The organism is Dyadobacter sandarakinus (genome assembly GCF_016894445.1).
GTDB lineage: Bacteria > Bacteroidota > Bacteroidia > Cytophagales > Spirosomataceae > Dyadobacter > Dyadobacter sandarakinus.
Genome location: NZ_CP056775.1, coordinates 5,611,029 through 5,668,699, shown reverse-complemented (window position 1 = coordinate 5,668,699; position 57,671 = coordinate 5,611,029). Strand labels below are relative to the sequence as shown.

Here is a 57,671-nt window from a genome sequence, read left to right as displayed (position 1 = left end):
CACTTTGTCCCGCAATCCTACGAGTCTGTTACAGAAGCAATTCATGCCAGTGAGCTCGAAGAACGCATTGAGAGAGCAGTGGGCAACCTGCCCGAGCAATGCCGTAAAGTATTCCGGCTCAGCCGGTTTGAAGAACTTAAATACCAGGAAATTGCAGCCAGGCTCGAAATTTCTGTTAAAACGGTCGAAAACCAGATTGGCAAGGCATTGAAGCTGCTGCGTACCGAGCTGGCCGATTACCTTCCCTCACTGCTTGTTTTTATGTATTTTGTAGTAGAACAGTTAACCGGATTGAAGCCATGAACGCATCTCATGAACACCTTTCGGAGGACCTGTTAGCGCGCTACTTTGCCCAGACTGCCTCCGGCGAAGAAATTAACTCCGTTGAAAGATGGCGCGATCTTTCGCCTGCCAATGCACGCGAGCTCGATCATTACCGCCAACTTTGGGAAACTACCGCCAGCCTGGCCACCAACCGGTTTCGGGTTGATACCGACCTTGCCTGGGCAAAGGTAAAGGGCAAAATGGGCGCAGTATCCGACACCCGCATGGAACCTGCGCAGGCTGATACCCGCAAACAAACACGCGCTTTCGCGTGGACCAGCTATGCAGCTGCGGCTGTCATCAGCCTGGCAGTACTTGCTTTTGCATGGTTTACATTCGAACAAAAAGGTGAACCTGAAAAACTATCCTTTGCTACCACCAGCAACACCGTGGAGCGGACACTACCCGATGGTACCCGCGTGTTCCTGAACTACAACTCTTCCATCACCTACCCGGAACACTTTGAAGGGGATATCAGGGCAGTATCCCTCGAAGGTGAGGCTTTCTTTGAGGTAAAACCCGACCATGAACATCCATTTGTGATCAGTGCGGGCGGTACCGAGGTAAAAGTGCTGGGTACTTCATTCAACGTGAAAGCATACCGTGAAAAACCGGTGCGGGTGGATGTGAGCACAGGCAAGGTAAGGGTCAGTAAAGACCACAGGATGATGGACCTGGTAAAAGGACAGGGCGCCGAAGTAACCGCCGGAACAATCCGGAGCCTCAATGCGGATGCCAATATACTGGGCTACCGTACGCAGGTATTCGAATTTGAATCCACGAGCCTGGCCGATGCCATTGCCATCCTCAAAGAGGGATACCATACCGACATACAGCTTGCCAATGCATCAACCGCCCAATGCAGGCTTACCATCCGTTTTGAAAAAGAAACGCTGGATGCAACCCTGTCGGTGATTGCAGAAACGCTTGGCCTGCAAGTCAGGAAAGAAGGCAGTACCTACTGGCTCGACGGGAGCGGATGCCAGTAGGTGCCAGTCAAAATCCGATCCGCTTTCTGGTTTGATACGGACTGCCTTCGGCATAAGCCCTGAGTTCCTGCAGCTCTTTTTCAAAACCACCGGAAAGAATTGGAAAACGGCACCACGTACGCGGATCCAGGTTCAGATCGTCCAGGTGGAAAGAGGGTGCATAACGCTCTCTTTTCCATTGATTGCGGCTCCATAGTTTAAAAAACCGCTCAACCCAGCCCACAATCTGCTCCTGCGTGTAAATGCCTTTGTATCGCACCACCAGGTTGCGGTAGCACTCAAGCGGCGATTTTTTATCCCTGATTGCGAGCTTTTCGGTATCATTCAGGAACTCGTAAGGCATCAGGTCCGTCTCGTCCGTCTGCGTCTGAGCAAGCGGTCTTAGCTCGGCGGTAGGTTGCAGGCTGTTTACCTTTTTAAGTCCTTCAATGCGGATATGCTTGCCCTTCACCTCGCAGCCTACGGTTTCGAGCCAGCGCAGCCACGACCGCAGGTAATGCTTGTCGATGCCTGCCAGCGGACTAATGCTTCCAGCCGTATCGCCGTCCATGGTCGCGTACCCTACTGCCGCTTCGGAGCGGTTGGATGTGGCCAGCAGCAGGTGGTTGGCAATGTTGGTCAGCAGCCACACCCCCGGCGCACGCACCCTCGCCTGTATGTTCTGCAACGAAATATCATCCGTATCCCAGGAAAGTTTACGGTCAATCTGTGCCTCGATCAGTCCCCGGTAAGTCTCTACCAAACCATTTATATTGATATTATAAAATGTAGAACCAATCGATTCAGCCAGCGTCTGGGCCGATTCGAGCGTATCCGTTGAACTGTTTTCGGTACCCTGGTAAATGTTATGAATCAAATGTCTGGCTAGTTCCAGCTCGTCCTGCACGGACTGTATATGCTGAATGTAGCCCAGCTTTTCCTTCACCCTGTCGAGTCCGATACTTTCGTCGGCCAGGCGGATCATCAGTCCGCACAATGCCGTACAGGCACAGCTGTCTGCGCCTCCCGAGAGTGAAATCGTGAAACCATTGGAGCGGCTTTTTCTCAGGTAATCAAATAATGCAAGGCACACCGCCCTCGCGAATTCTTCCTCTTTCAGTGCACCTCCTTTTTCAAATGGCTCAATGTCGGGTACCTGCGGCAGTACAGGTTCGATCTCAGGAAAATCAAAACGCCCTGCGACCCGCCAGGTCTTCTCTTTGGGAGGAATGGTAATTTTGCTTTGTACCTGCGAAAGCCGGGTATATTCCGTATCAATCACCGCCGTGGTTACCAGAAAGTCCTCATAACTGAACCTCGGGCTTGATACCAGTAGGTCACCATTGGAAGCAATCATGGCATCACCATCGTAAATAGCCCGGCCGGCTTCGTTGCCCAGCAGGTTGGTGTAAATGTAGCTGCATGCGAAAGTGCGGGAAGCATCCACTACCAGCTTTTCCCGCGTCATAAACTTGTTGAATGCAAAGTGGCTTGCACTTGGGTTCAGGATTATATCCACGCCCCGCTCAAAGTGCCGGCGGCCCGGCCGGTTGGATACCCAGGCATCCTCACAGATTTCAAAGGCCACTTTCACGCCGTTTGAGCCACCGAGGATAGGTCCGGTCACGAGGTCAAAAATCACGTCGCCGACCGGATAGATCATTTCATTCACCTCGATACTTTCCACGACTCCGGGCTGCCACGGCCTGAACCACCGCGCTTCATAGTGAATTCCGTTGTTGGCCAGATTTTGCTTGCAGTAAAAACCGAGTATCTGCTTGTTCGCGATGAGGCATGCGGCATTATAAATGCTGTTGTTATGCCGCAGCGGCAAGCCTACCGCCACCACCATACCCGCCGTTTCCTGCACGATCGTGATCAATGCATCCAGTGCTTTCGATGCCAGATCGGGAGCAAAAAAATAATCTTCACAACCATAACCCGAAATGCAGAGCTCGGGAAGGCAAAGCAGGCTTACCTGTTGCCGGCGGGCTTCTTCTATGGCATGAATGATGTTCCTTGTATTAGACTCCCACGCCATGGGTGTCTGGTTCACTACTCCGGAGGCTGCTTTGATTAACGGCATAAATGGTTTGGAAAATGGTAATTGCAGAGTGAGTGAGCACAAAAAATATAGTGCCAACTTTATAAAAAACGCACCGCTCGCTGGCGAAAGATTTTCCTATTTTTGCCAACATAACAAATTTTGAACTGATTTCGCTTGCAATTTCCCTCTTTCATCGCCAAACGCATCCGCAATAACGAGGCAGGCTCTTTTTCGGCCACCGTGTCGGGTATAGGCGTAGCCAGCATTGCAATCGGAATTACGGTCGGGATCATCTCCTTTGCCGTACTGCTCGGGTTTAAGCAAACCATCCGCGAAAAGATCTTCCTGTTCAGCGCGCATATCAATGTAGCCTCATTTGCTACCGGCAATACCTACGAAGAAGGTCCCCTGCCGCCCGGCAACCCGGTGGTGCAGGCACTGCCGCGCATTCCCGGCATCCGCCGCTGGCAGGTTGTGGCGCATAAATCGGGGATCCTGAAAACCCCGGAAGAGATCAAAGGTGTGGTACTGAAAGGTGTGGGAAAAGATTACGACTGGCCCACATTTGCCAAAACCATGGTCGACGGAAAGATGCTGACCTGGAAGGATTCGTCTTTCCTGCGGTATGGATATTCGTCTGAAATCATCATCAGTGAAAAAATTGCGGCCCAGCTGCGCCTGAAAACGGGCGACGATGTGATCATGTACTCCCTGCAAAATCCGCCGAGGCCGCGCAAGCTGACGATTGCGGGTATTTATAATTCGCAAATGGAGGAATTCGACAATCACCTGATCATTGGTGATATCGGTCTGGTGCAAAGGCTGAATGGATGGGGCAAGGATTCGATCGGTACGTACGAAATTTACCTTACTGATTTTGACCAGCTTGACAATGTGGCAGCCCGGCTCCGGCGCGCGCTGCCCACCGGGGCATATCTGCAGAAAGTAACCAGCCTTTTTCCGCAGATATTCGACTGGCTGCTGCTGCTTGACCGCAATACGGCCATTTTCCTGACATTGATCCTGTTTGTTGCCTGCTTCAACATGATTTCCATCCTGCTGGTGATGATCATGGAACGTACCCCGCTGATTGGTCTTCTCAAAACACTGGGCAGTCCGAACGGACAGATCCGCCTCGTTTTTCTAAGGGTAGGATTGTATATGGTGCGTAAAGGGATGATCATCGGCAACCTTGCAGGGCTCTCCCTGTGCTGGCTGCAATACCATTTCAGCCTGGTACCGCTCGATCCTGTCAACTATTATATGAGCACGGTACCCATTGTGTTCGACTGGCCGATCTTCATCATGGTAAATGTAATCACAGTCCTCATTTCGGGCTGTATCCTGCTGATTCCGACTTTCATTATCACCAGGATACAACCGGTAAAAGCATTGCTTTTCAAAAAATAATCTGTTGCTGCGTTTTTACCACCTTACTTTCCCGAGCCTTTCAGCTGCTTTCAGCAGGGTTTCATCGTGTTTTGCAAAACAGAAACGCAATGTCCGGTAGTGAGTCGGCTGTTTGTAAAAGGCTGATACCGGAATGGAGGCCACACCCGACTCGCTGGTAAGCCGCTGAGCCAGTACTACATCATCCTCATCCGACAAGTTTTCATAGCATACATTCTGAAAAAAGCTTCCTTCCGAAGGCTTCATTACGAAGCCGATGAGCTCGATCGCATTGTAAAAAAGATCCCGCTTACGCTCGTAAAAAGCCGATAGTGCCTGGTAGTGCGCGGGTTCTTTCAGGTACTCGGCCAATGCAAACTGCACCGGCGTGAACACGCTGAACACGATAAACTGGTGTATTTTCCTGAACTCCGCGGTAAGCTCCGCAGGTGCCAGGCAGTAGCCCTGCTTCCAGCCTGTGATATGAAACGTTTTGCCAAAGGACCCGCAAACAAAAGTTCGCTCCGCCAGGGAGGCGATAGCCGACGCACTTACGTGCCTGCGGCCGTCAAAAATGATATGCTCATACACCTCGTCGCTGATCACCAGCAGATTATGCTTTTCAGCCAGTGTACCAAGTTGTTCAAGATCGGCGCGATCCCATACTTTTCCCGTTGGATTATGGGGTGTATTGATCATAATTGCTTTTGTTCGGCTGGTGATGGCTGCTTCTACCTGCTGCCAGTCAACGTACTCGTATTGAGGCGGTAATGTAATGTACACCGGCACGCCTCCATTGGTGACAATCGCCGGAGCGTAGCTGTCATATGCCGGCTCAAACAGGATCACCTCGTCACCCGGACGGACAATCGTGCTCACCGCAGCATAAAGCGCCTCCGTAGCGCCGCTGGTGATGGTAATCTCAGTTTCGGGATGATAGTCGCGGTTTCCTGCTGCCAGGTTTTTCTCTGCGATGGCTTCACGCAAAACCATCACGCCCGCCATCGGCGCATACTGGTTTCTGCCCATCCGCATGTATTTTTCTAGCAGGCCCTGCAGCTCCGGGGTACAGTCAAATTCCGGAAAGCCCTGCGCCAGGTTAATGGCTCCATGCTCCTCAGCCAGCCTCGACATGCTTGTAAAAATGGTGGTACCTACATCCGGAAGTTTGGAGCGTATTCCTGTTAAAACGGCCATTGGGATAAAAGTATGGAATGATCAATGCGGTGGCTGCGCCTAAATATAGCAAATACCCGCTGAGCTGCGGCCAAAGAGCCACCACATGCCCCTTGCCGGATTTTTTATGCTTTGCAGGTAAAATCAAAAATAAACTGCTTATATCCTCAATGCCTGCTATTTAGTCTTTTTTTGATATGAAAACCAAAATGAGGATTCTCCCGCTTGTCCTGCTTTGCATAATTTCCTTCTGCTGTTCCGCCCAGTCCATTCAATGGCAGGAAATTGCGCCGGGCGTCTGGAAAGGCATTGCCGGAACACCTGACACTTACAACCTGCTGCAGGCCGCAGGTACTACGGCATCACCAGCCCTGCAGAAGCTGCCCAAGGAAGATTTTCCGCTCGATGCCGCGGAGATTTCTTTTCAGCTGAATAACGGAAAAACCTACCTCCGCTTCCCGCTTGTGGAGGAAGAACAGCTCTTTGGCTTCGGACTCAACTTTCAGACCGTACACCAGCGCGGGCGCATCATGCAGCTGCACATGGACCATTACGGCACGTCTGATAACGGGCGCACACATGCACCGGTACCGTTTTATATCTCGTCCAGGGGCTACGGAGTGTTTGTGAATGTGGCTAAGTACATCGATGTGTACGCCGGCTCGCATGTGCGGAGAGACAGCAAAAATCCACCTCCGGTACAGGACCGCAATACCGATGATATCTGGAACGCTCACCCCTACTCCGATGCCGTCGAAATGCTCATCCCTGCTCAGGGTGCCGAAATTTATTTGTTTGCCGGACCAAAGCCCATGCAGGCTGTGCAGCGCTTCAACCTGCTGAGCGGAGGCGGCTGCCTTCCTCCGCGATGGGGACTCGGCTTTACGCAGCGCGTGCACCGGCTGTACAATGCCGGGCAGGTCAGGAACGAAGCCAGGCTGTTTGAAGAAAAAGGTTTTCCACTGGACTTTATCGGACTGGAACCCGGCTGGCAGAGCAAATCCTATCCCTGTACGTTTGAGTGGGACAAGACGCGGTTTCCTGATCCGGCGGGCTTTATCAAAAGTATGGACAGCACAAGGGTAAAAGTGAACTTATGGACTAATCCTTATCCTGCCCCCGACGCGCCCATTTACAAACAAATACTCCCGCTAACCGGCACGCATACCGTGTGGAACGGTGCCGTGCCCGACCTGAGCATACCGGAGGCTGCCAATATTCTTTTCGGGCAATTTGAAAAAGCACATGTAAAAATCGGCGTAAGCGGATACAAGATCGACGAAGTGGATGGGTACGATTCCTACCTGTGGCCTGATGTGGCCACCTTTCCGTCCGGGCACAGTTCCGAACAGATCCGCCAGACCTACGGCCTGCTGGTACAGCGGTACAGCTACGACATGTTCAGGAAAAACAATGCGCGTACCTACGGACTGGTCAGGGCGTCGAATGCGGGCGGGGCTTCCTTTCCGTACGTGATTTATAATGATAATTACAGCCACCAGGATTTCATCACCGCCCTGATCAACAGCGGGTATGCCGGTGTACTCTGGACACCCGAAGTAAGAGCATCCAAGACAGCCGAGGAATGGCTGCGGCGTTTTCAGACCGTCTGTTTTTCGCCCATGGCGATGATCAATGCATGGTCGAGCAGCATGCAGCCATGGACTTTCCCGGAAGTAGCGCCTCAGATCAAGGCTGTGGCCGAGCTGCGTATGCAGATGATGCCTTACTGGTACTCTGAGTTTGCGAGGTATCACTACCAGGGTATCCCGCCTTTCCGCGGCATGAGCCTGGAAGATGGGTTTTCACAAGGAATCAAAAAAGAGAAAGTACAGGCAAGTCTGCAGGAAAACCCGTACGAAGAAGCCGTCACCCAGGAAGTGAAAGACCAGTACATGGCAGGCGAGTACCTGCTGGTAGCACCTTTATTTACCGGACAAACAAGCCGGAAAGTGATTTTACCCAAGGGAAAATGGTATGACTTTTACACCGGCAAGCTGGCGGGAGATGGCGAGGTGATCACCATTACGCCCGGTATGGACAGGATTCCGGTATTTGTAAAAGACGGGGGCATGATCCCGATGATGCCCGTCAGGCTGCATGCACCTGCCAAAGGTGAAAAGGTGGATCTTGAAATCAGGCATTACGGGGACAAAAACGGCAGCTACCAGCTGTACGACGATGACGGTGAAACCTTCGACTATGAAAAAGGTGCATATTCCTGGCGAAAGCTTACCATGGAAAAGCAAGCTGGCGGTGAATGGAAGGGTGCTATCACAAAGCCCGAAAAGAATAAGATCAACACCGTCGGGTCGGTAACATGGCGGCACATGGCTCCTTAAACTTGCTATGCCCCTGCGGATGATTCGCGGACGTTCAGGGACGTTTTGAATGCCATTGTTTCAAAATTATTTTGTGCCTGAGGATGCTCAATGAGGCGGATCAGCAGATTCATCGCCTGCTGTCCCATTTCCATAGCAGGTTGTACGACTGTGGTCAGGGGTGGGTTAAAGAGATCGGCTACGCCGGAATTTGTAAAACCGACCAGCGCTACCTGCTCCGGCACTTTCACTTTCTCGTTTTGCAATACGGCAAGGCAGCCTGTCGAAAGCCGGTCAGAAGCTGAAAAGATCGCGTCAGGCGGTTCCGGCAATTGCATCAATGCGCGTATGCCGTCCCTGTTTTCACCCTCGTCCTTTCCGCCGTGCGCAAAGTAGCGTACATATTTTTCGTCAAAAGCAATCCCGTGATCTTCCAGCGCCTTGCGGTAACCTGCAAGCCGCTCGGTGGTAATGGAAAGGTAAATGGGGCTGGTAAGGTGCGCAATGCGCCGGCGACCTGCACGGATCAAATGCTGTGTGGCACCATAGCTCCCCTCAAAATTATCGGCTACCACTTTGTGGGTCGCGATTTCATTGGGTACCCGGTCCATAAATACAATCGGCAGCCCCTTGGTCATCAGCTCCTGGAAATGCAGCAGATTGGTCGTCAGGCTTGAAAGAGAAATCAGCAGGCCGTCCACCTTGCGGGAAACCAGGAAGTTGGTATGCGCTACCTCCCGTTCATACGATTCGTGACTTTGAAAAATGACTACATAATAACCCAGGTCATATGCTACGGACTCGATACCATTGATCAGCTGCGAAAAAAAGTTGTTGGCAATCTCGGGTATGATCACCCCGATGGATTTGCTTCTGCTTTCGCGGAGGCTCAATGCAATGGGATTGGGCCGGTACTGCATCTTTTGAGCATACTCCGTAACCAGCCTTTTCGTTTCCGGATTAATCTCGTAGCTGTTGCGCAATGCGCGCGATACCGTCGAGGTCGACAGGTGGAGTGCCTTGGCAATATCCTTGATCGTGATCGTTTCCAATGTCAGATGCGTTTTGGAAGCTGTACTTGTTTCCGCCGGCCGGAGATCCTAATGTGCAGGCCGCTCGGGTACGGGTGCTGAGGCGTGGTACTCGCGGCGGATAATGTCTGCATACTGATCCAGCAGCTCCAGCACCCGCTCGCGCGAAGCAGAACGTACCACCAGCCCCACGTGGTGCGGCTCGTGCATGGTCCATACAATTTCAGGATCATTAAAAACAGACAGGTCAGGCCACTCCTGCCGGGTAAGCGATATAATAATGCCCGCATAATCTTTCCTGACAGGCGGCAGCTTGTAGTTTTCACCCCGTACCTCGGCACTTTCCATTCGTGCCCATTCTTTCCAGAGGTTTATTCCAGAGGACGCCTCAACCATTTCCGAAAGATTGGCGCCGCCTACGCGGGAAGATGTTTCAAGAAAATAATATTTACCATCATCATGGCAGCGGATCACCTCGGTATGGGACGCACTGTGTTTTAATCCAAAGGCTTTCAGCAGGTCCACGGCCAGCGTTTCGAGCGCATGTTCTTCCGCAGAATCAAAGGGTACCGTGACTGACCGGAAAATTCCGCCTTCATGGGCTACATCAAAAGGCGGGGCCAGGTATTTGCTGTTCCAAAGGAAAATCACCCTTCCGTTATACGAAATGGAATCGACATGGTACACGTCACCCGGCTTGTACTGCTCTACCAGGTAGGCATGGCGCCGGTCGCCCAGTTCATGGATTGTTTGCCATAGCTCTTCCGCCGAATGCATTTTTCTGATGCCCGTAGCCGAAGCTTCTGAACGTGGCTTGATCATCCACGGGCCAGGATATTTTTCTATAAAACGATTGATATCGTCGTCATTGAAGAGGGACGAAAAACCAGGCACCAGTATCCCCGACTCGGCCGCCTTGGTACGCATAGCGAGCTTGTCGCGAAAGTAGCGGGCTGTTGTTTGTCCCATACCGGGTATCCTGAAATACTCCCTGATATGCGCTGCCTTCTCGACATCAAAATCATCCATGGCCACCACCCGGTGAATGGGCCGGGTGCGCATCACATACGCCAGTCCATTGATGATGTCCTGCATGTTATACGCTTTGTCGGGTCCTTCTTCAATGTAAAAAAACTCATCTACTGCTTCGCGCGTCCATGGCTTGCTTTCCAGCTTCTTGGCTGTGAGCAGGTATACGGTGTTCCCGGCCTCCTTGCAGGCTTTCAGGAAATCGTTTCCTTTGAAATAAGTTGAAATGCAGAGGAACGTAAGCGTTTGCGACATAAGCCGGTTTTTTAGTGAAAAATAACGCAGCCGGGCGGGAGAGGCGCGCTTTCTCAAATCTAGCAAAAAGAACCAATCCTCAAAGGAAGTACCTTTTAATTTTGACCTTAAAACAACCTTTTCACTTATACATTGCCTGCAAGTGCCGCCAGATAGGCATGCAGCAGGCGTATCCCGTAGGCTGTACCCGCACGTCCCGGTGCAAAGGCCGTATCACCAAATGCGGTACCGGCAATATCCAAATGCGCCCATTGCGGATGCGCGTCGGTAAACACTTCCAGGAATTTGGCGGCTACTATGGCGCCGGCCATCGGCTTGCCGTGGTAATTTTTCAGATCTGCAATGTCGGAGGCAATCTCCTCTTTGTACTCGTCCCAAACGGGCAGGCGCCACAGCCGCTCACCCGTATGGTCCCCGGCGGATGTAAGCTCCCGGGCGAGGGTGTCACTGGGTGTAAACAGCCCCGCAGCCTCATAGCCGAGCGTCTGGATCACACTGCCGGTGAGCGTCGCAAGATCAATCAGCACGTCGGGCTGGTAGTTACGGACTGCATAGCTGAGGCCGTCGGCGAGAATGAGGCGGCCCTCCGCATCGGTGTCAATCACCTCAATCGTTTTGCCGGCGTATGAACCAATGACATCGCCCGGCTTGATGGAACGGGCATCCACGGCATTTTCGGTAGCGGGCACGACGGCAATAATGCGCACCGGCATCTGCAGGCGGGCTGCCAGCTCAATGGTACCCAGTACTGCCCCGGCACCGCCCATGTCACTTTTCATCAGGTGCATATTAGCCGAGGGCTTGATCGAAATGCCGCCGGTATCGAAGGTGACACCTTTCCCGACCAGTGCTACCGTTCTGGTATAATGCGGCGGCTGGTAATCTGCCACGATCATCAGCGGCGGAACTTCACTTCCCCTGCCTACGGCCAGCAGGGCGTGCATTCCCTGGTTTTCCAATGCCTGCTGGTCAAAGATCTGCACATCATACCCGTACGTGCTGCCCGATTGTTCGGCCCAGGCTGCCAGCGTTCCGGGATTTTTGTAGTTGGACGGCGCATTCATCAGGTCCATGATACGCATCTGCACCTCCGCAACTGACTGTGCCTGCACAATCGCGCGATTTGTTTCGGGAGAGGCTTGTTCCGTCAAAACATACAGCACGCCCTCCCCGCCGAAAAACGGGCTGAATGCTTTGGGCTCTGTTTTATAAAGCTGAATGTTGTACCCGCCAAGCAGGATACCGTTTACTGCATTGGAAATCCATTCTGCGGAGTGTCCCCTGGCATCCAGTATAATTTCCTGTGCCCAGCGGTCTTTTCTTTTGAAAAACAATGACCGGAACACCTTTGTAACCGCCGGGAGCTTTGGTTCTTTGCCCAGACCCACCCACAGTTCTTTCGAAGCATACCACCATAGCTCATCCTTTTCTGCCCGGAACATTTCCTGGTTGGCAGGCTCAGCGCCCTGCTCGTAAGGTTTGATGATCAGCTTGTCGTCATCAGACTGCTGTATTTGCAGGATTTTCATAGTTATGTTTTGAATAAAAAAGAGCAAAAGCGAGTTGCTTCTGCTCTCCGTATAATGACTTCAATCCAGTCCGCCGCGCCGAGTTGCCTTTCTTTGTTCGGGCCAGGCAGTAGGCTCTCCTTTGGTGTTCAAAGGCAAAATGCTCTTTTCGCGGGACGTTTTCACAGGGTCTTCACTGGCCTGATAAGCCAGGATCGCCGCCAGGATTGCATTACTCCGCACGTCGTCAAACACGATTTTGTCATAGGTATCCCGGTTGGTATGCCAGGTGTAAGTACCATACGACCAATTGAGCGAGCTGAGTGAAAAGGCCGGTGCTCCTGCCGCCACAAACGAGGCGAAATCCGACCCGCCGCCGCCCGGCGCTCCCGGAAATCTGGTTTCGATCGGGGTCCTGATCTCCTCAGGTACTTTCGTCAGCCAGCGTCCGAGGTAATCATACGCATTCAGAAAACCCTGCCCGGAGAGATTTACCACGCGCCCGGTACCATTGTCCTGGTTGAAAAGCGCCTGGATGTTCTGCACGATTTCGGGATGGTCTTCCACAAAGGCCCGCGAACCATTCAGTCCCTGCTCCTCGCTGCCCCAGTGGCCTACCAGGATCGTCCGTTTAGGATTAGGGTAAACCTTTTTCAGAATGCGCATGGCCTCCATCATCACGAGGGTACCGGTACCATTGTCGGTAGCGCCGGTACCGCCGTCCCAGGAATCAAAGTGGGCTGAAAGGACGACATATTCATCAGGCTTCGTGCTTCCTTTAATTTCTCCGATGGTATTAAAGGTTGGCACAACACCCGACTCCTTTGACTCGGCCCTGGCGCTGATACGGGGTGTATGCCCCGATTCCGCCAGCCGGTACAGCAAGCCATAATCTTCCAGGGAAATATCAACAGTCGGTATTTTCCTGGTATAGGCCCCGAAAATCTTGTTTGCCCCAAACCCTTTTGACCAGTACGACATGACGACACCTGCTGCGCCTGCTTTTTCCAGTGCTGCGGGCAGGGTACGTCCATTGTAGCCGGTTTTTTTCAGGCGCTGCGCCCAGGCGTCGGTTTGGGCATCGCGCTCTTTTTTCATTTTTTCAAAAGACTCTTTCGTTCCAAATTCCTGCCAGTTGTAGTCAGGCCGGCCGGTAGGCTGCGGCATGCTGATCAGCACAAACTTGCCCTTGCAGGAAGGCAGCCACTGGCCGAAAGCGACGGAATCGGCCACATCGGGCAGAATCATCACGTCGGCTACGACGGGCTTGCTGCCAGTACCCGGATTCCAGGCCAGCTGCATACCTTCGAGCGATTTGACGCGCGGCGCAACCATATCGATGTGCGAGACGCCCCGCTCCCATCCTCTCCATTCACCCCATTTTTCATTGCGCGCGGCAATGCCCCAATCTTTGTATTTCCCAACCGCCCAGTCATGGGCCTGCTGCATCTGGGGAGTGCCTACCAGTCGCGGCCCGATTACGTCGAGCAGTTCGTGTGCGAGTTTTTCAAGCTGGGAATTGTCGGTTGCCTCTTTTACAATATTGTCTACCACAGGGTCCTTTACCTGGCCGAATGTCAGCTGCGTACCGAGCAAGAGCAGAAGAATGGCAATCCGGGAAAATTTTTTCATGTACTTTGACTTTAATTGAAGATTTAATCTGTTTTCCAAGATATAAAAAGCTCCCAAATGATCCGCAGCATTGTTGGGTTCATTTTTTTCGCCAATTACTTCGTCGGAGGTCTTGCCGTAGCCTTGTCGCTCGAAACTGCATTTCAGCTCGGCTTGCCTCTTAACCCATTCTGGTACTATCTGCTGGTGTTTGTGGCTACGGTTTTGTACTATACCCACGCTTACTGGGTCCCGGCCGGCAACCAGGTTACCGACAATCCGCGTACGGAATGGTACCGCACGCACCACAGCTTCGTCAGGTACAGCCGGGCAGTCCTTTGGGTTGCATTCCTGGTGCTTGCGGGTATCTTTTTATGTTATGATTTTGGTAAAATCGGCTCGCTGCCAATACGGTACTGGCTGGCACTTGGACTTGTTCCACTGGCTGCCTTGCTGTATTACGGCCTTTTACCTTCTGCGATAGGTCGCTATAACCTGCGTAATACAGGCTGGATGAAGGCATTTGTGATCGGGTTTGTGTGGGCAGGCTGCGTGAACCTGTTTCCGGTAGCGATGGTAAAGCTGCACGATGGAATTGAAATCCGGGAGCCGGCTTTCCTGATCTGGCTGTTTATCAAAAACTGGATGTTCTGTACAGTAAACGCAATCATGTTCGATATCAAGGACTATGAGGATGACTCCAACATTCAGCTGAAAACATTTGTGGTACAAATGGGGCTGAAAAACACCATTTTCTATGTACTGATCCCGCTGCTGCTGGTAGGGCTGGCTTCATTCCTGACCTTTGCGGCTTACCGGCAGATCGGACCGGTTACGGTGTTGTTCAACATGGTGCCCTTCATATGCCTGCTGGCGGTGGCTTTTGCATTGCAGCGGCCCCGGAATATTCTTTATTACCTGGTAGTGATTGATGGATTGCTGCTGATCAAGGCGATCTGCGGTATTGCAGGCAGCTTTTTTGCACACATACTGCAATGAAAATCCAGACCAATGAACAACTATGACCGTATTGCCGGTATTTACGACCAGCTTGCCGGACTGATCTTTGGCCGGTCTCAGCAACAGGCACAGGAAGCATTGCTGCCCAGCCTGCCAGTACCCTGCAGGTTGCTGATCGTGGGCGGCGGAAGCGGCGCCGTACTCGAATCCCTGCAGGCATTATACCCTGCCGGACTGGAAGTTACCTATGTCGAAAGCTCTTCCCGGATGCTTGGTCTTGCCCGTCGGCGCAAAGCGGGAGGCAACCGGGTACAATTTGTACATGCAGCGATTGAAAACTGGCAGGCGCAGCAGGCATACGATGCTGTGATGACGCCTTTTTTATTTGACAACTTCAAAGATGCACAGGCTTCGGCGGTGTTCCGGCACCTGGATGCCATGCTCAGGCCCGGGGGCCTGTGGCTTTACACCGATTTTCAGATTGCCAAAGGCAGGGCGCGTATCTGGCAGCAGCCTTTACTGCAATGCATGTACCTGTTTTTCCGACTCATAGCCAATGTGGAAGCCCGCCGGATGCCTGATATGCAGCTACGCTTTGAAGAAGGAAATTACCGTCCGGTTTACAGTACCACGCGATTCAGCGTATTTATTTTCAGTGCTGCTTTTGCAAAACCTTACTGAACGATCGCTTCTCGCCTTCTTCTGAACAATACCCGCTCATTAAAAACGATGATTGAAAACAGGATCAGGCTGTAAGCTGTGAGCTGCACATTGTTGATGTGCTCATGAAAATAAACCAGCGCCAGCCCGAAGTTCATCAATGGATTGATATACAACAAAATACCCATGACAGAAGAGGTGACTCCCTGCAGGGCATACAGATTGAGGTACAGCGGAATGATGGTAAACACCACGGCAATCACGAGGATATAACCGTAAAATGAAGCCTCAGCAGGTACCGGGCCACTGTACGCCGGAAAAAACGGCAGTAACAGGAGTGCTGAAAAGATGATCTGTAATGTAAGGACCAGAAACCTGTCAAATCCGTGATTTTTGCGCTGGCTTACCAGGTACAATGCATAGGAAACGGCCACAATCAGGCTGTACCCGATATCCGCAATGCTGTCGTAGGACAAGAGAAGGCAGCTCATTATACTGATAGAAACCGCTATCCACTGCCACTTTCCCATTTTTTCATCCAATACAAAAAAGGCAATGACGGTGGTCATGATCGGGCAGACGAGGTAAGCAAACGATGCTGCCTTGATGCTGATGTGGTTCATCACGTAAATAAAAAAGAACCAGTTGGCGGTGAGCAGCACACCGCCGCCGAGGATCAGGAGCGCAGTCTGCTGCTTTTTGCCGGCGGGCAAACTTTTAAAAAGCTGTATGCTATCCTTCAACACGCCCCGCCGCAGGAAAAAACTTACAAACGCCATGATGGCGGCGCAGAAGAAAACGCGGTAGAAAAGAATGTCCAGAGATGGGTAAATGTGCAGGGGCTTCAAAGCCAAACTGAAAAATCCCCACATAACAAAGGAAACCAGTGCGGCAAAATAGTATTTCGACAATTTCATCAGAGCAGATATTACGGCAGCTACCCAGCCAACAGCAAAACCGGCGGCCGGGTTCGTGCATTTTGCCGGGTGATGTGGGAAAATAAGTCGCCTTCAAAAAAGACCTGGCCAGCCGGAACCTTCAAAAAGGCATTTGGCTTGGTTAAATAGTAACGTTTGATTTAAATATGACATTTTCAGATATCAGGCTCATTGCAACGGACATGGATGGCACACTCCTGAATTCGCAGCATGAGCTTTCGCCGGATTTTTACCCGGTTTTCGAATCCCTTAAAGCCCGTCAGATCGTGTTTGTGGCCGCCAGCGGCAGGCAGTATTTTAATCTTGAAAAAACACTGGATGCCATTAAGAACGATGTGGTTTTTGCCGCTGAAAATGGGAGCTATGTGGTTTTTCAGGGAAAAGAGCTGCATACCCAGGCAATGGACCAGGAAGTAGTCAAGGACTTTGTAGCGATTACGAGAGAAATCCCTGAATGCTATGCAGTGATTTGCGGAAAGAAAAAGGCCTATGTGGAAAATGATGAACCCGGATTTATAGACCGGCTGAAACTGTATTTTGAACGGTACGAGATTGTCCCTGACCTGACGGCCATTGAAGACGACGAATTCCTCAAATACACCGTGTGCGACCTGAAAGGCTCGGAAGGAAACAGTTATCCGCACTTTAAAAGCTATGAGAAAGATTTCCAGGTGAAAGTATCAGGGCCGATCTGGCTGGATATTTCACACAAAGATGCCAATAAAGGCCGTGCTATGGAGGTCATTCAGGAAAAGTTTGGCATCAGTCCGGACGAGACGATGGCATTTGGTGACTACCTCAACGACCTGGAAATGCTGCAGAAAGCCCGGTATTCATTTGCCATGGCCAATGCACATCCCGAGATCAGAAAAATAGCCCGCTACCATGCGGGAAGCAATGATGAAAATGGGGTAGTGGAAGTTTTAAAACAATTGAAATAACAGTCCTGAAAAGCAGAAAGCCCCGATCCTGATGACCGGGGCTTTCTGCTTTTTTAAGCTGTTTTACGCTTCGTACTTCTTGAAAATTGAAGTGGCCGTATGTCCGCCGAATCCGAAGGTATTGTTCAATGCATAATTGACCGGCTGCTTCACGGATTTACCCAAAATGATATTAAGACCCTCGGGTGTTTTCTCATCCAGCTTTTTGGTATTGATGGTAGCAGGAATAACGTCGTTTTGAACGGCCAGTACACATACAATGCTCTCGATGGCCCCGGCAGCACCCAACAGGTGGCCTGTCATGGACTTGGTGGCACTGATCGCTACCTGATGCGCTCCGAAAACATTCTTGATCCCATTGAGCTCGCTCATATCGCCCAGCCCCGTAGAAGTGGCATGTGCATTGACATAGTCGATCTTTTCGGGTCCGATACCTGCTTCCGCCAGGGCTTTTTTCATGCCCAGCGATGCTCCGAAACCATCAGGGGGCGTACCCGTAAGGTGGTAAGCATCAGCTGCCATTCCTCCGCCTACGATCTCGGCGTAAATCTTTGCACCCCGTGCTTTTGCATACTCAAGGTCTTCCAGGATCAGTGCTGCTGCACCCTCGCCGATCACAAAACCGTCACGCTCCTGATCAAACGGGCGGGATGCAGTTTCGGGCTCGCTGTTCCTTTTGGACAGTGCCTGCGCCGCACCAAATCCGCCGATCGCAGAATAGATAATCGCCGCCTCGGACCCGCCGGCTACCATGAGCTTGGCCTTACCCATACGAATGGTGTCAAAGGCGGAAATCAATGCGGTATTGGAAGATGCGCAGGCAGATACGGTACAATAGTTGGGTCCAAACAGCTTGTGCCGGATAGAAATAACACCCGCCGCAATGTCCACGATCATTTTCGGGATAAAAAACGGACTGAACCGGGGCGTACCGTCGGAAGCATGGAATTCAAGCAGCTGATCTTCAAAAGTACCCATTCCACCATTTCCGGTAGCCCAGATCACGCCCATATCGTAGCGGTCTGTTTCATCAATGGATTGAAAATCAAGTCCGGCATCTTTGATTGCCTGGTCCGAAGCTGCTATCGCATACTGGGTATGCAGATCATATTTTTTGAGCTCCTTTTTCTCAATATATTCTTCGGGGTTGAAATTGCGTACCTCACAACCAAACTGCGTCTTGAACTTGGAAACGTCCATTTTGGTAATGGTAGCAGCCCCGCTTTTTCCATTCACTATATTCTCCCAAAACTCGTCAACGGAATTTCCGAGGGGAGTAATGGCTCCCAGGCCAGTTACAACTACTCTTTTCATACATTTTTTAAATTATAACAACAGCCTCCTAAGTATCAATGCGCTGCGCGGCGGGATCTTTGAAAACCACATCGACCAGCTTTTGCACCTGTGGCCCTAAGACCAGGATCAGCGGGATTACAACGATGTAAGCCATGCTCCAAGATTTGAGCCAAATCACCACAAAATTGGCAACAAATCCAATATTTATGAAAAGCAATGTAAAGGAAATTACGCCTGTGGTAATAACCCCCATGATCAATGCAAAAGCGATTTTCTGTTTCATCCGGTGAATGTCTGGGCTTGTTGTATATGGGCCGGAATCCCGCCTGATGCCCGCTCCGGGATCCGTGATTTTTTTTTGTTTCAGATCATCACGTGACCATTTATTAATATACCAAATGGTATATAATATTGCATGCATTACGTTGCTTCCTGGAAATTAGTTCACAAAAAAGCCTGGTTTTACAAAAAACCAGGCTTTCATTTTATCTTCTGACCAATGCTATTTCGCGGCCACTTTCCAGATCGTGTTTCCCGTATCATCGTTCACCAGCATGGAGCCATCCTCCATCACCGTAATTCCGACAGGCCGGCCATATACCTTTTTCTCATTCTCGACGAAGCCCGTCAGGAAGTCCTCGGGCTTACCCGCAGGCTTACCATTTTTGAAAGGTATAAAGATCACTTTATACCCCGAGAGTGTGGAGCGGTTCCAGGAACCGTGCTGGCCTACGAACGCTCCGTTCCGGTACTTGTCCGGAAACTTGCCTTTATCATAAAATGCAAGTCCCAGCGAAGCCGTGTGAGATCCTACCGGCACGTCGGGAACGATTGATTTTTTGACCAGATCAGGGCGTTCGCCTTTTCTGCGCGGATCTTCATTAGGACCGAAGTATGCATACGGCCATCCATAAAACCCGCCTTCTTTTACGCTGGTGACGTAATCAGGTACCAGGTCATCACCCAGTTCGTCACGCTCGTTCACGGCAGTCCAGAGTACCTTGGAATCTGGTGCCCAGTCCATGCCAACCGGATTGCGCAGACCGCTTGCAAATACACGTTCGCCGGTCCCATCCGGATTAATCTCCAGAATATTGGCGCGCCTCTTTTCTTCATCAATGCCGTGATCAGCCACATTGCTGGCAGAACCTACGGACACATATATTTTTGACCCGTCAGCATTGGCGAGCAGGTTGCGGGTCCAGTGGTTGTTATATCCGCCAGCCGGCAGTTCAAGTATTTTTTCACCTTTTGCAGTGATCTTGGTTTCACTGCCTTTATAGGGGTACCGGTACAATCCGTCGGTATTGGCTACATAGAAGTAGTTTTTCAGGATCAGCATACCCAGGGGCTTGTTGAGTTTTTCAAGAAAAACCTCCCTCATCTCCGGCTTTCCATCCTTGTTCACATCTCTAAGAACGGTTATGCGGTCGGCACTTTTCTTGGTATTAGCCTCGGCCACGAAAATATCTCCATTGGGGCCCACGTACGTCCAGCGCGGACTTTCAAATTTATCGGCAAACCGTGTCACCGTGAAACCTTCGGGAGCAACAGGTGTTTTGCCCTCGGGCCAGCCAGCCTCTTCCGGCCGGTTTTCAACAGATTCCGTTGCAAATGGCGCGGGCATTACGAGGCTGTCTGTTTTGGTTACCACTGAATCCGGGCCGCTCGCAGCTGCTTCCTTTTCTTCTTCTTTCTTATTGCCGCAGCTGGCCATGAGTCCGGTAACCAGCAGCCCTGCCACAATCAGGCGCATATTTCTCATCATTTATTTAGTTTGTTGATTATAAAAAAAGCAGGTCAGGAGTTTGTCTCCCAACCTACTCATGCAATAATGGTGCCACCCGGGCACAGGTAAAATCAGCGTCAGAAGCTGATCGGCACCTCCACTACGGTCGTTGCCCAGCCCAGGTACATCTTGGTTTCTTTACCGGTTCCTTTGTCAAAAACAACAGAGAAATTTTCGACGGGCGTGGTTGTGGTTTTGCTGGGTACCGTTACCCTAAGTACGTCCGCACTTTCGCGGTATTTGTATGCTCCCCAGTAATCCAGATCGGCATTGAGGATGATCGTCCATTCTTTTTCTCCCGGAATGGTAAACAACGAGTAGCTGCCCGCTTTCACCTTTTTTCCACCGAAAGTAGCATCCTGGTAAAACCTGATCTCCGTGGCCTCATCGGCACCGGTGCGCCATACTTTGCCATACGGCACCAGTTTACCAAAAACCTCCCGGTTATTGGCACCGGGGCGGCTGTACACCACCTTGACAAGGGCCTTATCGCCTTCTTTCCGGTCATGTGCAAAATGGTCGGGATACCAGGCAATACCACGTGGGCTCTTGTCCACGGGTCGGAATTGCTGGGCCAGTGCGGCATTTACCGTCAGCAACAACATGCATGCAAAAAAACTCAGGCGCTTCATATGAATGGATTTGGTGGTTAAAAGCTATGTTTCAGGTAAGCATGGTACCGGTGAGTGCCGGCCTCGGATCTTTGGTATTTGCCAGTATAGCCAGGCTGCGCCGGAAGTCAATGCCAACTTTTTGTCCTTCAAAATGCAGCCTGATTGTTTCATAGTGGGCAGTTTCTATAAACCGGCAGGTGATCTCAAAGGTAGCATCGTCGGTCCACGTTCCGCTGGCAGCTGTTTTGCTGATCTTTTCGCCCGGCACCGGCGTGAGTACCAGCTTCAGCGGCATTACCGACAAGGTGGTGGTACCCTCTTTCCACTTGCCCAGGCCGCTCGTTAACGTATGCTCCCCACTGTGATTTTTAATCTTCAAAAGGCAGGAATCTTTCGAAAAATCAACAGATACCTGACTGATCTTCAATTCATTTTCGCTGATCGCAAACTTCTTCCCGCTCACTTTCGGGAGCATGGCCGATGCTGCTTGTACATTGGACACGAGCAATGCCAGTGACGCCAGCTTTTTCACCAGCTGAGCCTGACTGTCTTTGTTGGCCGGTACGCCTGTACCTTTTACAGCCGGCAGAATATGCTTCCATACATTGTCCAGAATGGCCTGCATGTCGCTGGTTTCGCTGGTAATTGCTACCACGATATCTTCTTTGGGCATGACAATACAATACTGGCCGTAAGCTCCGTCGCCCCGGTATGCTCCGTTGCGGCAACGCCAGAACTGGTAACCGTAGCCTTGCAGCCAATCGTTTTCTTCCTGCGGACGCGACCCACCCTTTGACTGGATATGCGACCGGGTGGCTTCTTCCACCCAGGCAGCCGGAAGCAGCTGCTTGCCATTCCACATGCCTTTCTGCAGGTACATCTGTCCAAACCTGGCAATGTCCTCTGTCCTGACGCGAAGTCCCCAGCCTCCGGTATTAATTCCTTTAGGATCTGTCTCCCAATCCTCGCCTGCAATGCCGAGCGGATCAAACAGTCTGGGCTTCAGGTATTCCAGCAGGGTTTTGCCGGTCACTTTCTGGATAATGGCCGAGAGCATGTAGGTAGCGGCGCTGTTGTACACGAAGAATGTACCCGGTGTATGTTCCACCGGCAGCGCCAGGAATGTTTTTACCCAGTTTTCGTCCGGGCCCTGGCGCACGGCTGCCGTAGCATCCTTATCGTGACCGGTGGACATGGTCAGGAGGTCTTTTACCCGCATGGCCTGCTGGTTGGCGGTAGGTTCGGCCGGTTTCTGATCAGGAAAAAAAGACAAAACCTTGTCTTCCACCGTAAGCCTGCCTTCGGCCACCGCAAATCCGATGGCACTGGAAGTAAAACTTTTGCTCAGGGAATAAAGGGTATGTTTCAGGTCGGCGCGGTAGGGTGACCACCAGCCTTCGGCCACTACTTTGCCCTGCCTGAGCACCATTACACTATGCAGGTTGAGCATGCCCGACTCCACACCATTTACAAATTCCAGGATACCTTTGGAGGACATTCCCTGGGATTCGGGTGTGGCCCGCGGCAACCGGCCCGGCTGTAAAGACATTGCCCAGGCGGACTCAGGTAACGTACTGAGCATGCCCAGCTGCAATGCTCCCACCCCGATCCCGCGCAAAAATTCCCTTCGGTCGGTTTTCATATCAGAAAGAATAGTTTCTTTTTAAAATAATCCGGATTCCTGAATATACTCTGTCTGGCATGTGCTGTTTACACTAGCTACTTTTTCTTCTGCGCAGCTGACAATGCAATGATATCCTTTTTACTCCCCAGCCAGAAAGCGATCTTCTGCCTGTTCCAGGTATACGTCACGGCTACGGAATCACCCCAGCTGATGATGGCAGGATATGAAAACTCATCCTCTCTTTTTCCGGTCTGAATGTCGGCCTTGTCGGTCCAGTTCTGCCCGTCGTCATAGGACAGTCTGAGTGACAATGGCGAGCGTGAGCCCCAATCCTGATCGTCGGGGTTATAGGCCAGTACAAGCGTACCGTCCGGCAGCCTGGTAAGGTCAATGCCGCTGTTTGGGTTTGGCAGACTGGTCGGGGTGATTTCGGTCCAAGTTTTCCCATAATCCTTTGAGTCGGCCCGTCCGATTACGCCGCCTGTTGTGCGCACCAGCATGTGTACCTGGCCGGGAGCACTTTCCCACAAGGTGGGCTGTATGGCACCTTTACCCTTGATTTTTGTGGAATCAATTTTCAGGAACGGGCTTGCCGTCCAGGTCTTGCCCTGGTTCGTACTTTTATCCACAAACACTTCCCAGCGGTTCAGCTCATTGGAAGCGCCTGCCAGCCACGATCCGTCCGAAAGCTCGATCAGCTTATCCTTCACAGGTCCGCGACCGCCTTTGTCCCCTTTTACCAGCTCGTAGGCATCAGACCAGGTTTCACCTTTGTCGGTCGATTTCTTAACCCATGTTTCCCAGTATTTGATCTCTTTACCTACTTTAAAATACAGGTAAATGGTACCGTCGGCAGTTTTTTGCAAAACAGGATTCCAGTGCGCATCTTCCCGGATCTTGGCCACCTCTTTGGGTGCACTCCACTGCCCCGGCCGCCCTTTGGACAGCCAGATGCCTACATCAGGATTCTTCTCCTCTGTACCCCCGAACCAGGCTACCAGAAACTGGCCATCGTCCAGGCGTACCAGCGTGGAGGCGTGACATTGCGGAAAAGGCCTGTCGTCCCCGAAAACAAAATCCCTGTGACTTGCCAGGGTGTCCGTGGTTACCTCACCGGCATTTTCAGTTTTTTTGGAATTACAGGAAAGCAGCAAGGCTGCCAGCAGGCACGATGCCACCAGGGTACTTCTGAGTAGGTTCATAAGGTTTATTAATCCGTTAATTTTTGACAAATACCACTGTAAAATGGCATCAGGCCATTTACTTCAGTACTTTCTTTAATTGCTCCATGATCGCCGCCGGGTGCTGGTCTTCATACAATATGCTGTAAACAGCCCCTACAATGGGCAGATTGACCTGGTGCAACTTGTTGAGTTCGTGAATGCTTTTGGTGGCATAATAACCTTCCGCAATCATTTTCATTTCGAGCTGGGCGGCTTTTACACTGTACCCGCGACCGATCATATTTCCAAAAAGGCGGTTACGGCTGAACTGCGAATAAGCGGTTACCAGCAGGTCCCCCAGATAGGCAGATGCGCTCATATTGCGCTGGCGGGGATCCATGGCCGTCACCAGGTTCCCGATTTCCTGCATGGCATTGGATACCAATACCGCCTGAAAATTGTCGCCATAGCCCAGCCCGTGCGTGATGCCGCAGGCGAGGGCTACTATATTTTTCATGACGGCAGCATACTCCACACCATAAAGATCATCGAGCGCATGCGCGCTGACATACCGGCAGGTCATCAATCCGGCAAAATCTTCGGCAGCCGGGCATGCTGTGGATGCGATGGTAAGGTATGATTGTTTTTCCAGCGCCACTTCCTCGGCATGACATGGCCCTGCAATGACGCAGGTATCTTCCATTTTGATCCCGTACTCCTGCGATACCCAGTCGGTGACAAGAATATTGCGGTCGGGAATCATGCCTTTGATGGCCGAAACCACGCGGGCGCCCTGCAGATGGCGGGCACTAAGGTGCTGTAAGGATTCCTGCACAAAGGCTGCGGGTACAGCCAGGATAATGTAGTCGGCACCTTTTACAGCTTCGGTGGTTTTTTCAAAAACCCTGACCTTTTTGGGCGACAGCACCACATCGCTGAGGTAGCTGGGATTGTGGTGGAACTTGCGGATATGCGCTATATCATGCTGGTTGCGCAGCCACCAGCGTACCTGCACGTTGTGCTGCTCACACAGGATTTTGATGAGCGCCGTGGCCCAGCTGCCTCCTCCTATGACGGCAATTTTGGTTGTATTTAAAAGACTCATCTTGAGCGTTTGCTTCGGTAATGCAGCGATGCCGTGCGAATGCACGAAATCTGCCCGCGGAGGCTTGCAGCCTCCTTATTCAAAAATGAGAAGAATTTGAGAGAAAACAATCGGAAGCTGCGGGGAGGTTATGCAACAACCTTTTGTAAAAATGAAAAAACAGGCTGTAAGACAACTACTTGGATGCGGGTCAAATAAAAAATCCTTGCAGCAAAGCCGCAAGGATTTTCCTTTTTAACCTAAACTAAATCGAACTTATTACGGGTTTAGAACGTAACACTTCCGCTTTTAATTTGATTTTTTAGTGTCTTTTTTCTCGGCTTCTTTCTTTTTGCCTACCAGATCGCCGTTGTTCAGGTTCTTGGACACGGCAATATATGGCCCTGAAATCACCTGTTCGCCTTCTTTCAGACCTGACAGAATCTCAATATTCTCGAAGTCACTAATCCCCGTTTTCACTTCCTTCATCTGGGCTTTTCCATTGACATCCACAAATACTACTTCCTTGACGGCTTCTTCCTTCTTCGGCTTCTGTGGCTGGTTTTCATCTGCCGGGGGCTGATTGGCATCCGGCGCCGGCGTGTTACCCCGGGTTGTCACTGCGGCAATAGGCACGGACAGCACACCCGTTTTCCGGTCTGAAATAATCTCCACCGAAGCCGTCATGCCGGGTTTGAACGGATACGTTTTTTTAGACTTTTTGGAAAACAGGTCTTCAAACGATTCATTAAGGATTTTGACCTTCACTTCAAATTCCGTGACGGCATCGGCAGATGCGCTGGATACTGACGCAGCGGACGAGGCAGTTGCCAGTCCCGCAGCGGTATTGGCAATCTCTTTCACAATCCCTTTGAATTTCCTTCCCGACGCGCTGTAAGCGTCCACATCTATCTCGGCGGTGTCGCCCAGCGATACCCGCACAATGTCATTTTCATTTACATTCACGCGCACTTCCATATTTCGGAGGTTGGCAATGCGCATCATTTCGGTACCCGCCATCTGAGAGGTACCTACCACGCGCTCGCCTGCCTCTACATTAAGCAGGGATACAATACCGCTTACCGGGGCGAAAATGCTTGTTTTGCGCAGGTTTTCGGCTGCATCGCGCAAGCCTGCCTCAGCACTTTTAATGTTGAACAATGCTGCCGAAACATTGGCTTTTGCAGACTCCACATCCTGCTGGGCCACACCGTAGGTGGACGAAAACTGCTCATAGTCAGCCGCTGAAATTGCCTTGTCCTGGTACAGCTTCCGGTTGCGCTCAAAGTTGGCTTTTGCCTGGATCAGCCGGGCTTCCGACTGGGCGACCATCGCTTTGGTCTGCTCGTAATTGGCTTTGCTGGAATTGACCGCGGCCTGTGCACGAGCCATGAGCGACTCGTAGTTATCCGGTCTGATTTTCAATAATAACTGCCCTTTTACGACAGAATCGCCCTCGGCAACGTTCAGGCTGATGATTTCACCGGACACATCAGGACTGAGCTTTACCTCCACTTCCGGCTGCACCTTCCCAGAGGCAGTTACACGCTCAACGATCTCGGAACGTTTTACGGCGGTGTACTCTACCTCGGCAGGCGTGGGCTGGCCAATGTACCCGGCTTGTTTAGCGCCAAAAAGCCCGGCGGCCAGCAGAACAACGAGGCCAAGGGTGATCCACAGGACTTTCTTTGAAGATTTACGTGCCATAAAAGTTTCGGGTAGCTAATCGTGATTATGTGTTGGTAGTGCCGGCATCAGAAATCCGATAGTGGCCTGTTCAGGTAAAAGTCGAGGATTTTGGTCCGGAAAACATAGTCGTACTTGGCTTGGACCAGGTTCCCGTTTGCGCGGTCGAGGTTGGCCTTGGCAATGTTGTACTCCACGGAATTGATGGAGCCTACATCAAACCGGACCTGCGAAACGCGGAAAGTTTCAGTCAGGGCGCGCACCTGGTTGGCAGTAGCGGAGTATCTTTTAGCTGCATTGGTCATATCAATGTAAGCCTGTTCCACATTTTTGCGGATCGTCAGCTGTACCTGCTGCGCCTGGTACTCGGCTGTTTTCTGCTGGATCTTTGCATTGGCCACATTGTACTTGACCCGGAAGTTCGAAAATATCGGGATGTTCAGGTTCAGGTTAATGGCGGAGTTGCGGTTGAAGTTAAGCTGATCGATGTAATTGAAAGTACGCAGGGTACCATTGGGCGTCGATACTTTCTGCACGATCGGCAGCTGTTCATCATTGTAAACAATGTAGTCTGTTGACGATATCACCTCGGTCGTGCTCGCTCCGGAACCATCGGATACGAACCGCTGCTTGGGAGCTGCACTCGAAAATGCTGTGTAAACACCGCCGCTCAGGGTGAGTGAGGGCATTCCTACACCTTTTGCAATTTCCACATTGGTACGGGCAGCATCAATGCGCAGATTGGCTGCTTTCATTTGCGGAAGGTTGCCAAGCGCAGTCTCATATATTTCCTGGATAGAAGCATTATAAGCCTGAAGGCTGGGATCCGCCACCGGAATTTTCACCACGCTGATGGGCTCGCTGCCCGACATATTCATGAGTTGTTTGAGGTTCAGCTTGGCGGTTTCCAGGTTATTTTCTGCATTTACCAATGTAAGTTCATCATTGGCAAGCTGTGCCCTGAGGTCGAGCAGGTTGCTTTCTGCGAGGGTACCTGCCTCCACAAGCTTGCCGGTACGTGCCACCTGTAATTCGGAGGCCTCTACCTGCCGTCGGGCTACTTCAATCAGCTCTTCATTGGTGATCACCTGCAAATACGACAATGCTACATTCAGCATGATATCGTTGCGGGCAGCTTCCAGATCCTTGCTGCTTGCCTGGAAATTGGTATTGTTTCTTTTAATGGAATTACTGATCTGAAACCCACTGAAAAGGGTCATTTGCCCCCCCAGCTGGTAATTGTTGGAGCTGATATTCTGCTGAACAAACTGGTTGGTAAAAGGGTCGATGTTACGACCGAAACTAAAACCCTGCCCGGCACTGAAGCTGACGCTGGGCCAGCGCTGCCATTTGGATTGCTGGTAAATGTTGCCGTCAAACTGTACCTGAAGCTCAGCCTGCTTGACCTGCGGATTGGTTTCCAGGGCAATACGGATACAGTCTTCAAGCGAGTAGGTATTAGGCGGCTGGGTAACGTCCTTTTGTGCCAGAGCTGGCAGGGCCGCTAAAACCAGTAAAACAAGGGTTAAGCGAGGTAGCCAATTACGCATATTCCGGTTTCAGTTAGTTGACCAATATTAACGTTTGACAAAAAGAACAACCATCCATTTGGTACGGGCGGTTGCAATGCTGGCTAAAAGGCCCGTTGGCACAAAGGCCTGAAAGGCGCTTAGTGAAAGAAGAGGTATCCGAGCCAGATGCCTGCGATAACACCAACAAAATCAGCAATAATGCCAGCTACGATTGCATAGCGGGTATTTTTGATCCCTACCGAGCCGAAGTACAGGGCCACGATATACAGGGTGGTATCCGCTGATCCCTGGAAAATGCAGACCAGCCTGCCCACAAACGAATCCGGCCCGAACTCCTTCATCGCATCAATCATCAGTGCGCGCGCGCCACTGCCGCTCAGCGGTTTCATCAGTGCCACGGGCAGCGCATTGGTAAAGTCGGTGTTCATGCCGGTGAGTGAAAATGCCCATTTCAGACCGTCAATCATATAGTCCATTGCCCCGCAATTACGAAATGCGCTGATGGCTACAAGCAAGCCCACGAGGTAAGGGATCACCATTACAGTAGTGGTAAAGCCGCCTTTGGCTCCTTCGATAAATGCTTCAAAGACATTTACTTTTTTATACAAACCCCAGAACAAAAAGCTGGCAATAACGAAGAGCAGGATAGAGTTACCCGCCAGAATGGAGATTTTTTCGATCTGCTCTTTGGGCAGGCCGGACAAGTACCAGAGTACCAGTGCAATAAAGAGGGTTACTCCGCCCAGACCGAGCATTACGGTCCGGTTGAAAAGGTTAATACGCTGCCAACTGGCCGTGATAATCATACTGACAACCGTTGTAATGTAGGTTCCGACCACGCAGGGAATAAACACGTCAGACGGGCTGGCTGCACCAAGAATCGCACGCTGGGCAATGATGGTGAGCGGTATAATCTGCAAGCCAGACGTGTGCAGCACAAGAAACATGATCTGGGCATTGGAGGCAGTGTCCTTATTGGGATTGAGCTCCTGCAAACTTTGCATTGCTTTCAATCCGAAAGGTGTAGCGGCATTGTCAAGCCCCAGCATATTGGCAGAAAAGTTCATGATCATCTGCCCGTTGGCGGGGTGATCTTTCGGAACTTCGGGGTAAAGTTTATTGAAAAACGGGCCAATGATCCGCGCGAGCACATTGATGATGCCGGCTTTTTCACCGATGTTGAGGATACCCAGAAAAAAAGTCATCACGCCGGTGAGCGGCAGGGCAATGTCCATCACGGCAGTTTCGGCCATGTCAAGCATGCCCTCCGTAATGGCCTTGAATGTAAGTACGTCGCCTGTAAGGATGAATTTGAGAAAAGCAACTATAAATGCAATGACAAAGAAGGCGACAAAAATATAATTCAATACCATAGAGCGGGTTCCGGGAAGGCAGGGGGTATTTGTAAAATGTTAAACCGTGGTGACACTTCTTTCCAAATTAAGAAATAATAATTTCTTTTAACCAATGCCGCAAAACTATATTGCAATTGTTAAACTGATCACGATAACCATCTCATGCCATGAAATATTTTGCGGTTTTATTTCTTCTTGCAGCCGCCTGCAGTCAGCAGGAAAAGCCGGATCAGGCCGGCAATGGTACCGAAACGGTGGTAAACGACACCATTCCCGAAATGCGAGAAGATGTTGCCAGCAGTGCGGTGGCGAGTTATAGTGAGAAGGTGGAAGATCCGCTGAATGACTGGAAATTTGCGGTTGATGTGTACGAAACACCTGCAACGTTCCGGTTTCTGATTAAAATCAAATATATGGAAGTGGAAGGGGAAGACACCCTGAAAGTACCCAACTTCGGCATTATGCCCAAGGTACAACTGAAAAAGGGGTCGGAAGACCGGTCATGCATTGTAGGCTTCCTGGACAAAAACGGGATTTTTAAAGAGCAGAAACTGGTGGCAGTAAAAAACAACCAGCTAAAAATATCGACCCTGAGACACTACGCGCGGACGCGCTACAAGGTTTCCAAATAGAGGAATGATGAGTTGAATGCAGTTCGTAAATGTTATTCCAATATGATCCTGGTTGTTTGGGTGGGTTGGTTTTCGTAGATCAAATGCACATAGTAGATGCCTCTCGGCAAATCCCCTACTGCGATCGGGTACGTACTTTCAGAATTTGACGGGTACTTTGCCATATCCACGGATTTGACTTCTTTAACACAGTAATGTAGCGATCAAAGACTTTTTCATAATGCTAAGAATCAGAGATTATAGGTTAAATTAATGAGGTGAATAGGCATCGGTTCTATCTGCTTCCAGGTCATCAGACCTCTTGAAACAAACATCCCATCAAACCAGGCTCTTGTGCCATCCACTCCGTACCCGCATTTCAAGTGACTTTCGACGGATAATGATATCCGATGATCGATATAGATCTTTGCCCCCAGGAAGGGACCCAGCCACAACATGTTCCGGTGATATTTGACTACTGTATTTCCAATTACATTGTCATCCCAGGGAGAATGCGTACCATGCATTGTTTCCTTGCTGAAAAACAGCACTCCGGATGCGTCAACGCCTCCGAATATCATGGTTCGTCCCAGGGATTTTTGCCATTCGAACCCAAGCGTAAACCGGGGCGAATACGTGTAATTGTTAACCCTTGACTTTTCGTCGGGCATTGTATCACCTGGAAAAAGTTGCTTCGATGTTGCAGCTGCGGGACTTAAGGAGAATCGCAAGGCCTTGCCCATGCCCGTTTTCTCAAGTTTAAAGTTTCGCTTAATCAGGTACGGATACTGGTAAGTGCCCGGGCTGCCCGGATGGAACAGACTTCCGGCATTAATACCCATCTCCCACTTGTGCCGCTTTATTTCCTGATCCATGTAGGCCTTCACAGGTTTGCCGCGCACCGAGTCTTTCAATGTCTTGCCGGGCTGGCCGCGGATCGTTTGTGCGGCCCAAAGAAGTGCAAGAAGGCTGCATGCAATTACTTTCATTATGTTTCTCATATTACTTGTGTTTTTGTACAAATAAAAAGAGGAATAATGATGCTAATTCTGGAAAATGACAGGTGTTGACCTGTAAAAAGGAAGAAAATCAGTAACGCGCTTTGAGCTTATTGGGTGTAGAGTTTAAAAATTGTAACTAAGATTCAGAAAGTGGCGGGAAGCAGTCATGCTGTATAACCAACGGACCCGATCTTCCCATATCAGAGTGTTCTGTGAATATTCCCTGTTCATGTTTGTATTAAAAATAAATTGAGGATTTGCTTCAACAGAAACAGCGAACCGGTGATTGATAAAGAATTTCCAACCTGCCAGCGGCACCAATGCGAAGGATCGAGACCAATAGCGGTTAATAGTGGGATCACTCACAACTGGTTCAGACTGGTTATCAACCTGGGATATTGTAACAGTTGTATTGGATCCCCATTGGAGCTGCACTTCTCCATCAATTCCAATGTAAAATGCAGTACGTCCCCGCACTCTCTGCCACTCGTGCCCAATCATAATTACCGGTGCAAACTTTCTGGTATTTCCCGGAACGACGAAGGTTGAAATCGTATCATGCGCCAGAAAATCCCTCCTTCGCTCATAAACCGGACTTGCAAAAAATCGCCATGCACGTGTTTTCTTACCAGTACCTACATTTCTTTTAACCAGATAAGGATGGTTGCCGGACTCAGCAGAAAGAATCTTCAGAAATACACCAAGATTCGCATTGATCTCCCACCTGTGCCGCTCCACTTCCTGATCTATGTAAGCCTTTACAGGTTTGCCGCGCACGCTGTCTTTCAATGCTTTGGCGGGCTGGCCGCGGATTGTCTGTGCGGCGCATAGCAGCGCGAAGAAGCTGCATCCAACTACTTTCATCAAGTTTCTCATATTATTTGTATTTTTTATACAAATGAAAACAGGAATAATGATGCTAATTCTGGAAAATGACAGCTTTTGACCTGTAAAAAGGAAGAAAATTAGTACCTGGCTTTGAGCTTGCTGACGTAGTTTTCGGAGATGCCCAGGTAGGATGCGATGTACTTTTGAGGTACTCTCGTGAGCAGTTCGCCTGACCGTATACGAAAGGCTTCCAGCTTTTGTGCCGCCGAAAGCGAACGCATGTCGCGGAGCAGCTCTTTGTGCATCAGCCACGACCGCTCGGCAATGGTCCGGCCGAGGCAGCAAATCTCCGGATACTGCCGGTACAGCTGGTAAAGATCCTCGCGCCGGATGTAATTAAGTGTGCAATCTTCCAGCGCTTCGATACTTTCCGAGGCAGGTACCTGCATCAGAAAGCTGGCTGCCGAGTGGAAGAATTCACGTTCTGCTGCAAACCATTCTGTTACTTCGCCGAAGTTTCCATCCTCGTTTTCACGCAGGTGGAACCCACGTACCAGGCCCACCTGCACAAACCAGAGCTTATCGCATATTTCACCATCTGCGAGCAGCAGCCTGCCCTTGGGCACACGAACCATTTTCAAAGCTTGCAGGAAACCGGCCGGTATGGCCGCATCGGCAGGGATCATGCCCGAAAAGGCACTTACAAATTCGCAGTGTTGCATTGTTACGGTGTGGTATAGTTGACAAATGCAAGATGCACAATTTACCCGGATCTTTCAGCGGTGCATTTCAGTCGTATGTAAACAAAGAAAGCCCGGCAAATGCCGGGCTTTCTACAATATGTAACAGCTGTATTACGCTTTAAACACTTCGTCCATTTTCTCACGGATCGTAAGCAGGCGCTTGCGATCGCCTCCGGGAACTTCGGCCGAGGCCCAGCCCGAGTAGCCGATCTTCTGCAATGCCTTGTTTACTTCCGACCAATTGCAGTCGCCTTCCATAAACTCCACATCAAAGCCTTTCCAGAGTCCCTGCTCATTTTGTTTTTTAAAGCTGAACTCTTTCAGGTCGAGCTTCAATATACGTTTGTCCAGCGCCTGAATCCAGGATACCGGCCAGCTGTAACGAAGCACATTGCCTACATCGAAATACCAGCCCACCATGGGGTGTTTGAAATCATCCACAAAACGCGCAGCTTCCAGCGGGCTCAGGAGAAACTGGTTCCAGACATTCTCAAAAGCAATTTTTACGCCTGTTTGTTCGGCTACCGGAAGCAGTTTCCGGATCTCCTTCTGCGAGCGCTCATAAGCTTCGGCATACGTCACATTGGCATTTACCACACCCGGCACAACCAGCACCGTGGTACCGCCATACTGTTTGGTGTCGCGCAATGCTTTTTCAATGGACTTTACACATTCTTCCCGCTTTTTGGGATCAGGATCGGAGAGTGGAAGCTTCCAGTGCATGGAGTTGACGGTACCCGGCAGTTCGAGGCCCGTTTTATCACGTGCAGCCAGTACTTCCTTCATATCCAGTACATCCGGGCAATCGAGCTCCACGCCGTCATAGCCCAGGTCTTTCAGGAGCTTGAATTTGTCCATGATCGACAAATCTTCCTTCACCATTCCCCATTTCAGGCTTTTCTTAACCATAGCGGCAGGGGCAGGTGCGGCGTGCAGGTCGGGCACGAACGAAGAAGCCACTGCCATGGCGGAGGTCGCCACGGCAGTGTTTTTCAAAAAGTCTCTTCTAAGCATAAGATCAGGAGAAAGCAGTAATACCAGGTTTGGCTACTTCTACTACCGGCGGCTTCATGTCAAAGCTGTAAGAATCCGGTCCGAGTCTCTCTGAAGAATTCATGGCATCTTCCCAGGTAATGCGTTTACCTGTATAGGCGGCCATTCTGCCCATGATGGCGATCAGCGTGCTGTGCGCCATAAACTCACCATCGTTAATCAGCTTGCCGCTGCGGATAGAAGCAAAAAGCTCGTTATGCTCAGTCTGGTACATATCATTGGACGGACCTTCGTATTTCCAAGGGTTGGCTCCGGTAATTTCGTGAACGTTACGCGCACAGTTTACCATGGCGCTTCCCTTGGTACCCAGTGTTTGTACCAGGTAGCTGTTTTCACAGTTAGCCTGCTGTCTTGAATGATGGAAACCTTTCACACCATTGTCGTAGTCATAAACAACTGCGAAGTGGTCAAAGATATTACCGAAAAGCGAATCGGTACGTACCTGGCGACCGCCTGTACCTACCACCGACACGGGCAGCTTGCCGCCCATCGCCCACGACATCATGTCGATACTGTGTACAGCCTGTTCCACGATATGGTCACCTGCCAGCCAGGTGTAGTATGTCCAGTTACGGAACACGTACTCGGCATCGGACCATCCTGCCACGCGCGGGAACGACCAGAGTGTACCGGTATCGTAGGTATTGTAAATAGCCGTAATATCTCCTACCGCACCGTCGAGGATTCTTGAGAAGCTCGCACGTTTCGGCTCATGGTAACGCCAGCAGAAGCCTGACATCAGGGAAAGATTTTTTTGCTTGGCGAGCTTGGCAGCATCGAGTACCTTGCGAACACCCGGAGCGTCTACCGCAACCGGCTTTTCGCAGAATACGTGCTTGCCTGCATTGATGGCAGCAGTAAGGTGCTCGGGACGGAAATGAGGAGGAGTTGCAAGCAAAACCACATCCACTCCGGAGTCAAGCACTTTTTTGTAAGCGTCAAATCCTATAAACTTGCGGCCTTCATCCACTGTAACCTTTTTACCGTGAACTTTGGTCAGGTTTTCGAGAGAAGAATCCATTTTGTCCTTAAAAATGTCCCCCATAGCCCACAGAACTACGTTAGGATCAGCTTTAAGAGCCTGGTTGGCAGCACCGGAACCACGTCCGCCGCAGCCGATCAAACCTACTTTGAGCGTTTCAGCGTTCACGCCTGCAAAGGCACGGTTTGGATTGAGGATAGCCACAGTAGGCAATGTGCTGCCGGCAAGTGCGACCCCAGCCAATTTTAAAACGTCTCTTCGAGAAGTACTCATTTTGATTAAGGATTAGGTGAAGATTAACCAACTAATGATGATGAATATATAAACCCCGGATCGGGCACAAAGTGCAATAAAGATAGCAAATCCTCCGATTTTTCTGCTAAGATAAGCCAAAAATTAGTTCTGCGTGCTCGTTAACACGCAAAAGTTTATGCCGGCTTTTTTTTGAATGATGTACATTTATATCCCGTTTCCGGCCAAGAACAGTGCCTTCCATGATCCACGACAACCTGCTCCTGATTATCTCTCTTTTGTTTGTTGTTTCCATGCTGACCATGCTCAGCGAGAAGCTTCGCATCTCCTACCCGATCTTCCTCGTCATCGCGGGGCTGGTCATCAGCTTTATACCCGGCGCGCCGCATATGCAGCTCGAACCCGACTGGGTTTTCCTCATTTTCCTGCCGCCACTGCTGTACGGAGCAGCCTGGAATACTTCGTGGACAGATTTCTGGAGAGCACGCCGCTCCATTATCCTGCTTGCCGTCGGGCTGGTGGTGTTTACAGCCAGTACGGTTGCATTTGTGTCATACATGATCATTCCCGGCTTCACATTGGCACTGGGCTTCCTGCTGGGAGGAATCATTTCGCCACCGGATGCCGTGGCAGCCACCTCGGTACTGCACGGCCTTAAAGTCCCTAAGCGCGTGGTCACGATCCTGGAAGGTGAAAGTCTGCTGAATGACGCTTCCTCCCTGATCGTCTTTCGCGTAGCACTGGCAACCGTACCTACCGGACACTTCATTTTCTGGCAGGCCGGCAAAGACTTCCTGGTGGTGTCGCTAATGGGAATCCTGATCGGCCTCGTGATTGCACATATCATGTACGTGGTACACCGTTTTTTTCCGACTACCCCCAGCATTGACACCGCACTGACGTTCATTGCGCCATACCTGATGTACATTTCGGCCGAGCACTTCCATTACTCGGGAGTACTGGCGGTGGTAAGCGGCGGCTTGTTCCTCAGCTTCCGTTCCCACGAAATATTTACCTACAACTCCCGCATGCAAACTACCTACGTGTGGGATACGGTCACCTACCTGCTCAATGGTATCGTATTTATTCTCATCGGGTTGCAACTGCAGGAAGTTACGAATGGACTGGGAAACTACTCTATCGCCGAGTCTATCGGCTACGGTGTGGTCATCAGCATTGTTTCCATTATCATCCGTATTATCTGGGTTTTTCCCGGAACCTACCTTCCCCGTATGCTTTCCCGGAAGGTAAAGGAAAAAGAACCTGCTCCCAGCTGGAGAGCCGTATTCATCGTGGCGTGGAGCGGTATGCGGGGCGTAGTCTCGCTGGCGTCGGCGCTGGCTATTCCGCTCACCCTGGGCCAGCATGCCTTTCCTGCGCGCGACCTGATCCTGTTTATCACTTTTGTGGTGATCCTGATTACCCTGGTAGCGCAAGGGCTCAGTCTGCCGCTGATCATACGGTGGCTGAAAGTAGAGGATGATGAAGATAATGTGAAGGAGCAGAATACGCAGATCAATCTTCAGCTGGCTACCGTGAGCCTGGACTATATGACCTCTGCCTACGACGGCGAGATCATCAACTTCCGGCCGTTTACCTCATTGAAGGAGCGGTATGAACGCATTGTCAATACTGCCGAAGCTAGGCTCCGTGACAATGATCCCGACATGCCCGCACTGGAACACGTGAGAACTTACCGGAAAATGCTGCTGGAAATTGTAAATGTTAAACGCATTGAACTTCAGAAACTCCGGCGGGAAAAGGACTTTCCCGACGAGCTGATCCGCTCCAAAGAGCGTGAACTTGACCTGGAAGAAGCCAGGCTCCGTGATTCACCTTAATCCCACGCTACCTCGATCACCGAGTCGCGCAGGTCGATGGTTGTAAACTTTTCGCCATTTTGCCTTTTCAGCGAGATTTTGCCGTTTTGTACCTTGGCTACCTGCTGTGACATCACGTCCTTCTGGTTCTTTTTACGGTAAATCGCCACCATAGGTTCGCTGCTACCTACTTCCACCTCGCATGCCCGGCCTGCCGACCGGATCAGCTTGCCATTTTCGGGCAGGTAGGGAGCTTTTGCCAGCGCCAGCGCACGGGAAGCCTGCGGCACACCGTATCCTACGAAATTGTTTCCATAAGGGTATAAATGGGAAGATTTTTCGATCAGGCTGAGGAGTTCCTTGTTGGTAAGAGAAGGATTAGCTTGCAGCAAACAAGCCGCAAAGCCCGTGATGACAGGAGCCGACAGGGATGTACCGTACAGCGAATAGCAGGAAACATTGGGCTTGACATAGTTCAAAAATTCGGGTCCCACGCTGCTGTAACCAATACGGTTCCAAAGTTTTCCGTTGGTGGCCCCTACCGAGAGCACGCCTCTCGCATCGGCAGGTGCTGACACGATCCCCCAGCTCTTGTCATCTCCTTCATTGCCAGCAGAAACAATCAGCATAATGCCCTTTTTGTCCGAAGCAATCTGTGCGGCGCGGGTTATTGCGCTTGTTTTTCCGTCCATTTGAGAGGGCGTGTAATTCTCTTTCGGGTCCGAAAAGCCTTTGGCGTAGCCCAGCGAAGTATTAATCAGGCGTACACCCAGACTGTCCATCCACTCCATTGCCGCAATCCAATTGTCTTCTTCTCCCCGGTACTCACGCAGCGAATAATCTGTACGGGCAAGATAAAAACTCGCATTTGTAGCCATCCCGTACTGGATCTGATCCTGAAAATCAATACCTGAAATGGCCGCAAGTACCTCGGTACCATGCATATCTGAGAAAGATTCTGCCGTACTGAAAAGCAGGTCTCCCGGCCGGCCGCGCTTTACGTAGTCACGGATGCCGAGTATGCGGTTGTTTTTAAAAACCTGTGAAAGCGAAAGAGAAGAGTCAGCACCATAAAAACCTGCATCAATGACGCCGATAATTACATTTTTAGCTGTAATACCTTCTTTCAGAAATGCGTCAGCCTGTACCTGGGACATCACGGGCGCCATCTGCGCCTTTTCAACGGGCTGGGTACGGGCAATGTAAAATCCAGGATCAATGGGAACAATGTCGCTTACAAAGTCGAGCTGCTTCACGCGCTCCACCTGCTCGCCCGTCAGGGTTGCCGATACCGCATTCAGCCACCTGGAGCGGTTGAGTATTTTCACCGACTGCCCTTTTAATACTGCCTCAAACGCCGGATTCACGGGCAGGTCGGTATCTTCCTGCTGCGCCAGGCCCAGTTTTTCCCTGTTCTCCAAAGTGAGCCTGGATACGGCCGGGGCGGCATTCAGGTCCTTGCTTTTGAGATAAATCCAGTATTTGGTACTGCCGAATGTGAAAGCAGGCGATAGCAGCAGCGCGAGCAGGAAAAGTCTTTTCATGAATGGCTTTTGGTTAGGTTTGCCCTAAAAAAATAAGGTTTGATGAATGTACAATGCTCCTAAAATATCAAAGACGGTTGACATTATGTCCACCGCTTCCCATAATTTTCAAATAAGATAAACGTAATTTTACAAAATAAATTAGCAGTTACAAATTATATAGCTATGCGGTACGCTCCCATTGACAAGGCACTTTTTATTGAAAACCGCGCCCGCCTTGTCGCGCTTCTGAAGCCCGGATCTCTGGTTATCCTCCATGCAAACGACATCATGCCAACCAGTGCCGATGGCAGTATGGGGTTCAGGCAGAATCCCGATCTTTTTTACCTGACGGGCGTAGACCAGGAAGAAACCATGCTCGTACTTTGCCCCCAGCATCCCGACCCTAAGTTGCGTGAGGTGCTGTTTGTACGTGAAACCAATGATCTGATTGCGATATGGGAAGGTGAAAAGCTCACCAAAGCGCAGGCCACGGAAGTATCGGGTATCCAGAGCATTTTCTGGACGCACCAGTTCGAAAATGTCTTCCGCAATATCGTTTTTCAAAGTGAGCAGGTTTACCTCAATACGAATGAACATACCCGCAAAGATTCGCCTGTTGAAACCCGTGAAAGCCGCTTTTTAACAGAATTTAAAATCAAATACCCGCTGCATACGCTACTTAGGCTCGCGCCGCTCATGCATGCACTGCGGGCGATCAAGCAGCCAGCCGAAATTGCACTGCTGCAAAAAGCCTGCGATATCACAGGTCAGGGTTTTGAACGTCTGTTGAAGTTTGTAAAACCGGGCGTGCAGGAGTTTGAGGTGGAGGCCGAGCTTTTGCACGAGTTTGTCCGCAATAGATCGAGGGGATTTGCCTACCAGCCGATCATTGCATCGGGTGCCAATGCTTGCGTGCTGCATTATATCCAGAATGACCGTACCTGTGAGGCTGGCGACGTGCTGCTCCTTGACGTGGCAGCTGAATATGCCAATTACGGGGCCGACCTGAGCCGGAGCATTCCGGTGAGCGGGCGATTCACACCGCGCCAGCGGGAAGTATATGATGCGGTACTGCGTGTTTTTAAAGCAGCGAAAGGAATGCTGGTGGCGGGCAATCTCTGGGACGAATATCATCAGGAAGTTGGCAGGATCATGGAAAATGAGCTGATCGGCCTTCAACTGATAACCAGGGAAGATATTGAAAAACAAGACCCGGAACGGCCTGCCTACCAAAAGTATTTTCCGCACGGTACCTCGCATTTCCTGGGCCTCGACATTCACGATGTTGGTAACAAGTACCGCCGCTTTGAGGCGGGTATGGTATTTACCTGCGAGCCGGGTATTTATATCCGGGAAGAAAAACTGGGTATCCGTCTGGAAAATGACATTCTGATCACCGCTGACGGCAATATTGACCTGATGGCGAATATACCGATCGAAGCGGAGGAAATTGAAGAACTGATGCATCGTTAAGCCGGAATATCATCATCAAATTGCTCCGTGGGGAAGGAATCCTTTTCCATTTTTGTTAGTTAAATTGAAGTAATAACCCTAACCAGGAAGAGCCTCGGCTCCGCACAGACAGTAGAACTGCTATGTCAGACCTTGTCAAAGAAAAGCTCCGGGAAATAATCACCCGGCACATATCACCATCAGAAGAAGCCTGGCTATTGCAAAAAGCGGTAGCGCCCCCGCTGGAACTGATGACCGCATTTGTATCCTGCCCGCGATTTTTGCCCAAAAGAATTGTCGCCCCCGAAGAGGCAGATGAATGGACGCTCAGCACAGAAGTACCCGGATTTTCAATTACAGGATGGTCGTTGGTACGGCTTGCCCGGGTATGGCTTCTCACCCAGCTTGACCCTTCGGACAAGGAAGTGTATGTCCATCACATTGAAACCCTGTTTGACACGGCGGAAATGAATGAGCTTGTAGCGCTCTACTCAGCACTGCCCTTGCTCTCCTACCCCGAGCAGTGGCTGTTCAGGGCCACGGACGCGGTACGTTCCAACATGGGATTCGTGTTTGATGCGATTGCACTGCACAATCCTTATCCTGAAAAGTATTTCAGTGAACTTGCCTGGAACCAGCTGGTTTTGAAAACCATCTTCAACGACAAGCCCGTGTACCTGATTGAAGGTCTTGAAAACCGCGCCAATGAAAAGCTTGCCCTGACCCTGTCGGATTTTGCGCATGAACGTTGGGCAGCAGGCCGGTCTGTACCTCCCGGTGTGTGGAAGCTCACCAGCAAGTTTATGAACACCACGCTGCTCGGAGATATGCAGTACCTGTTTGAGTCGGGCCGGCCGGAAGACCGGCAGGCGGCGGCACTCGTATGCCATGAAGCCACATTTCCGTCGGCCAACTACCTGCTGGCGAAATATAGTGATCTCGAAAAATCTGTAAAATCCGGCCAGCTTACCTGGGCTGATCTTGAACATTGAAAATGCTGAATTATGTGCATTAACCATAACGAAACCACCACCAATCCCTCGCATTTTGAAGAAAGCGAGCAGGCAGCTGCGCCAGCCACGCATCAGGATATTGCCTGGAATGATTACCGTGAGCTGATCAAAGGCATGCGCTTTTTCGATCCGCATATCCATATGGTATCGCGTACTACGGATGATTACCAGGCCATGCACCAGGCAGGGATCGTGGCATTGATCGAGCCGGCCTTCTGGGTTGGTCAGCCGCGCACGGGATTGTCCAGCTTCAAAGATTACTACAGCAGCCTGGTGGGATGGGAAAGGTTCCGGTCTTCACAGTTTGGCATCAAACATTACTGTACCATGGGCCTCAACTCCCGGGAAGCCAACAACGAGCAGCTGGCAGAGCAGGTAATGGAAATACTGCCGCTTTACATTTATAAAGAAGGCGTGGTAGGGATCGGCGAAATCGGCTTCGACGACCAGACAGCCGCTGAGGAAAAATACTACCGCCTGCAACTCGAACTCGCCAAGGAAGCCAGGCTGCCCGTGCAGATCCACACCCCCCATCGCGACAAGAAGAAAGGTACCGAGCGCAGCATGGCTATTGCTATCGAGCATGGGATCGATCCTTCGTGGGTGATTGTGGACCATAATAATGAAGAGACCGTCAAGAGCGTGCTGGATAAGGGATTCTGGGCTGCATTTACCATTTATCCGTTTACTAAAATGGGTAATGAAAGGATGGTGAAAGTAGTGGAACAGTACGGTCCTGAGCGGATTATGATCAACTCTGCTGCCGACTGGGGCATCTCTGATCCGCTGGCAATCCCGAAAACCGCGGCATTGATGAAAATGCGCGGCATTTCGGACGAGGCGATTAAACTGGTAACCTATACCAATGCCATTGAAGCTTTCGGTAAAAGCGGGCAGATCGACGTGGCGGATTTTGAATCGGGCTTTTCGATAGACCAGTCTGAAAAATTCTATGGTAACAGTATTCTGAGGGGAGGACAGCAGCCTTCTCCGGTTAAGGAATCCATTTTGATCCGTTAAAGTGGGCAGCATCAAACCATACCTTCAGCTTACACGGCCTGCCAACCTGGTCACAGCGGTCTCCGACATTCTGGCCGGGCTTGCCATCGCCCAATTTACCTTTTCAGACTTCAACCCGGCACTGCTGGTACTGTCCACACTTGGCCTTTACGGGGGCGGGGTGGTCATGAACGATGTGTTCGATGCCCGGCTTGATGCGGTAGAGCGGCCCGAGCGGCCCATACCCAGCGGCAGGGTTCCGCTGCCATCAGCAGCTACCATGGGCATTGTGCTGCTCCTCGCCGGCATTGGTGCGGCAGCCCTGTTCAGTATCAACAGTGGTATGATCGCGGTGGTAGTAGCCATGCTGACGATCCTTTACAACCGTTTTGCCAAACACCATGTGTTCCTGGGCCCGCTTACGATGGGCCTCTGCCGGGGCGGCAACCTGATCCTCGGCATGAGCGCCGTACCCGAGTCTTTTGACCGGTACGGATGGATCGCACTCCTGCCTATTGCATACATTTTTGCAATCACCCTCATCAGCCAGGATGAAGTACACGGCGGCAAGCGCCGGACGCTTTACATTGCTGCATTGCTGTACCTGCTGGTGCTTATCAGCCAGCTCCTGATTGCCCACGGGTTGGGTAACCTGCTGTTTGCACTGCCTTTTGTACTGTTACATGCCTGGCTGATCGGCCGCCCCCTTTGGAATGCAGTACAAAACCCCATCGGTCCGCTGATCGGAAAAGCTGTGAAAGCAGGGGTGATCTCGCTGATCGTGATGAATGCATCGTGGTGCATGGCATTCGGGTACTGGCCGCTGGCTTTTGCGGTACTGGCCCTGCTTCCACTCTCTATCGGATTAGGAAAGGCATTTGCGGTTACATAGCAGATTGATATACCACATTATAATGGTTTTTTAAGGTAAAAAAGTCATATACAAAGTCATATAGAAGTAAATTTGATCTGAGCAAGGCTGTCTCAGCGTAGCTCGTTTCAACGTTTCATTTTTTGGTAAACCTGTGAAGTAGATTTCGATGCAGACGATAGAGCAAACCTTCCAAGTACAATACAGTTATGCTGTGTATTTCACCCAGCATTTATTCTCCCTTTCCAACCCCCTGCTTCAGCAATTTTTTGAAAAAACAAATACGGAAACCGGCTTCCAGCGCAAGGCGCTCGTAGTGGTGGACGAAGGCTTTTCAGAACATCATCCTGAACTGGGACGGGAGCTTTCCCAGTATTTTGCAACATTGATCCCCCACATACAGCTGGCCCCCGAGATCATCACTGTTCCGGGCGGAGAGGCGTGCAAAAACGATGTTGCACAGTTTGACAAACTGGTGAAAGCTGTGGACGTGTTCGGCATTGACAGGCATTCCTTTGTAATCGGTATCGGCGGTGGTGCCTTGCTGGACCTGGTGGGTTATGCCGCGGCCGTATCGCACCGGGGCATTAAGCTGATCCGGATTCCGACTACCGTACTTTCGCAGAACGATTCCGGTGTAGGGGTGAAAAACAGCATTAACTACAAGGGTAAAAAGAACTTCCTGGGCACATTTGCGCCACCGGTGGCGGTGTTCAACGATCTTACCTTTCTGCGCTCCCTCGACGACCGTGACTGGCGGAGCGGCATTGCAGAGGCGATCAAGGTAGCGCTGATCAAGGATGCCGCTTTTTTTGAATGGATTGAAGAGCATACTGCAGCACTCGCAGGCCGTGACGAGGAGGCGATGGCCTACCTCATTCACCGCTGTGCCGAAATGCACACAGACCATATTGCGGGTGGTGATCCGTTTGAATTCGGTTCTTCCCGCCCGCTCGATTTCGGGCACTGGGCTGCTCACAAGCTGGAATACCTGACCAACTTTGAGGTACGTCATGGCGAGGCAGTGGCGATCGGCATTGCACTGGATTGTGTATATGCATCAAAAATCAACATGCTTCCGGAAGCCGGTTTGCAGCGCATCCTGGATGTTCTTGCCAGGCTGGGTTTTGAGCTTTACCATCCAAGACTGTCAGAAAACGATAAAATTAACCTCAGAAACGGTATTCAGGAGTTCAGAGAGCACCTGGGTGGCCAGCTTACCATTATGTTACTGGAAAAGATCGGTAAGGGAGTAGAGGTTCACGAGCTCGATACAGAGGTGATCGCTCAGGCCGTGGACTATCTTGAAACACTACCCCAGCTGACAGAATCCCGCATTCTTCATTAAAAAAACCGCACGCACCCTGCTAGGCGCGCTCCTGAACCCCTTATGAACACCGAGTACGGACATTTAACTTACTGCAGCAACATTCACCCGGGTCAGAGCTGGGCTGAACATTTCCAGAGCCTGCAGGACAATATTCCTTTTATCCGCGAGCAGCTGGCGCCCGGCAAACCCTTTGCGCTGGGCCTGCGCGTGGCTAATGAAGCTTCCCTGGAACTTTCCCGGCCGGCAGTGATGGATGCATTCAAAACATGGCTCGCCGCCCAGAATGTGTATGTATTCGTAATCAATGGTTTTCCGTACGGAGGCTTTCACAATACGGTGGTTAAGGACGATGTGCATACGCCCGACTGGACTACCCGCGACCGGCTCCAATATACCATCAGGCTTTTCAGGATTTTATCTGAACTGCTTCCCGAAGGAATGCATGGTGGCGTTTCAACACCCCCGCTGTCCTACCGGCTGTGGTGGAATACGCCCGCAGAGCGGGAAGAAGCAGAAGGTGCCGCCATGTCGCATATCATGGAATTGCTGGACGAGCTGATTTCCATTGAAAAAGAGAAGGGGCAGCTCATGCACCTCGACATTGAACCCGAACCCGACGGCCTGCTGGACAACATTGGTGAGTTTATTACCTGGTATCGCAAGACCTTGCTGCCCGTAGCTACCGCCTACCTGACAGAAAAGTACGGCGTTTCGGAAGATGCAGCCAGGGAGCTGATCTTTAAACATATTCAGCTCTGCTACGACATATGCCACGCTGCGGTAGGCTACGAAGATCCGGAAACACTGATACAGGAGCTGGAAGAAACGGGCATTCAGGTAGGACGCATTCAGGTGAGCTCTGCCTTGCGCGTGGATTTTTCTTCGGAAAAAGAAATCAAACGCAAGGCTATTGAAACCTTTAACGAACCTGTGTACCTGCACCAGGTAGTGGCCCGTGAGCATGATGGTTCCACTACGCACTACCCGGATCTTAACGAAGCCCTGGAAGGGTGGAGTGAAGACCAGCAGGAGTGGCGGGTGCATTTCCATGTGCCGCTTTTTATACAATCCTACGGGGTACTCGACTCTACACAAGGTGATATTGTTAAAACATTGGCACTGCAGAAGCAGAAGCCTTTTTCAGCCTACATGGAGGTGGAAACCTATACCTGGGGTGTGCTGCCCGAAGACATTCAAAAACCGATTGGGGAATCTATCGTAAGAGAGCTTCAATGGGTAGAGCAAATTCTGAATCATGAATAAAACCGTAGTCATAGACATTGTTGCCCTGAGTGCAAACCTGATCGGCGAGCATACACCTTTTTTGGCTGAATATGTAAAAAAGAGACATCTTACACCCGTGAGGCCGGTATTGCCCGCTGTAACTACTACTGCGCAAAGTGTATACGTAACCGGCACCTGGCCTTCCAAAAACGGCATCGTCGGCAATGGATGGTACGACCGGGACGATGCGGAAGTGAAGTTCTGGAAGCAGTCCAACAAGCTGGTGCAGGGTGAAAAAATCTGGGATGCTGCGCGCAAGGTGGACGCGTCCTTTACGGTTTCCAAGATGTTCTGGTGGTATAATATGTACTCCTCAGCCGACTACTCGGTTACGCCCCGGCCGCAGTACCATGCCGATGGCGTAAAAGCGCCTGATTGCTATGCATATCCGGCTACTTTGCGGGACGAGCTGCAAAAGGAACTCGGGCAGTTTCCATTGTTCAGCTTCTGGGGACCCAATGCAAATATCAAGTCTACCAAATGGATTGCGGATGCTTCTGTTTGGGTGGACAAAAAACATGACCCTACCCTTACGCTGATTTACCTGCCGCACCTGGATTACTGCCTGCAAAAGTTCGGTCCGGACTTCTCTAATATTTCCAAGGAGTTGAACGAAGTTGATACGGTTGTGGCTGATCTGGTGAAATATTATGAATCCAAAAATGCGAAGATCATTCTGCTATCGGAGTACGGGATCAATCCGGTGAGTAACCCGATTCATATCAACCGTATTTTAAGGAATGAAGGACTGATATCCGTCCGTACGGAACGGTGGTACGAGTTGCTGGATGCAGGCGCTTCAAAAGCATTTGCCGCTGCCGATCACCAGATTGCCCATATTTACCTGAATGATCCAACTGTAAAACAGCAGGTGATCAAAGCATTGCAGAATACCCCGGGCATTGACCTGATCCTGGATCGTGAAGCTCAAAAAGAATACCACATTGAGCATGAACGCGCAGGCGACATCGTGGTGGTAGCCAAACCCGACAGCTGGTTTACCTATTACTACTGGCTGGATGATGAGAAAGCACCTGATTATGCGCATCTGGTAGACATTCACCGCAAGCCGGGATACGACCCGGTAGAAATGTTTATGGACCCCAAAAATCCATTGATCAAGGTAAGGGCAGGCTATAAGCTGGCCCGCAAGCTGCTCGGCTTCCGCTACCTGATGGACGTCATTCCGCTGGATGCGACACTGGTTAAAGGATCGCACGGCAGTCCTAACGTTCCAAAACAATACTACCCCATTTGTATCACCGATACGCCGGCGGAGAAATCCGAGCTTCTCGGGCCGGATGTTTATGATGTAATTTGGAAACATCTGGTGTAGAAAACCCAGGCGCTCATTCTATATTTGCCGGAAAATCATTCCGGCCTGCGCATGATTGCTCCGGCCTGCCATTCAACAAAATCAAAGAAAATGTCCAAGGTACTCATCATTGGAGCGGGAGGTGTAGGCAGCGTGGTTGCGCACAAATGCGCCATGAACAGTCATGTTTTCACAGAAATCATGCTGGCCAGCCGTACACAGGCTAAATGTGATAAAATCGCAGCCGAAATCAAGGAAATGCACGGTGTAACCATTCAGACTGCCCGTGTGGATGCAGATATTGTATCGGAGACTGTCCTGCTCATCAAACGTTTTCAGCCTAAAATGCTGATTAACGTAGCGCTGCCTTACCAGGATCTTACCATTATGGAAGCCTGCCTGGCGACGGGCGTACATTACCTGGATACCGCCAATTACGAGCCCAAAGATGTGGCCAAGTTTGAGTACAGCTGGCAATGGGCCTACCAGGAACGTTTCAAAGAGGCCGGCCTGATGGCAGTACTCGGCTGTGGGTTTGACCCGGGTGTTACGCAGGTATTTACAGCTTATGCAAACAAGCACCATTTCGACGAGCTGCATTATCTGGATATCATTGACTGTAATGCAGGTGATCATGGCAAGGCATTTGCCACGAACTTCAATCCTGAGATCAACATACGCGAAATTACCCAGCCTGGCCGCTACTGGGAAAACGGTGAGTGGATCGAGATTCCTGCCATGTCCGTGCATAAGCCGATTGACTACCCGGGCATTGGTCCCAAGGAAAGTTATGTGCTCTACCACGAAGAGCTCGAATCGCTGGTTAAAAATTTCCCTACCCTGAAACGCGCACGCTTCTGGATGACCTTCGGGCAGGCTTACATTACCCACCTGAATGTGCTTGAAAATGTGGGCATGACCAGCATCAAGCCAATCAAATTCCAGGGACAGGATATTGTACCGCTTGAATTCCTGAAAGCAGTACTGCCTGCACCGGACAGCCTGGGAGAAAATTATTCAGGACAAACCTCCATCGGCTGCCAGATCAAGGGTATCAAGGATGGTGAGGATAAAACATATTATGTATGGAACAACTGCGACCATGCAGCATGCTACCGTGAAGTACGTGCGCAGGCCGTAAGCTACACAACCGGCGTACCGGCCATGATCGGTGCTATGCTGATGCTCACCAACGAAGAATGGATGAAGCCGGGCGTTTACAACGTGGAAGAGCTGAACCCTGATCCGTTTATGGAACTACTCAATGTTCACGGATTACCCTGGAACGAGCAGGTAAATGTGGAGTTACCGCATGAGTATTGATATTAAAAGCAAAAAGCGGCCGGATGGCCGCTTTTTGCTTTTATAATGTATTAATCACCTGCTGTACCCTCTTCTGTCACCCTGAGCGCAGTCGAAGGGGGGGGAACTAGCGATCATGTTACTTTATAGATTTTTTTGCACCAGGGTTGGCTCGAAAAGCATTTTAGCTGCCGCGTCTGCCCTTCGACTGCGCTCAGGGTGACAGAAGAGGGGTGACAGCTCAGGGTGATAAAAGAGGGAGAGGAATGTTATTCAAAATTGTAAACCTACCTACCCTTCCATCGTAATCACCGCCCGTGTACATACGCCTCCTACCGGCGGGTTGAACTTGGATACTCTCACCGTAATCGTTGCCACGAGCGGGTAATGCTCACGGATACGCTCAATGACGGTAAATCCGATATGTTCCAGCAACTTGGCAGGCTCCTGCATGACTTTGGAGGCAATCTGATAGATCGTCTCGTAATTCACGGTTTCACTCAGCCTGTCGTGCTGTGCTGCTTTGATAAAATCAGTGGTAATGGTAATATCGAGCGCGTACTTATTGCCGATACGCTGCTCTTCCGGATAATAGCCGTGGTATGCAAAAAATTCCAGTCCTTCAAGGCTGATCGTTCCCAAAGTGCGTCAGATTTGGTCAAAAAATGATCCGCCCCCGGTTGTCTTCCTGGCGGGTGTACTTTCGGGTGTTCTCGGCCGGTTGATTCCCGGAGAAGTCACCCGGGCTCTTTCGGCAGACTGGTGCATTTCGGCCAGTGCTTCATTGGCCTCATCAGCGGCTGTTCTTGCAGGTTTTTCGTCTCTTACGTTTACAGCAGGCTCAGGCGTAAACTCGGCCACAGGTTCAGCAAATACCGGCTCTTCCACAGGAACTTCCGGGATTTCTTCCGCTACTGGTTCAGTGTCTTCTATCTCCGGCTCTGCCTCGGGCAGATCAAAAATGATATCCGGTTTTTCATCATTCAACACCACCAGCACTTCTTCTTCGGTCTCGTTTTCAGCCACTGGCGCAGCTGGTTCCGGGGCCGGCATTTGGGCTATTCCTTTTTTAGGCAATTCAATGTCGGATACGTGCTTGCGGATCTCTTCCATCCGGTTCAGCACAGACTCTTTATCAAACTTCTGCTCAAACCTTTCCACCGTTTCCATCGTACTGTTGGCCAGGGACGAAAGCTGCACGATCAGGTTTTCACGGAAATTTTCGATTGCTTTGAAATCCCGCTCCTGCACCCTGATTTCTGCCGCAAAGTCATCCTTGAAGCGTTTCAGTTTTTCCTCGGTCTCCTGAACAATTCGGTTGGTCCTGTTTTCCGCTTCAGCCACCAGATCATTCGCCGCCAACCGCGACTCTTCTATCCTTTTCTCAGCATTCTCATTCGCCTCTTTCTCGATCATGCGGCTGGTATCTTCTGCCGCTTTCAACGTCCTGAATAGGGTCGATTCAATATCTTTCAGCTTGGCCAGTTCTTTTTCCGCATATTCCAGCTGCATTTTGAGCAGGTTGTTTTCGCTGGACACCCGCTCCCATTCCTGCGACAACGAGTTCAGGAAAGCATCAACTTCGTCCGGATCATAACCTCTGAAAATCTTTTCAAAAGTGTGCTTGCGTATGTCGATTGCGGAAATTTTCATGGGGCGGTATCTGCTTTGGTTTAATTGGCAATGGTGGTGTAAGTTAAAGATATATGTGTCATTTTTCAAAGTATCGACCTACATTACCATATTATATGTACGCCCTCAAAGTACCTCCCAAACCGAGATCATCCGGTCGTCGCTACACGAAATCAGCTGATTTTCAAAGCTTGTCCAAAGGAGCTTGTTCACCGAGGTTCCATGCCCTGCATGCCGTGCCCGGTCTATTATTTTCCTGAGCTTGAATGAAGATGTTTCCCACACTTTCACCGACTTATCCATGCTGCACGTCGCAAACAATGTCCCGTCCGGGCTGAATTTCACATCGTTGATTGCGTACATATGCGCCGGTATGTCTGCTGCGGCCTCGTACCCTTGCCCCACGTCCCAGATTTTGAGATGCGCGTCACGCCCGGCCGAAAAAAGGTACTGGCCATCTTTCGAGTATTGAACCGAAAAGACGGAGTTGGTATGCGAGCGGATGGTTCGTTTCAGGGTCAAACCGGCAAGATCAAATATGTGAACATTATGCTCACTGTCCCCGCTCGCAAACTCTCCCGTCAAAGGATTGACAGACAGTGACCTGATACTTTTACCCGCAATTTTGATATGCTTTTTTACAGCGAACGATGGAATGTCCATGACCACGATCACCCCGTCTCCCAAAGCGATCAGGGCTATGTTTTCATGTATCTTAATGTCAAAAATAGCGGCACTTGTGATCCGGGCGGTACGCTCCACTTTGTTGTTTTCAAGATCAAGCACCTGGATTCCCTCATAGTTCTGACCGATCCACAATGCATTGCCTTCCTGATGCAGGGACATTGCGTAAACCGACGCCCCGATTCTTGCCACCAGCTTGCCGAGATCGGGCCGGGTAAGATCCCAGTGGATCACGTAACCATCCGCTCCTGCCGAGTAGAAACCCTGCCCGGAACGATCTGAAATAATTGTGTAAACACTGTCTCTATGACCGGAAAAAGTATCTACTTTGCGGACAATCATGCCTTCATTGGGTGAGTAAGGGTAAAAAAAAGCCGGCAAGCCGATACTTACGACAGCCGGTTGTCAAAAATAGAATTTGTTAACAGAATAAATATGCCGCTCGTTCACTCGGAGACGATCGGGGAGCATTGTACGCTGCTCCTCTGGAAACTGACCGAAACGGAAGATGTACTAAGGAAAAGCCTGGGAAGCACCTTCAACTCCGACGAGCTCGGCCTGATCTCACACCCGCAGAAAAGACGTGAGTGGCTAGCCAGCCGGATGCTTGTGAAAACACTGGTAGAGCAATTCGGGATCGATTACATGGGCCTGCACAAAGATGAGCACGGCAAGGCATACCTTGTCAATAACAGCTCCCACATTTCCATTACCCATACTTTCGAGTTCGTGGCCGTAGCGATCAATCCTGTTTCGTCCGTAGGCATTGATATGGAGAAGGAAGACGAAAAACTGCGACGAACGTCCAGGAAGTACCTCTCTCCTTCTGAATACGCCCACGCGGCTGATGAGATATCGCCACTATGCATGTACTGGTGCGCCAAGGAGGCCTTGTACAAGATGTATGGAAGAAAGAAGGTGAGTTTCCGGGAGTCCATTTTCATCCAGCCTTTTACCGGTAAACATCCGCAGCTGAAAGGTATCCTCACAGACGAACTGACAATTATTAAATCAGACATTCACCTCCGCTGGTTTGACGGACATTGCCTGGCAATTGCATTGTAGCCGCTAGTCTGCAATATCCTCGTCGAGGGTCGCTTTCAGTATCTTCTCAATTTCGCTGATCTTTTCCTGCTCACTTGTTTTTTCGTACGACAGGATCAGGTTCCTCAATACACGCTGCACAATTTCAAGATTGGAGCACGGCTGATAAAAGATGTCCTTTGGCTTGATGTTGAGCTGGGCAATGTAGTGGTCGATATCCGTTTTGGAAAAGATGATTCCACGGTTGAAAACATTGATATAAAACTGCGTACGATCACTCTTGTAGGTCAGCACAAACAAATTGGGCAGGTTAACACCATACACAGGCATACCCAGCTTCCGCGCTACGAGCATGTAAATCACGCACAGGGAAATGGGATTACCGCGCCGGCTTTCAAGCACAACATTGACCATGGAATTGGTAGGCGAATGGAAATTCTTGGTATTCGCCGAGAAATTCATTGTTCCAAAAAAGATACTGTTAATGCGCTTGACCTGGTCCACCGCATTCATCTCCTCCTGAAACTGTATCCAGATATCATAGTAAAGCTGCTCGACGGTGGTACGCAGCTTATCGAGCGAAAGGTCCGGGTAATGGTAGGTCGCAATGATCCACATACCTTCCAGCAGATCGAGTGCGCCCCCGTTTTTCCATACCTGCAGGCGCTCTATCATGATCCCCAGCTGCAACTCATGAATCAGTTCCTCAATCTTACGCTGCAATATCGGGTTAAAATTTTCCTCCCATTCCGTTTCAAGAAAAGGGATCACATTCCCTCCCAGCGACAGGATTTTACCCTCCACATGCTGGCTTACTTCGTTGTCCTCATCATCGAGCAGGGATATCAATGCTTTAATTTCTCGCTGGTTCATTTTCCTCAAATCTTCGTTTAACAACCAATGTTTAAATAAAAACAAATTTTTTTTATAGACATCATATTTTCTACTTTTGCCCATAAAAATATGCGACCGAGCGTGATAGTCCTATGACGAAAATGCGTCAAAATTTCCGCTTCATCGAGGATTTTATCCACTTTATCGCTTACTTGCTATACCACAAACAATTTTACCACGCTTGCGCGCATGAAAATTCTGGTGACCGGCGGAGCCGGATTTATAGGTTCTCACACAGTAGTAGAGTTGCATCAGGCGGGGTTCGAACCCGTCATTATTGATAACCTTTATAATTCCAATCACGGAGTTCTGGAAGGTATCAGGAAAATCACCGGCAAAGACTTTCCATTTTATGAAATGGACTGCAATGACACCGAGCAGGTAAGGGAACTGTTCAGGAAAGAGCAGTTTGACGGTGTCATTCATTTTGCAGCCTACAAAGCGGTAGGCGAGTCTGTCGAGAAGCCGCTTAATTACTACGAAAACAACCTGATTTCACTGCTTGTGCTGCTGCGTGCGGCTAAGGAGTTTAATGTGAAAAGTTTTGTTTTCTCATCTTCCTGTACCGTTTACGGTCAGCCCGAGCATTTGCCGGTGACCGAAAGTACCCCAAGGCAACCGGCTACTTCGCCTTATGGTAATACCAAGGCCATCGCCGAAGATATTATCCGCGACCACGTTCATTCCAAACCGGGACTGAAAGCCATTTCTCTCCGCTATTTCAATCCTATCGGTGCACACGAGTCTGCACTGATCGGTGAGTTGCCTAATGGTGTGCCCAGCAACCTGGTACCATTTATCACGCAAACCGCCGCGGGCTTACGGCCTTCGCTTACTGTTTTCGGCAGCGATTATGATACACCCGATGGCACCTGTGTGCGTGACTTTATCCATGTGGTCGACCTGGCCAAGGCACACGTAAAAGCATTGGAACTGCTTGACCAGCAAACGGATCAGGATTATTATGATGTATTCAATGTCGGCACCGGCGAGGGATACACGGTTCTGCAGCTCATCAGTACTTTTGAAGAAGTATCGGGCGTGAAGCTTAATTATACCATCGGACCGCGTAGGCCGGGTGATGTGGAGAAAATTTACGCGCAGGCGGACAAGGTGAACAATGTGATGAAGTGGCGTGCCGAAAAATCCATTGCAGAGGCACTGCGGGATGCCTGGAACTGGCAGAAAAAGATAACTTTCGAGAAATGAAAAAGATACTGATCACCGGAGGGGCTGGTTTTATCGGCTCGCATGTCGTACGCCGTTTCGTCAACTTTCATCCCGAGTACCACATTGTCAATCTTGACGCACTTACCTATGCTGGAAACCTCGAAAACCTGAGGGATGTGGAGCAGGCTTCCAATTATACCTTTGTCAAAGGGGATATTGTAGATGCTGCATTCATCGACAGGCTTTTTGAAGAGCACGACTTTTCAGGTGTGGTGCACCTTGCTGCTGAAAGCCACGTGGACCGCTCGATTTCGGATCCGATGTCGTTTGTGCTGACCAATGTAGTAGGTACTGTTAACCTGCTGAATGCGGCCAAAAAAGCATGGAAAGACGATTTTTCTGATAAAAGATTTTACCATGTATCAACAGATGAGGTGTACGGAGAGCTGCATGATCCGGGTACTTTCTTTGTTGAAACTACCAAATACGATCCCCGGTCGCCCTATTCAGCTTCCAAGGCATCATCCGACCATTTTGTAAGGGCTTACCATAATACCTACAAGCTGCCGGTGGTCATTTCCAACTGTTCCAACAACTACGGTCCCAATCACTTTCCTGAGAAGCTGATCCCGCTGATGATCCATAACATCATCCAGCAGAAGCCGCTTCCTGTTTACGGAAAAGGTGAAAACATCCGTGACTGGCTGTTTGTCGAGGATCATGCAATCGCCATTGATGTCATCTACCACAAAGGCGTAAACGGGGAAACCTACAATATCGGCGGGCATAACGAATGGAAGAACATTGACCTTGTGCATCTGCTCTGCAGCATCATGGACCGTAAACTGGGCAGGCCCGAAGGTGAATCCAAAAAGCTGATTACTTATGTCACAGACCGTGCAGGACACGATTTGCGCTACGCAATAGACGCTACCAAGCTGTCGGAAGAACTGGGCTGGAAACCTTCCCTGCAGTTTGCCGAAGGTCTTGAACGCACTGTAGAATGGTACCTCACCAACCAGGACTGGCTCAACAACGTCACCTCAGGCACATACCAGAAATACTACGACGAAATGTACCTTGACCGGTAAGTTTCTCCATTTTTAACACCACTGCATTCATGAAAGGAATTATTCTGGCCGGCGGTTCCGGCACGAGGCTGCACCCCCTCACCCTCGCTGTCAGCAAGCAGCTGATGCCTGTTTACGACAAGCCCATGATTTATTACCCGCTGTCCATTCTGATGCTGGCGGGTATCCGGGAAATCCTGATCATATCCACCCCGCATGATTTGCCGCATTTTGAAAAGCTGCTCGGAGACGGCAGTCGCCTCGGATGCTCTTTCAGCTATGCCGTACAACCCAGCCCGGACGGACTTGCGCAGGCCTTTATTATTGGAGAAGAATTCATCGGAAATGATAAAGTAGCGCTTATTCTGGGAGATAACATCTTTTATGGATCCGGGCTGTCACGCCTGCTGCAATCCAACAATGATCCCGACGGTGGTGTGATATTCGCATATCAGGTTCATGATCCGGAACGTTACGGCGTGGTGGAGTTTGACAAAGACAATACCGTGCTGACAATAGAAGAAAAGCCGGAAAAACCGAAGTCGAACTATGCGGTACCAGGTCTTTATTTTTACGATAATGATGTGGTCGAAATTGCCAGAACCATTGATCCTTCCCCCAGGGGCGAACTTGAAATTACGGACGTAAACCGTGTGTATCTTGAAAAAGGAAAGCTGAAAGTGGGAGTTCTTAACCGGGGTACTGCCTGGCTGGATACCGGAACATTCACTTCGCTGATGCAGGCGGGACAATTTGTACAGGTCATTGAAGAACGGCAGGGACAGAAGGTCGGCTGTATTGAGGAGATTGCCTATCGCATGGGCTTTATTAATGCAGAACAATTGCGTGAAATTGCCAAACCACTGGTAAAAAGCGGTTACGGCACTTACCTGGAACGCATCGTTGCCAATATTTGATTAACTTGATCAAATTATATTTGGTACAGTATCATCAAAATGAAGTTTCTGGCAGAGGAAATTGAGGAATATTCCGTGCGCCACACGGATCAAGAAAGTGAGCTGCTGAAGTCTTTGAACCGCGAGACCTATGCCCGCATTCTCAGTCCGCGCATGCTTTCAGGCCACCTGCAGGGCAGATTGCTGTCCATGATGTCGAGGATGATACGTCCCGAGCGGGTTCTCGAAATCGGCACCTATACCGGCTACTCCGCTTTATGCCTTTGTGAAGGACTCACTGAAAATGGGAAACTGATTACCATTGATGTGAATGAAGAGCTCGAAACCTTTACCCGCTCCTACTTCGACCAGTCTCCGTACAAGCACCAGATCGACTACCGCATCGGGAATGCATCAGACATCATTCCGACCCTTGACGGGTTCTTCGACATCGTCTTTATCGACGCGGACAAGTTAAATTACGCCAACTATTACCATCTTTGCCTTGACAAGGTACGCGAAGGTGGTTTTCTTATTGCCGACAATGTACTCTGGAGCGGCAAGGTGATCACCGCAGAAAGCGGAAAAACCGATAAGGATACCCGATCTATGGTGGATTTCAACAAGATGATCCAGGACGATCCGAGGGTATCCAACATCCTGCTGCCCGTTCGCGACGGTCTGATGATCGTACAAAAACTATAATAGAAAAACTTACAGCCAAGTACCTATAGATATGGCCCGAATTTTCTTCACAAACTTCCGATTTGTATGTGCAGCCTGCATGTTGCTGACGCTGAGCATAGGCCAGATTGCAGCGCAGGGTGTACCTGATATTCCTTCAAGCGTTTCCTTTGGCGGCATCACGGTGAAGTTTGACCGTAATGCACAAAATATTATTGAGGAAGATATCAAGAGCCTGATGAGCAACCGGAAGTTCTGGGAAGAAAAACTGGACCGGGCTATCCTGCACTTCCCGATCGTGGAAGGCATTCTGATGGACGAAGAAGTACCCATTGATTTCAAGTACCTGGCAGTACAGGAAAGCTCATTTCGCCCCGATGTGGTATCCACCTCTAATGCAGTAGGCTACTGGCAAATGAAGCCCGAGACCGCCCGTGAGCTGAATCTCCGGGTAGATGATCATGTAGACGAACGTAAGAATATCAGCTCTTCGACCCATGCTGCTGCCTGGTATCTCAAGAAAAACAATCAGCAATTCAACAACTGGGTTACAACACTTTACTCCTATTATCAGGGTGCAGGCGGTGTTAAGAAAGTAATTCCGGCAAACTGGGCATACGCAAGGGAAGTGACGCTTAATGGTAAAACAGACCGCTACGTACTGCGCTTTTTTGCACATAAAATTGCGCTTGAATCCGGGATCGAAAAGTACAAGACTGCGAATGCATTTGTATTAATGGAATCGGACTATGGAAAAGGTAAAAGCTTTGACGAGATTGCCCGGGACCTGGGAATAGCTTCCATTGACCTCAAAAATTATAACCGCTGGCTCAATGAAGACAAGGTACCTTCTGACCGTGAATACCTGATCACCATACCTGTACCTGTAAGTCAGGTGGCATCGGTTCGTGAAAAGCTTTCACTTCCACCGGCTCAGACAGCTGTCGCATCGGTATATGAGGAAAGCGGTTTCCCTGTTCTGAAAAAATCCACGAAGAAATCCTCTGACCCGAACGGACCTGCATTGTATGAGATCAACGGTCTGCCGGGCGTAGAAGCGAGGGCCGGCGACAAGCCCAAGACACTGGCAAAAGCTGGCGACCTGAGCATGCCGAAGTTTATGCGATACAATGATATGGTGGCCGATATGCCGCTGATACCTGGTAAAGTGTATTACCTCGCCCGTAAAAACAAGAAAGCTTCAACGCCATTTCATACGGCGCGCCCGGGTGACACCTGGCACAGTGTATCACAGCAATATGGTGTTAGGCTTGTTAATTTATTGAAATACAACCGCACTACCAGCCGCAACTATCCGATACAGACGGGCCAGGTTTTGTTTTTAACTAAAAAACGACCCAAAAAACAGCCTGTTGAAATCATTGCGCCTCCCCAGCCCTCACCTGCTGCAACCGCGCCGGCAGTTGCTTCCGCAACGACCAGCGAGCCTGCTCCGGTTGCCGGCACAGCCGCTTCGGGAAACATTCCTGCCAATGCAGCAGGGCGCAAAAAGTATACGCCTGTACTGGTGGAAAAAAGTGACGGTACTGTAAAACCCGGTGCCGTGGTTCCGGCTGTAACGCCAGCCACTACTCCCGCAGCTGCATCCAATGCAGGCACCCCTACAAAGCAGCCCACCGCCGAAACCAATGACCGAGTAGTTATTATCACGCAGGATAATGCAGATGCTTCTTTTAAATCAACGGACGAAGAAAAACGCGAAGTAAAGAGCAATGCACCTACCCGCGTGATCACCCCGAATGATACCCGCACCACTGCGCCTATGTCTGTGTACCAGCGCCAACGGGCAGCTGCGGCAGAGAAGGCGGCGCGGGAAGCGGCAGCAAACAATGATGCTGCTGCACCTACAGCTGCTCCGGCAGCGGCAGCGCCATCCGTTGCGAAGGCCAGCTA

At 50.4% G+C, this 57,671-nt stretch carries 50 protein-coding genes (2 of these 50 cut by a window edge); 23 read left to right on the top strand and 27 right to left on the bottom strand.

The window, feature by feature from the left end:
- Both HWI92_RS23500 and HWI92_RS23495 read left to right on the top strand, forming a co-directional pair.
- Positions 1-303: the 3' portion of an RNA polymerase sigma-70 factor gene (locus HWI92_RS23500; protein WP_204659858.1), read on the top strand. Its footprint begins 324 nt before the window's first position; the window shows 303 of its 627 coding nt (coding positions 325-627); its start codon lies beyond the left edge, outside the window; its stop codon occupies positions 301-303.
- Positions 300-1,313: a FecR family protein gene (locus HWI92_RS23495; RefSeq protein WP_204659857.1), complete on the top strand. Its 1,014-nt coding sequence runs from the start codon at positions 300-302 to the stop codon at positions 1,311-1,313. The genes HWI92_RS23500 and HWI92_RS23495 overlap by 4 nt, the downstream gene beginning before the upstream one ends.
- A gap of 7 nt (positions 1,314-1,320) precedes the next feature.
- On the opposite strand, the gene nadE is transcribed toward HWI92_RS23495, so the two are convergent.
- Positions 1,321-3,378 carry an NAD(+) synthase gene (gene nadE, locus HWI92_RS23490; RefSeq protein ID WP_204659856.1) on the bottom strand — a complete coding sequence of 686 codons (2,058 nt, stop codon included), beginning with the start codon at positions 3,376-3,378 and terminating at the stop codon, positions 1,321-1,323.
- 135 nt (positions 3,379-3,513) lie between these two features.
- Here nadE and HWI92_RS23485 point away from each other — a divergent pair, with 135 nt between their 5' ends.
- Positions 3,514-4,749, top strand: a complete 1,236-nt coding sequence (locus HWI92_RS23485; RefSeq protein ID WP_204659855.1) for an ABC transporter permease — start codon at positions 3,514-3,516, stop codon at positions 4,747-4,749.
- Positions 4,750-4,764: 15 nt separating this feature from the next.
- On the opposite strand, the gene HWI92_RS23480 is transcribed toward HWI92_RS23485, so the two are convergent.
- The gene (locus tag HWI92_RS23480; protein WP_204659854.1) at positions 4,765-5,925 is read right to left on the bottom strand and encodes a methionine aminotransferase; all 1,161 of its coding nucleotides are present in this window, start codon (positions 5,923-5,925) and stop codon (positions 4,765-4,767) included.
- Between the two features lie 176 nt (positions 5,926-6,101).
- Between HWI92_RS23480 and HWI92_RS23475 the strand changes: the two genes are divergently transcribed.
- Positions 6,102-8,246, top strand: a complete 2,145-nt coding sequence (locus HWI92_RS23475) for a glycoside hydrolase family 31 protein (protein ID WP_204659853.1) — start codon at positions 6,102-6,104, stop codon at positions 8,244-8,246.
- 5 nt (positions 8,247-8,251) lie between these two features.
- On the opposite strand, the gene HWI92_RS23470 is transcribed toward HWI92_RS23475, so the two are convergent.
- From HWI92_RS23470 to HWI92_RS23455, 4 genes are all read right to left on the bottom strand, one after another.
- Positions 8,252-9,277 carry a LacI family DNA-binding transcriptional regulator gene (locus tag HWI92_RS23470; protein ID WP_204659852.1) on the bottom strand — a complete coding sequence of 342 codons (1,026 nt, stop codon included), beginning with the start codon at positions 9,275-9,277 and terminating at the stop codon, positions 8,252-8,254.
- A gap of 48 nt (positions 9,278-9,325) precedes the next feature.
- Complete coding sequence (locus HWI92_RS23465; RefSeq protein WP_204659851.1) at positions 9,326-10,540, bottom strand: ATP-grasp domain-containing protein; 1,215 nt, start codon at positions 10,538-10,540, stop codon at positions 9,326-9,328.
- Between the two features lie 125 nt (positions 10,541-10,665).
- Positions 10,666-12,069 (bottom strand): leucyl aminopeptidase family protein, encoded by a 1,404-nt coding sequence (locus HWI92_RS23460; protein ID WP_204659850.1) that lies wholly within the window; start codon positions 12,067-12,069, stop codon positions 10,666-10,668.
- A 60-nt stretch (positions 12,070-12,129) separates the two neighbouring features.
- Complete coding sequence (locus HWI92_RS23455) at positions 12,130-13,680, bottom strand: M20/M25/M40 family metallo-hydrolase (protein WP_204659849.1); 1,551 nt, start codon at positions 13,678-13,680, stop codon at positions 12,130-12,132.
- 57 nt (positions 13,681-13,737) lie between these two features.
- On the opposite strand from HWI92_RS23455, the gene HWI92_RS23450 reads away from it, so the two are divergent.
- Positions 13,738-14,658, top strand: coding sequence for a UbiA family prenyltransferase (locus HWI92_RS23450; protein ID WP_204659848.1), 921 nt, complete (start codon positions 13,738-13,740; stop codon positions 14,656-14,658).
- 12 nt (positions 14,659-14,670) lie between these two features.
- Positions 14,671-15,300, top strand: a complete 630-nt coding sequence (locus HWI92_RS23445; RefSeq protein ID WP_204659847.1) for a class I SAM-dependent methyltransferase — start codon at positions 14,671-14,673, stop codon at positions 15,298-15,300.
- On the opposite strand, the gene HWI92_RS23440 is transcribed toward HWI92_RS23445, so the two are convergent.
- On the bottom strand, positions 15,294-16,196 hold the full coding sequence (locus tag HWI92_RS23440) for an EamA family transporter (protein WP_204659846.1): 903 nt from the start codon (positions 16,194-16,196) through the stop codon (positions 15,294-15,296). The genes HWI92_RS23445 and HWI92_RS23440 overlap by 7 nt on opposite strands.
- 167 nt (positions 16,197-16,363) lie before the next feature.
- On the opposite strand from HWI92_RS23440, the gene HWI92_RS23435 reads away from it, so the two are divergent.
- On the top strand, positions 16,364-17,158 hold the full coding sequence (locus tag HWI92_RS23435) for an HAD family hydrolase (RefSeq protein ID WP_204659845.1): 795 nt from the start codon (positions 16,364-16,366) through the stop codon (positions 17,156-17,158).
- A gap of 63 nt (positions 17,159-17,221) precedes the next feature.
- Here HWI92_RS23435 and fabF read toward each other — a convergent pair whose 3' ends face one another.
- The 10 genes from fabF to HWI92_RS23385 form a co-directional block, all read right to left on the bottom strand.
- Positions 17,222-18,472, bottom strand: coding sequence for a beta-ketoacyl-ACP synthase II (gene fabF, locus HWI92_RS23430; protein ID WP_204659844.1), 1,251 nt, complete (start codon positions 18,470-18,472; stop codon positions 17,222-17,224).
- 28 nt (positions 18,473-18,500) lie between these two features.
- The gene (locus tag HWI92_RS23425) at positions 18,501-18,737 is read right to left on the bottom strand and encodes a DUF2798 domain-containing protein (RefSeq protein WP_204659843.1); all 237 of its coding nucleotides are present in this window, start codon (positions 18,735-18,737) and stop codon (positions 18,501-18,503) included.
- A gap of 219 nt (positions 18,738-18,956) precedes the next feature.
- Positions 18,957-20,219, bottom strand: a complete 1,263-nt coding sequence (locus HWI92_RS23420; protein ID WP_204664805.1) for a PQQ-dependent sugar dehydrogenase — start codon at positions 20,217-20,219, stop codon at positions 18,957-18,959.
- Between the two features lie 101 nt (positions 20,220-20,320).
- Entirely contained in the window at positions 20,321-20,875 is a 555-nt protein-coding gene (locus HWI92_RS23415; RefSeq protein ID WP_204659842.1) for a DUF2911 domain-containing protein, read from the bottom strand.
- A gap of 31 nt (positions 20,876-20,906) precedes the next feature.
- Positions 20,907-22,499: a serine hydrolase domain-containing protein gene (locus HWI92_RS23410; RefSeq protein ID WP_204659841.1), complete on the bottom strand. Its 1,593-nt coding sequence runs from the start codon at positions 22,497-22,499 to the stop codon at positions 20,907-20,909.
- 77 nt (positions 22,500-22,576) lie between these two features.
- Complete coding sequence (locus tag HWI92_RS23405; RefSeq protein WP_204659839.1) at positions 22,577-23,683, bottom strand: sialidase family protein; 1,107 nt, start codon at positions 23,681-23,683, stop codon at positions 22,577-22,579.
- A 58-nt stretch (positions 23,684-23,741) separates the two neighbouring features.
- On the bottom strand, positions 23,742-24,749 hold the full coding sequence (locus HWI92_RS23400; protein ID WP_204659837.1) for an NAD(P)H-dependent glycerol-3-phosphate dehydrogenase: 1,008 nt from the start codon (positions 24,747-24,749) through the stop codon (positions 23,742-23,744).
- Between the two features lie 288 nt (positions 24,750-25,037).
- Positions 25,038-26,435: an efflux RND transporter periplasmic adaptor subunit gene (locus tag HWI92_RS23395; protein ID WP_204659835.1), complete on the bottom strand. Its 1,398-nt coding sequence runs from the start codon at positions 26,433-26,435 to the stop codon at positions 25,038-25,040.
- Between the two features lie 47 nt (positions 26,436-26,482).
- Positions 26,483-27,964, bottom strand: coding sequence for a TolC family protein (locus tag HWI92_RS23390; RefSeq protein WP_204659833.1), 1,482 nt, complete (start codon positions 27,962-27,964; stop codon positions 26,483-26,485).
- Positions 27,965-28,083: 119 nt separating this feature from the next.
- A complete protein-coding gene (locus HWI92_RS23385; RefSeq protein ID WP_204659831.1) occupies positions 28,084-29,319 on the bottom strand; it encodes a spore maturation protein in 1,236 nt (411 codons plus the stop codon).
- Positions 29,320-29,468: 149 nt separating this feature from the next.
- On the opposite strand from HWI92_RS23385, the gene HWI92_RS23380 reads away from it, so the two are divergent.
- Positions 29,469-29,933, top strand: a complete 465-nt coding sequence (locus HWI92_RS23380) for a hypothetical protein (protein ID WP_204659829.1) — start codon at positions 29,469-29,471, stop codon at positions 29,931-29,933.
- A gap of 230 nt (positions 29,934-30,163) precedes the next feature.
- Here HWI92_RS23380 and HWI92_RS23375 read toward each other — a convergent pair whose 3' ends face one another.
- The 5 genes from HWI92_RS23375 to HWI92_RS23355 form a co-directional block, all read right to left on the bottom strand.
- Positions 30,164-30,913: a hypothetical protein gene (locus tag HWI92_RS23375; RefSeq protein WP_204659827.1), complete on the bottom strand. Its 750-nt coding sequence runs from the start codon at positions 30,911-30,913 to the stop codon at positions 30,164-30,166.
- Positions 30,914-31,036: 123 nt separating this feature from the next.
- Positions 31,037-31,789 (bottom strand): hypothetical protein, encoded by a 753-nt coding sequence (locus HWI92_RS23370; protein ID WP_204659825.1) that lies wholly within the window; start codon positions 31,787-31,789, stop codon positions 31,037-31,039.
- An 89-nt stretch (positions 31,790-31,878) separates the two neighbouring features.
- Positions 31,879-32,463, bottom strand: coding sequence for a Crp/Fnr family transcriptional regulator (locus HWI92_RS23365; RefSeq protein ID WP_204659823.1), 585 nt, complete (start codon positions 32,461-32,463; stop codon positions 31,879-31,881).
- A 132-nt stretch (positions 32,464-32,595) separates the two neighbouring features.
- Complete coding sequence (locus HWI92_RS23360) at positions 32,596-33,498, bottom strand: TIM barrel protein (protein ID WP_204659821.1); 903 nt, start codon at positions 33,496-33,498, stop codon at positions 32,596-32,598.
- Between the two features lie 4 nt (positions 33,499-33,502).
- The gene (locus tag HWI92_RS23355) at positions 33,503-34,792 is read right to left on the bottom strand and encodes a Gfo/Idh/MocA family protein (protein WP_229248520.1); all 1,290 of its coding nucleotides are present in this window, start codon (positions 34,790-34,792) and stop codon (positions 33,503-33,505) included.
- Between the two features lie 221 nt (positions 34,793-35,013).
- Between HWI92_RS23355 and HWI92_RS23350 the strand changes: the two genes are divergently transcribed.
- Complete coding sequence (locus tag HWI92_RS23350) at positions 35,014-36,612, top strand: Na+/H+ antiporter (protein WP_204659819.1); 1,599 nt, start codon at positions 35,014-35,016, stop codon at positions 36,610-36,612.
- Here HWI92_RS23350 and HWI92_RS23345 read toward each other — a convergent pair.
- A complete protein-coding gene (locus HWI92_RS23345) occupies positions 36,609-38,135 on the bottom strand; it encodes a S8 family serine peptidase (RefSeq protein WP_204659817.1) in 1,527 nt (508 codons plus the stop codon). The genes HWI92_RS23350 and HWI92_RS23345 overlap by 4 nt on opposite strands.
- A gap of 165 nt (positions 38,136-38,300) precedes the next feature.
- Between HWI92_RS23345 and HWI92_RS23340 the strand changes: the two genes are divergently transcribed.
- From HWI92_RS23340 to HWI92_RS23305, 8 genes are all read left to right on the top strand, one after another.
- Positions 38,301-39,590, top strand: coding sequence for an aminopeptidase P family protein (locus HWI92_RS23340; protein ID WP_204659815.1), 1,290 nt, complete (start codon positions 38,301-38,303; stop codon positions 39,588-39,590).
- Between the two features lie 122 nt (positions 39,591-39,712).
- Complete coding sequence (locus tag HWI92_RS23335) at positions 39,713-40,561, top strand: EboA domain-containing protein (RefSeq protein WP_204659813.1); 849 nt, start codon at positions 39,713-39,715, stop codon at positions 40,559-40,561.
- 12 nt (positions 40,562-40,573) lie between these two features.
- Positions 40,574-41,602, top strand: a complete 1,029-nt coding sequence (locus HWI92_RS23330; RefSeq protein ID WP_204659811.1) for a TatD family hydrolase — start codon at positions 40,574-40,576, stop codon at positions 41,600-41,602.
- A gap of 1 nt (position 41,603) precedes the next feature.
- Positions 41,604-42,473 carry a UbiA-like protein EboC gene (eboC, locus tag HWI92_RS23325; RefSeq protein ID WP_204659809.1) on the top strand — a complete coding sequence of 290 codons (870 nt, stop codon included), beginning with the start codon at positions 41,604-41,606 and terminating at the stop codon, positions 42,471-42,473.
- Between the two features lie 148 nt (positions 42,474-42,621).
- A complete protein-coding gene (locus HWI92_RS23320; protein WP_204659807.1) occupies positions 42,622-43,800 on the top strand; it encodes a 3-dehydroquinate synthase in 1,179 nt (392 codons plus the stop codon).
- 42 nt (positions 43,801-43,842) lie between these two features.
- On the top strand, positions 43,843-45,045 hold the full coding sequence (eboE, locus tag HWI92_RS23315) for a metabolite traffic protein EboE (RefSeq protein WP_204659805.1): 1,203 nt from the start codon (positions 43,843-43,845) through the stop codon (positions 45,043-45,045).
- Complete coding sequence (locus HWI92_RS23310) at positions 45,038-46,402, top strand: alkaline phosphatase family protein (protein WP_204659803.1); 1,365 nt, start codon at positions 45,038-45,040, stop codon at positions 46,400-46,402. The genes eboE and HWI92_RS23310 overlap by 8 nt, the downstream gene beginning before the upstream one ends.
- 90 nt (positions 46,403-46,492) lie before the next feature.
- Positions 46,493-47,704, top strand: coding sequence for a saccharopine dehydrogenase family protein (locus tag HWI92_RS23305; protein WP_204659801.1), 1,212 nt, complete (start codon positions 46,493-46,495; stop codon positions 47,702-47,704).
- A 270-nt stretch (positions 47,705-47,974) separates the two neighbouring features.
- Here HWI92_RS23305 and folB read toward each other — a convergent pair whose 3' ends face one another.
- From folB to HWI92_RS23290, 3 genes are all read right to left on the bottom strand, one after another.
- Positions 47,975-48,325: a dihydroneopterin aldolase gene (gene folB, locus HWI92_RS23300; protein WP_204659799.1), complete on the bottom strand. Its 351-nt coding sequence runs from the start codon at positions 48,323-48,325 to the stop codon at positions 47,975-47,977.
- Positions 48,326-48,331: 6 nt separating this feature from the next.
- Positions 48,332-49,336, bottom strand: a complete 1,005-nt coding sequence (locus tag HWI92_RS23295; RefSeq protein ID WP_204659797.1) for a DivIVA domain-containing protein — start codon at positions 49,334-49,336, stop codon at positions 48,332-48,334.
- Positions 49,337-49,441: 105 nt separating this feature from the next.
- Positions 49,442-50,341, bottom strand: coding sequence for a WD40 repeat domain-containing protein (locus HWI92_RS23290; protein ID WP_204659795.1), 900 nt, complete (start codon positions 50,339-50,341; stop codon positions 49,442-49,444).
- A gap of 93 nt (positions 50,342-50,434) precedes the next feature.
- On the opposite strand from HWI92_RS23290, the gene HWI92_RS23285 reads away from it, so the two are divergent.
- On the top strand, positions 50,435-51,064 hold the full coding sequence (locus tag HWI92_RS23285) for a 4'-phosphopantetheinyl transferase family protein (protein WP_204659793.1): 630 nt from the start codon (positions 50,435-50,437) through the stop codon (positions 51,062-51,064).
- Between the two features lie 3 nt (positions 51,065-51,067).
- Here the strand turns inward: HWI92_RS23285 and HWI92_RS23280 are convergent, their stop codons facing one another.
- The gene (locus HWI92_RS23280) at positions 51,068-51,916 is read right to left on the bottom strand and encodes a transglutaminase-like domain-containing protein (RefSeq protein WP_204659791.1); all 849 of its coding nucleotides are present in this window, start codon (positions 51,914-51,916) and stop codon (positions 51,068-51,070) included.
- A gap of 210 nt (positions 51,917-52,126) precedes the next feature.
- Here HWI92_RS23280 and galE point away from each other — a divergent pair, with 210 nt between their 5' ends.
- The 5 genes in view from galE to HWI92_RS23255 are tightly spaced (at most 39 nt apart) and all read left to right on the top strand, a layout consistent with a single transcriptional unit that may run on beyond the window.
- On the top strand, positions 52,127-53,146 hold the full coding sequence (gene galE / locus HWI92_RS23275; RefSeq protein WP_204659789.1) for a UDP-glucose 4-epimerase GalE: 1,020 nt from the start codon (positions 52,127-52,129) through the stop codon (positions 53,144-53,146).
- Positions 53,143-54,198 (top strand): dTDP-glucose 4,6-dehydratase, encoded by a 1,056-nt coding sequence (gene rfbB, locus HWI92_RS23270; protein ID WP_204659787.1) that lies wholly within the window; start codon positions 53,143-53,145, stop codon positions 54,196-54,198. Before galE ends, rfbB begins: the two co-directional genes overlap by 4 nt.
- Positions 54,199-54,227: 29 nt before the next feature.
- Positions 54,228-55,094, top strand: coding sequence for a glucose-1-phosphate thymidylyltransferase RfbA (gene rfbA, locus HWI92_RS23265; protein WP_204659786.1), 867 nt, complete (start codon positions 54,228-54,230; stop codon positions 55,092-55,094).
- A 39-nt stretch (positions 55,095-55,133) separates the two neighbouring features.
- A complete protein-coding gene (locus HWI92_RS23260) occupies positions 55,134-55,778 on the top strand; it encodes an O-methyltransferase (protein ID WP_204659784.1) in 645 nt (214 codons plus the stop codon).
- A gap of 31 nt (positions 55,779-55,809) precedes the next feature.
- Positions 55,810-57,671: the 5' portion of a LysM peptidoglycan-binding domain-containing protein gene (locus HWI92_RS23255; RefSeq protein WP_204659782.1), read on the top strand. Its footprint extends 619 nt past the window's final position; only the first 1,862 of its 2,481 coding nucleotides appear in the window; it begins with the start codon at positions 55,810-55,812; its stop codon lies beyond the right edge, outside the window.

Coding starts and splice junctions, on each gene's coding strand:
- fabF (WP_204659844.1), bottom strand. CDS start 18,472: ATGAAAAGAGTAGTTGTAACTGGCCTGGGAGCCATTACTCCCCTCGGA.
- HWI92_RS23345 (WP_204659817.1), bottom strand. CDS start 38,135: ATGAAAAGACTTTTCCTGCTCGCGCTGCTGCTATCGCCTGCTTTCACA.
- HWI92_RS23285 (WP_204659793.1), top strand. CDS start 50,435: ATGCCGCTCGTTCACTCGGAGACGATCGGGGAGCATTGTACGCTGCTC.
- HWI92_RS23290 (WP_204659795.1), bottom strand. CDS start 50,341: ATGATTGTCCGCAAAGTAGATACTTTTTCCGGTCATAGAGACAGTGTT.
- HWI92_RS23305 (WP_204659801.1), top strand. CDS start 46,493: ATGTCCAAGGTACTCATCATTGGAGCGGGAGGTGTAGGCAGCGTGGTT.
- HWI92_RS23415 (WP_204659842.1), bottom strand. CDS start 20,875: ATGAAGCGCCTGAGTTTTTTTGCATGCATGTTGTTGCTGACGGTAAAT.
- galE (WP_204659789.1), top strand. CDS start 52,127: ATGAAAATTCTGGTGACCGGCGGAGCCGGATTTATAGGTTCTCACACA.
- rfbA (WP_204659786.1), top strand. CDS start 54,228: ATGAAAGGAATTATTCTGGCCGGCGGTTCCGGCACGAGGCTGCACCCC.
- HWI92_RS23460 (WP_204659850.1), bottom strand. CDS start 12,069: ATGAAAATCCTGCAAATACAGCAGTCTGATGACGACAAGCTGATCATC.
- HWI92_RS23380 (WP_204659829.1), top strand. CDS start 29,469: ATGAAATATTTTGCGGTTTTATTTCTTCTTGCAGCCGCCTGCAGTCAG.
- HWI92_RS23410 (WP_204659841.1), bottom strand. CDS start 22,499: ATGAAAACCGACCGAAGGGAATTTTTGCGCGGGATCGGGGTGGGAGCA.
- HWI92_RS23400 (WP_204659837.1), bottom strand. CDS start 24,749: ATGAGTCTTTTAAATACAACCAAAATTGCCGTCATAGGAGGAGGCAGC.
- HWI92_RS23450 (WP_204659848.1), top strand. CDS start 13,738: ATGATCCGCAGCATTGTTGGGTTCATTTTTTTCGCCAATTACTTCGTC.
- HWI92_RS23480 (WP_204659854.1), bottom strand. CDS start 5,925: ATGGCCGTTTTAACAGGAATACGCTCCAAACTTCCGGATGTAGGTACC.
- HWI92_RS23375 (WP_204659827.1), bottom strand. CDS start 30,913: ATGAGAAACATAATGAAAGTAATTGCATGCAGCCTTCTTGCACTTCTT.
- HWI92_RS23370 (WP_204659825.1), bottom strand. CDS start 31,789: ATGAGAAACTTGATGAAAGTAGTTGGATGCAGCTTCTTCGCGCTGCTA.
- HWI92_RS23465 (WP_204659851.1), bottom strand. CDS start 10,540: ATGTCGCAAACGCTTACGTTCCTCTGCATTTCAACTTATTTCAAAGGA.
- HWI92_RS23395 (WP_204659835.1), bottom strand. CDS start 26,435: ATGGCACGTAAATCTTCAAAGAAAGTCCTGTGGATCACCCTTGGCCTC.
- HWI92_RS23455 (WP_204659849.1), bottom strand. CDS start 13,680: ATGAAAAAATTTTCCCGGATTGCCATTCTTCTGCTCTTGCTCGGTACG.
- HWI92_RS23475 (WP_204659853.1), top strand. CDS start 6,102: ATGAAAACCAAAATGAGGATTCTCCCGCTTGTCCTGCTTTGCATAATT.
- HWI92_RS23440 (WP_204659846.1), bottom strand. CDS start 16,196: ATGAAATTGTCGAAATACTATTTTGCCGCACTGGTTTCCTTTGTTATG.
- HWI92_RS23350 (WP_204659819.1), top strand. CDS start 35,014: ATGATCCACGACAACCTGCTCCTGATTATCTCTCTTTTGTTTGTTGTT.
- HWI92_RS23310 (WP_204659803.1), top strand. CDS start 45,038: ATGAATAAAACCGTAGTCATAGACATTGTTGCCCTGAGTGCAAACCTG.
- HWI92_RS23495 (WP_204659857.1), top strand. CDS start 300: ATGAACGCATCTCATGAACACCTTTCGGAGGACCTGTTAGCGCGCTAC.
- HWI92_RS23365 (WP_204659823.1), bottom strand. CDS start 32,463: ATGCAACACTGCGAATTTGTAAGTGCCTTTTCGGGCATGATCCCTGCC.
- HWI92_RS23445 (WP_204659847.1), top strand. CDS start 14,671: ATGAACAACTATGACCGTATTGCCGGTATTTACGACCAGCTTGCCGGA.
- eboE (WP_204659805.1), top strand. CDS start 43,843: ATGAACACCGAGTACGGACATTTAACTTACTGCAGCAACATTCACCCG.
- HWI92_RS23435 (WP_204659845.1), top strand. CDS start 16,364: ATGACATTTTCAGATATCAGGCTCATTGCAACGGACATGGATGGCACA.
- HWI92_RS23330 (WP_204659811.1), top strand. CDS start 40,574: ATGTGCATTAACCATAACGAAACCACCACCAATCCCTCGCATTTTGAA.
- HWI92_RS23295 (WP_204659797.1), bottom strand. CDS start 49,336: ATGAAAATTTCCGCAATCGACATACGCAAGCACACTTTTGAAAAGATT.
- HWI92_RS23260 (WP_204659784.1), top strand. CDS start 55,134: ATGAAGTTTCTGGCAGAGGAAATTGAGGAATATTCCGTGCGCCACACG.
- HWI92_RS23280 (WP_204659791.1), bottom strand. CDS start 51,916: ATGAACCAGCGAGAAATTAAAGCATTGATATCCCTGCTCGATGATGAG.
- HWI92_RS23405 (WP_204659839.1), bottom strand. CDS start 23,683: ATGAACCTACTCAGAAGTACCCTGGTGGCATCGTGCCTGCTGGCAGCC.
- HWI92_RS23355 (WP_229248520.1), bottom strand. CDS start 34,792: ATGAGTACTTCTCGAAGAGACGTTTTAAAATTGGCTGGGGTCGCACTT.
- nadE (WP_204659856.1), bottom strand. CDS start 3,378: ATGCCGTTAATCAAAGCAGCCTCCGGAGTAGTGAACCAGACACCCATG.
- HWI92_RS23360 (WP_204659821.1), bottom strand. CDS start 33,498: ATGCTTAGAAGAGACTTTTTGAAAAACACTGCCGTGGCGACCTCCGCC.
- HWI92_RS23420 (WP_204664805.1), bottom strand. CDS start 20,219: ATGAGAAATATGCGCCTGATTGTGGCAGGGCTGCTGGTTACCGGACTC.
- HWI92_RS23320 (WP_204659807.1), top strand. CDS start 42,622: ATGCAGACGATAGAGCAAACCTTCCAAGTACAATACAGTTATGCTGTG.
- HWI92_RS23385 (WP_204659831.1), bottom strand. CDS start 29,319: ATGGTATTGAATTATATTTTTGTCGCCTTCTTTGTCATTGCATTTATA.
- HWI92_RS23390 (WP_204659833.1), bottom strand. CDS start 27,964: ATGCGTAATTGGCTACCTCGCTTAACCCTTGTTTTACTGGTTTTAGCG.
- rfbB (WP_204659787.1), top strand. CDS start 53,143: ATGAAAAAGATACTGATCACCGGAGGGGCTGGTTTTATCGGCTCGCAT.
- HWI92_RS23335 (WP_204659813.1), top strand. CDS start 39,713: ATGTCAGACCTTGTCAAAGAAAAGCTCCGGGAAATAATCACCCGGCAC.
- HWI92_RS23340 (WP_204659815.1), top strand. CDS start 38,301: ATGCGGTACGCTCCCATTGACAAGGCACTTTTTATTGAAAACCGCGCC.
- HWI92_RS23425 (WP_204659843.1), bottom strand. CDS start 18,737: ATGAAACAGAAAATCGCTTTTGCATTGATCATGGGGGTTATTACCACA.